Annotated in this window: 55 protein-coding genes (1 of these 55 running past the window's edge); 32 read left to right on the forward strand and 23 right to left on the reverse strand. The window is 67.5% G+C overall.

The genetic code is table 11. The features are described from left to right. From ACWPN7_RS04895 to parE, 3 genes are all read right to left on the reverse strand, one after another. On the reverse strand, positions 1–443 hold the 5' portion of the coding sequence (locus ACWPN7_RS04895) for a hypothetical protein (RefSeq protein WP_040134130.1). 115 nt of this gene lie to the left of the window's left edge; only the first 443 of its 558 coding nucleotides appear in the window; it begins with the start codon at positions 441–443; its stop codon lies beyond the left edge, outside the window. A 92-nt stretch (positions 444–535) separates the two neighbouring features. Continuing rightward, the gene (locus ACWPN7_RS04900) at positions 536–1,300 is read right to left on the reverse strand and encodes a hypothetical protein (protein WP_459196766.1); all 765 of its coding nucleotides are present in this window, start codon (positions 1,298–1,300) and stop codon (positions 536–538) included. A 56-nt stretch (positions 1,301–1,356) separates the two neighbouring features. Further along, positions 1,357–3,345, reverse strand: coding sequence for a DNA topoisomerase IV subunit B (gene parE, locus ACWPN7_RS04905; protein ID WP_349620282.1), 1,989 nt, complete (start codon positions 3,343–3,345; stop codon positions 1,357–1,359). 122 nt (positions 3,346–3,467) lie between these two features. Between parE and ACWPN7_RS04910 the strand changes: the two genes are divergently transcribed. The 8 genes from ACWPN7_RS04910 to ACWPN7_RS04945 all read left to right on the forward strand — a co-directional run bounded on the left by ACWPN7_RS04910 (position 3,468) and on the right by ACWPN7_RS04945 (position 11,647). Then, complete coding sequence (locus ACWPN7_RS04910; RefSeq protein WP_372712361.1) at positions 3,468–3,899, forward strand: acyl-CoA thioesterase; 432 nt, start codon at positions 3,468–3,470, stop codon at positions 3,897–3,899. Between the two features lie 164 nt (positions 3,900–4,063). Then, a complete protein-coding gene (locus ACWPN7_RS04915; RefSeq protein WP_200474674.1) occupies positions 4,064–4,435 on the forward strand; it encodes an FtsB family cell division protein in 372 nt (123 codons plus the stop codon). A 212-nt stretch (positions 4,436–4,647) separates the two neighbouring features. Next, entirely contained in the window at positions 4,648–5,664 is a 1,017-nt protein-coding gene (gene pdhA, locus ACWPN7_RS04920) for a pyruvate dehydrogenase (acetyl-transferring) E1 component subunit alpha (RefSeq protein ID WP_014198781.1), read from the forward strand. Positions 5,665–5,741: 77 nt separating this feature from the next. Further along, the gene (locus ACWPN7_RS04925; RefSeq protein WP_014198782.1) at positions 5,742–7,139 is read left to right on the forward strand and encodes a pyruvate dehydrogenase complex E1 component subunit beta; all 1,398 of its coding nucleotides are present in this window, start codon (positions 5,742–5,744) and stop codon (positions 7,137–7,139) included. Positions 7,140–7,152: 13 nt separating this feature from the next. Further along, complete coding sequence (locus ACWPN7_RS04930) at positions 7,153–8,487, forward strand: pyruvate dehydrogenase complex dihydrolipoamide acetyltransferase (RefSeq protein ID WP_459196784.1); 1,335 nt, start codon at positions 7,153–7,155, stop codon at positions 8,485–8,487. 13 nt (positions 8,488–8,500) lie between these two features. Then, positions 8,501–9,898 carry a dihydrolipoyl dehydrogenase gene (gene lpdA / locus ACWPN7_RS04935; protein WP_103039125.1) on the forward strand — a complete coding sequence of 466 codons (1,398 nt, stop codon included), beginning with the start codon at positions 8,501–8,503 and terminating at the stop codon, positions 9,896–9,898. Positions 9,899–10,178: 280 nt separating this feature from the next. Further along, positions 10,179–11,135: a lipoyl synthase gene (gene lipA, locus ACWPN7_RS04940; RefSeq protein ID WP_040134125.1), complete on the forward strand. Its 957-nt coding sequence runs from the start codon at positions 10,179–10,181 to the stop codon at positions 11,133–11,135. A gap of 44 nt (positions 11,136–11,179) precedes the next feature. After that, positions 11,180–11,647: a type II toxin-antitoxin system RatA family toxin gene (locus tag ACWPN7_RS04945; RefSeq protein WP_040134124.1), complete on the forward strand. Its 468-nt coding sequence runs from the start codon at positions 11,180–11,182 to the stop codon at positions 11,645–11,647. Positions 11,648–11,660: 13 nt separating this feature from the next. Here ACWPN7_RS04945 and ACWPN7_RS04950 read toward each other — a convergent pair whose 3' ends face one another. After that, positions 11,661–12,164 (reverse strand): CinA family protein, encoded by a 504-nt coding sequence (locus ACWPN7_RS04950; RefSeq protein WP_451993832.1) that lies wholly within the window; start codon positions 12,162–12,164, stop codon positions 11,661–11,663. Positions 12,165–12,236: 72 nt separating this feature from the next. Continuing rightward, positions 12,237–13,391 (reverse strand): bifunctional 2-C-methyl-D-erythritol 4-phosphate cytidylyltransferase/2-C-methyl-D-erythritol 2,4-cyclodiphosphate synthase, encoded by a 1,155-nt coding sequence (locus ACWPN7_RS04955; RefSeq protein WP_492273147.1) that lies wholly within the window; start codon positions 13,389–13,391, stop codon positions 12,237–12,239. Positions 13,392–13,592: 201 nt separating this feature from the next. On the opposite strand from ACWPN7_RS04955, the gene ACWPN7_RS04960 reads away from it, so the two are divergent. The 18 genes from ACWPN7_RS04960 (at position 13,593) to mazG (ending at position 31,352) form a co-directional block, all read left to right on the forward strand. Continuing rightward, complete coding sequence (locus tag ACWPN7_RS04960) at positions 13,593–14,408, forward strand: cytochrome C assembly family protein (RefSeq protein WP_040134121.1); 816 nt, start codon at positions 13,593–13,595, stop codon at positions 14,406–14,408. A gap of 124 nt (positions 14,409–14,532) precedes the next feature. Beyond that, positions 14,533–15,519 carry a tRNA dihydrouridine synthase DusB gene (gene dusB, locus ACWPN7_RS04965; RefSeq protein ID WP_103039121.1) on the forward strand — a complete coding sequence of 329 codons (987 nt, stop codon included), beginning with the start codon at positions 14,533–14,535 and terminating at the stop codon, positions 15,517–15,519. Further along, complete coding sequence (locus ACWPN7_RS04970; protein ID WP_451993829.1) at positions 15,519–16,721, forward strand: two-component system sensor histidine kinase NtrB; 1,203 nt, start codon at positions 15,519–15,521, stop codon at positions 16,719–16,721. Before dusB ends, ACWPN7_RS04970 begins: the two co-directional genes overlap by 1 nt. After that, a complete protein-coding gene (gene ntrC, locus ACWPN7_RS04975) occupies positions 16,718–18,163 on the forward strand; it encodes a nitrogen regulation protein NR(I) (RefSeq protein WP_014197046.1) in 1,446 nt (481 codons plus the stop codon). Before ACWPN7_RS04970 ends, ntrC begins: the two co-directional genes overlap by 4 nt. A gap of 186 nt (positions 18,164–18,349) precedes the next feature. Continuing rightward, positions 18,350–20,671: a sensor histidine kinase NtrY-like gene (locus ACWPN7_RS04980; protein WP_492273148.1), complete on the forward strand. Its 2,322-nt coding sequence runs from the start codon at positions 18,350–18,352 to the stop codon at positions 20,669–20,671. After that, on the forward strand, positions 20,661–22,061 hold the full coding sequence (ntrX, locus tag ACWPN7_RS04985; protein ID WP_014197047.1) for a nitrogen assimilation response regulator NtrX: 1,401 nt from the start codon (positions 20,661–20,663) through the stop codon (positions 22,059–22,061). The genes ACWPN7_RS04980 and ntrX overlap by 11 nt, the downstream gene beginning before the upstream one ends. 365 nt (positions 22,062–22,426) lie before the next feature. Next, positions 22,427–22,735 (forward strand): hypothetical protein, encoded by a 309-nt coding sequence (locus ACWPN7_RS04990; protein ID WP_145672014.1) that lies wholly within the window; start codon positions 22,427–22,429, stop codon positions 22,733–22,735. Positions 22,736–22,944: 209 nt separating this feature from the next. Next, the gene (gene trkA, locus ACWPN7_RS04995; RefSeq protein ID WP_014197050.1) at positions 22,945–24,321 is read left to right on the forward strand and encodes a Trk system potassium transporter TrkA; all 1,377 of its coding nucleotides are present in this window, start codon (positions 22,945–22,947) and stop codon (positions 24,319–24,321) included. Between the two features lie 42 nt (positions 24,322–24,363). After that, positions 24,364–25,227, forward strand: coding sequence for a D-amino-acid transaminase (locus tag ACWPN7_RS05000; RefSeq protein WP_459196785.1), 864 nt, complete (start codon positions 24,364–24,366; stop codon positions 25,225–25,227). Continuing rightward, on the forward strand, positions 25,224–25,922 hold the full coding sequence (locus tag ACWPN7_RS05005) for an HAD family hydrolase (protein WP_040134114.1): 699 nt from the start codon (positions 25,224–25,226) through the stop codon (positions 25,920–25,922). The genes ACWPN7_RS05000 and ACWPN7_RS05005 overlap by 4 nt, the downstream gene beginning before the upstream one ends. A 95-nt stretch (positions 25,923–26,017) precedes the next feature. After that, entirely contained in the window at positions 26,018–26,266 is a 249-nt protein-coding gene (hfq, locus tag ACWPN7_RS05010; protein WP_035675971.1) for an RNA chaperone Hfq, read from the forward strand. Between the two features lie 52 nt (positions 26,267–26,318). After that, positions 26,319–27,578 carry a GTPase HflX gene (hflX, locus tag ACWPN7_RS05015; protein WP_081863117.1) on the forward strand — a complete coding sequence of 420 codons (1,260 nt, stop codon included), beginning with the start codon at positions 26,319–26,321 and terminating at the stop codon, positions 27,576–27,578. Positions 27,579–27,750: 172 nt separating this feature from the next. Beyond that, positions 27,751–28,035, forward strand: coding sequence for a hypothetical protein (locus tag ACWPN7_RS05020; RefSeq protein ID WP_014197056.1), 285 nt, complete (start codon positions 27,751–27,753; stop codon positions 28,033–28,035). 97 nt (positions 28,036–28,132) lie between these two features. Beyond that, positions 28,133–28,663, forward strand: coding sequence for a hypothetical protein (locus ACWPN7_RS05025; protein WP_247874641.1), 531 nt, complete (start codon positions 28,133–28,135; stop codon positions 28,661–28,663). Further along, entirely contained in the window at positions 28,660–29,472 is an 813-nt protein-coding gene (locus tag ACWPN7_RS05030) for an inositol monophosphatase family protein (RefSeq protein WP_200474665.1), read from the forward strand. Before ACWPN7_RS05025 ends, ACWPN7_RS05030 begins: the two co-directional genes overlap by 4 nt. Before the next feature lie 133 nt (positions 29,473–29,605). Then, positions 29,606–29,875, forward strand: coding sequence for a hypothetical protein (locus tag ACWPN7_RS05035; protein WP_247874642.1), 270 nt, complete (start codon positions 29,606–29,608; stop codon positions 29,873–29,875). 72 nt (positions 29,876–29,947) lie between these two features. Continuing rightward, on the forward strand, positions 29,948–30,367 hold the full coding sequence (locus tag ACWPN7_RS05040; protein ID WP_040134109.1) for a hypothetical protein: 420 nt from the start codon (positions 29,948–29,950) through the stop codon (positions 30,365–30,367). 175 nt (positions 30,368–30,542) lie between these two features. Next, complete coding sequence (mazG, locus tag ACWPN7_RS05045; protein ID WP_459196786.1) at positions 30,543–31,352, forward strand: nucleoside triphosphate pyrophosphohydrolase; 810 nt, start codon at positions 30,543–30,545, stop codon at positions 31,350–31,352. Between the two features lie 7 nt (positions 31,353–31,359). On the opposite strand, the gene ACWPN7_RS05050 is transcribed toward mazG, so the two are convergent. From ACWPN7_RS05050 to hyfB, 6 genes are read right to left on the reverse strand one after another with little or no spacing between them, the layout of a single operon-like run. Then, entirely contained in the window at positions 31,360–31,881 is a 522-nt protein-coding gene (locus ACWPN7_RS05050) for an NADH-quinone oxidoreductase subunit B family protein (RefSeq protein ID WP_149650328.1), read from the reverse strand. 11 nt (positions 31,882–31,892) lie between these two features. Next, positions 31,893–33,434 carry a hydrogenase large subunit gene (locus ACWPN7_RS05055; RefSeq protein ID WP_459196787.1) on the reverse strand — a complete coding sequence of 514 codons (1,542 nt, stop codon included), beginning with the start codon at positions 33,432–33,434 and terminating at the stop codon, positions 31,893–31,895. A gap of 10 nt (positions 33,435–33,444) precedes the next feature. After that, positions 33,445–34,902, reverse strand: coding sequence for a hydrogenase 4 subunit F (locus ACWPN7_RS05060; protein WP_459196788.1), 1,458 nt, complete (start codon positions 34,900–34,902; stop codon positions 33,445–33,447). Next, positions 34,899–35,561, reverse strand: a complete 663-nt coding sequence (locus tag ACWPN7_RS05065) for a hydrogenase-4 component E (protein WP_459196789.1) — start codon at positions 35,559–35,561, stop codon at positions 34,899–34,901. The genes ACWPN7_RS05060 and ACWPN7_RS05065 overlap by 4 nt, the downstream gene beginning before the upstream one ends. Position 35,562: 1 nt before the next feature. Beyond that, a complete protein-coding gene (locus tag ACWPN7_RS05070; protein ID WP_459196790.1) occupies positions 35,563–36,519 on the reverse strand; it encodes a respiratory chain complex I subunit 1 family protein in 957 nt (318 codons plus the stop codon). After that, the gene (gene hyfB, locus ACWPN7_RS05075; protein WP_459196791.1) at positions 36,516–38,561 is read right to left on the reverse strand and encodes a hydrogenase 4 subunit B; all 2,046 of its coding nucleotides are present in this window, start codon (positions 38,559–38,561) and stop codon (positions 36,516–36,518) included. The genes ACWPN7_RS05070 and hyfB overlap by 4 nt, the downstream gene beginning before the upstream one ends. 396 nt (positions 38,562–38,957) lie before the next feature. On the opposite strand from hyfB, the gene ACWPN7_RS05080 reads away from it, so the two are divergent. From ACWPN7_RS05080 to ACWPN7_RS05090, 3 genes are all read left to right on the forward strand, one after another. After that, the gene (locus ACWPN7_RS05080) at positions 38,958–41,327 is read left to right on the forward strand and encodes a Tex family protein (protein ID WP_459196792.1); all 2,370 of its coding nucleotides are present in this window, start codon (positions 38,958–38,960) and stop codon (positions 41,325–41,327) included. Positions 41,328–41,433: 106 nt separating this feature from the next. Continuing rightward, positions 41,434–41,805 (forward strand): hypothetical protein, encoded by a 372-nt coding sequence (locus tag ACWPN7_RS05085; protein ID WP_492273149.1) that lies wholly within the window; start codon positions 41,434–41,436, stop codon positions 41,803–41,805. Continuing rightward, positions 41,802–42,542, forward strand: a complete 741-nt coding sequence (locus tag ACWPN7_RS05090; RefSeq protein WP_492273150.1) for a diguanylate cyclase domain-containing protein — start codon at positions 41,802–41,804, stop codon at positions 42,540–42,542. Before ACWPN7_RS05085 ends, ACWPN7_RS05090 begins: the two co-directional genes overlap by 4 nt. Positions 42,543–42,555: 13 nt before the next feature. On the opposite strand, the gene ACWPN7_RS05095 is transcribed toward ACWPN7_RS05090, so the two are convergent. From ACWPN7_RS05095 to ACWPN7_RS05120, 6 genes are all read right to left on the reverse strand, one after another. Continuing rightward, positions 42,556–43,191: a LysE family translocator gene (locus ACWPN7_RS05095; RefSeq protein ID WP_407823865.1), complete on the reverse strand. Its 636-nt coding sequence runs from the start codon at positions 43,189–43,191 to the stop codon at positions 42,556–42,558. Positions 43,192–43,281: 90 nt separating this feature from the next. Next, positions 43,282–43,602, reverse strand: coding sequence for a hypothetical protein (locus ACWPN7_RS05100; protein WP_145700189.1), 321 nt, complete (start codon positions 43,600–43,602; stop codon positions 43,282–43,284). Between the two features lie 39 nt (positions 43,603–43,641). Further along, positions 43,642–43,953, reverse strand: coding sequence for a hypothetical protein (locus ACWPN7_RS05105; RefSeq protein WP_035676060.1), 312 nt, complete (start codon positions 43,951–43,953; stop codon positions 43,642–43,644). 38 nt (positions 43,954–43,991) lie between these two features. Continuing rightward, complete coding sequence (locus tag ACWPN7_RS05110) at positions 43,992–44,786, reverse strand: hypothetical protein (protein WP_247887762.1); 795 nt, start codon at positions 44,784–44,786, stop codon at positions 43,992–43,994. Between the two features lie 31 nt (positions 44,787–44,817). After that, on the reverse strand, positions 44,818–45,759 hold the full coding sequence (locus ACWPN7_RS05115) for a YqaJ viral recombinase family protein (protein ID WP_459196793.1): 942 nt from the start codon (positions 45,757–45,759) through the stop codon (positions 44,818–44,820). A 339-nt stretch (positions 45,760–46,098) separates the two neighbouring features. Beyond that, positions 46,099–46,734 (reverse strand): hypothetical protein, encoded by a 636-nt coding sequence (locus ACWPN7_RS05120; protein ID WP_040134100.1) that lies wholly within the window; start codon positions 46,732–46,734, stop codon positions 46,099–46,101. 219 nt (positions 46,735–46,953) lie between these two features. Here ACWPN7_RS05120 and ACWPN7_RS05125 point away from each other — a divergent pair, with 219 nt between their 5' ends. Then, positions 46,954–47,274: a heavy metal-binding domain-containing protein gene (locus tag ACWPN7_RS05125; protein WP_040134099.1), complete on the forward strand. Its 321-nt coding sequence runs from the start codon at positions 46,954–46,956 to the stop codon at positions 47,272–47,274. Between the two features lie 103 nt (positions 47,275–47,377). Further along, positions 47,378–48,574: an E22 family MetX-like putative esterase gene (locus ACWPN7_RS05130; RefSeq protein WP_200474652.1), complete on the forward strand. Its 1,197-nt coding sequence runs from the start codon at positions 47,378–47,380 to the stop codon at positions 48,572–48,574. A 73-nt stretch (positions 48,575–48,647) separates the two neighbouring features. Here the strand turns inward: ACWPN7_RS05130 and ACWPN7_RS05135 are convergent, their stop codons facing one another. The 3 genes from ACWPN7_RS05135 to ACWPN7_RS05145 form a co-directional block, all read right to left on the reverse strand. Further along, a complete protein-coding gene (locus tag ACWPN7_RS05135) occupies positions 48,648–49,100 on the reverse strand; it encodes a hypothetical protein (RefSeq protein WP_040134097.1) in 453 nt (150 codons plus the stop codon). Positions 49,101–49,317: 217 nt separating this feature from the next. After that, positions 49,318–49,722, reverse strand: coding sequence for a response regulator (locus ACWPN7_RS05140; RefSeq protein ID WP_149650318.1), 405 nt, complete (start codon positions 49,720–49,722; stop codon positions 49,318–49,320). Positions 49,723–49,740: 18 nt separating this feature from the next. Further along, a complete protein-coding gene (locus tag ACWPN7_RS05145) occupies positions 49,741–51,564 on the reverse strand; it encodes an extracellular solute-binding protein (protein WP_459196794.1) in 1,824 nt (607 codons plus the stop codon). A 206-nt stretch (positions 51,565–51,770) separates the two neighbouring features. Between ACWPN7_RS05145 and ACWPN7_RS05150 the strand changes: the two genes are divergently transcribed. Continuing rightward, positions 51,771–52,391 carry a glutathione S-transferase family protein gene (locus ACWPN7_RS05150; protein ID WP_456522413.1) on the forward strand — a complete coding sequence of 207 codons (621 nt, stop codon included), beginning with the start codon at positions 51,771–51,773 and terminating at the stop codon, positions 52,389–52,391. 60 nt (positions 52,392–52,451) lie between these two features. Here ACWPN7_RS05150 and ACWPN7_RS05155 read toward each other — a convergent pair whose 3' ends face one another. The 3 genes from ACWPN7_RS05155 to ACWPN7_RS05165 form a co-directional block, all read right to left on the reverse strand. Continuing rightward, a complete protein-coding gene (locus tag ACWPN7_RS05155; RefSeq protein WP_492273151.1) occupies positions 52,452–53,558 on the reverse strand; it encodes a TRAP transporter substrate-binding protein in 1,107 nt (368 codons plus the stop codon). Between the two features lie 147 nt (positions 53,559–53,705). Continuing rightward, entirely contained in the window at positions 53,706–55,352 is a 1,647-nt protein-coding gene (locus ACWPN7_RS05160; RefSeq protein WP_459196795.1) for an alpha-glucosidase family protein, read from the reverse strand. A gap of 74 nt (positions 55,353–55,426) precedes the next feature. Further along, a complete protein-coding gene (locus ACWPN7_RS05165) occupies positions 55,427–55,738 on the reverse strand; it encodes a hypothetical protein (RefSeq protein WP_040134091.1) in 312 nt (103 codons plus the stop codon). Positions 55,739–55,831 lie beyond the last annotated feature (93 nt).

A 55,831-nucleotide genomic window follows, 5' to 3' on the forward strand; every position in this document is an offset into this window, starting at 1 on the left:
CGGTCGAGCCAGCCGGTGGCCGAGGACAGCGTTCCGCCGCCCCGGCAGAAGGCCCCCTGGACCACGATGGGACCGCCGGGCGGGCTGGTGCGCAGGGGCTGGCCGCTGCACAGGTACGAGTTCAGGGTGGTCTCGGCGGGGTTGAAGGCCAGGACGACACGGTAATCGGGCCGCGCCGTCTGGTTGGGCGTGGTGGTGAAGTTGGTGCGCACGCCGGAGATGCGGTTCTGCATGTTGGCGGTCACCAGCGGCCCGAAGGTCTGCGGGTCCATGCCGAAGGGATTGCCGTGGATCACCACGCGCAGATCGCGGTTGGAGGCGGCGTAGGACACCTCGCTCAGCGTGTAGGCGGGGACGGGCAGGTCGGCCACCACGCGTTCGTTGGTGCAGGCCGCCGCCATCGCGCAGAGGGCGAGAACACCGGCACGGGACAGGAAGGTCATGGCTCGCCTGGGCTGCTGGGTGGACATGGGGTAAACAATCATGGGATGCCGCTGGGGTGGCTGCAAGCCCGCGCCCCCGGAAGAGCCGCGGCTCAGCCGACCGCGTAACCTGGCGGCGTCCAATCCGGACGCAGCCAGTTCCGGGCAGCGCGCTCGATCAGATTCGGATAGTTGGCGACCTCCGCGGGGCCGATCAGCGGCAGCCCCATGTCCGCCATGATTCTGGCGACCGAGGCAGCGTCCAGAGGCAGACTCAGATGGCGAGCGCGCTGGGCGATGTCCATCTCCTGGCCCCAATAGTAGACTCGGGTGGCGCCGGTGTTGTCCCGCATGCGGCGGACCTGCTCCAGACGGTCGTCACCGTAGAGCGGCTGCCAAATGTCGGCCATCAGAGTGTCCGCCGGCTCGTCGGGCCTGTGGGCGAGGGCGTTGCCCTGGATCACCGTCACCTTGGCGGCGGCCTCGGGCGGAAGCTGGCCGAACACGTCCATTATGGCGTTCACCGCGATCACCTCGGGGTCGAGTTCGACGACCGTGACGCGTGTGACCTCGGGCCGTAGGGCGGCGTTGGCGGCGGCCCAGCCCATGCCAAGCCCCATGACCACCGTGTGCCCCGCCGCGAAGCGGCAACCGATCTCCTGGCTTTCGATCTCCATGGGGGTCATCGACATCCAGGTGCGCGACGTCGGCCCGTCATGACGGATCAGCCCCGCCATGTCGGTGACCAGCATCGCCTCGCTCCAGTAGCCCTTGCAGATCAGCATCGGGGCGAGCAGAAGCTCCCAGCGCTCGCCTTTCCACGGACGGTAGGTCGGGCGGAACAGGTCCGTCTGGTACAGGGCGAGCGTCGCAGTCATGCGGCCGGAGTCTCACAGCGTTGTTTTGTACGCAAACGAGCGTACAGCGCCGCGGGTTACACGTCGATGTCGTCGACCCGGACGAACTTCGCGTTCTCCTGGATGAATTGGAAGCGCAGCTCCGGACGGCGGCCCATCAGCTCCTCGACGCGGGTCTTGGTGGCCTTCACGTCCTCCGCCTGCTCGGGGTCGGCGCTGTTCGGCACGACGACGCGCAGCAGCGTCCGCTTGGCCGGGTCCATGGTCGTCTCGCGGAGCTGGGCCGGCATCATCTCGCCCAAGCCCTTGAACCGGCTGATCTCCACCTTCTTGCCCTTGAAGGTCTTGTTCATGAGCTGGTCCTTGTGGGCGTCGTCGCGGGCGTAGACCGACTTGGCGCCGTGGCTGATGCGGTAGAGCGGCGGCAGGGCCAGATACAGGTGCCCGTTCTGGATCAGCCCGCCCATCTCCCGGTAGAAGAAGGTCATCAGCAGCGAGGCGATGTGCGCGCCGTCCACGTCGGCGTCGGTCATGATGATGACCCGCTCGTAACGCAGCTTGTCGCTGGAGAAGTCCTTTCCAACCCCGCAGCCGAGCGCCTGGGTGAGGTCGTTCAGCTCCTGGTTCGCCTTCATTTTGTCGGAGGAGGCCGAGGCAACGTTCAGGATCTTGCCGCGCAGCGGCAGGATGGCCTGGGTCTCGCGGTTGCGCGCCTGCTTGGCGGAGCCGCCCGCCGAATCGCCCTCGACCAGGAAGATCTCGGTGCCTTCCGGCGAGTTGCGCGAACAGTCGGCCAGCTTGCCGGGCAGGCGCAGGCGGCGGGTTGCGGACTTTCGTCCCAACTCCTTGGACTGCTTGCGCTTGGCGCGCTCCTCCGCCTTTTCGATCAGCCGTTCCAGAAGGGCCTTGGACGAGGAGGGGTCGCCCGACAGCCAGTGGTCGAAATGATCCTTGATTGCCGCCTCGACCAGCCGGTGGGCTTCCGCCGTCACCAGCTTCTCCTTGGTCTGGCCCTGGAAATGCGGCTCGCGGATGAAGACCGACAGCAGGATGCAGGCGTCGCCCATCACGTCGTCCGCGGTGACCTGGGTGGCGCGCTTGTTGTTGGTCAGCTCGCCGTAACCCTTCAGGCCGCGGGTCAGCGCGGCGCGCAGGCCGGCCTCGTGCGTGCCGCCCTGCGGGGTGGGCACCGTGTTGCAGTAGGTGTGCGAGAAGCCCTCGTCATCCTCCGGCCACGCGATGGCCCATTCCACGCGGCCCTGCTGGTTCGGGAAGTCCAGCGCGCCGGAGAAGGGCAGGCGGGTCAGCGTCCGGCGCTCCTTCAGGGCGGCGTTCAGGTAGTCGAGCAGGCCGCCGGGGAAGTGCAGCGTCTCCTGGGGCGGGGTCGTGCTGTCCGGCGACAGCAACGCCGGGTCGCAGCTCCAGCGGATCTCGACGCCCCGGTACAGGTAGGCCTTGGAGCGCGCCAGCCGGTACAGCCGGTGCGGCTCGAAATGCGCGGCCTCGCCGAAGATTTCGGGGTCGGCGTGGAAGCGGATGGTCGTGCCGCGGCGATTGGCCGCGCCCTGGCGGGTCAGCGGTCCCTGGGGCAGGCCGCGGCTGTAGTGCTGCACGTAGAGCTGGCGGTCGCGCGCCACCTCGACGATCAGCCGGTCCGACAGGGCGTTCACCACCGACAGTCCGACGCCGTGCAGGCCGCCGGAGGTCTGGTAGACCTTGTTGGAGAATTTGCCGCCCGAATGCAGGGTGGTGAGGATGACCTCCAGCGCCGATTTGCCCGGGTACTTGGGGTGATCGTCGATCGGGATGCCGCGCCCGTTGTCGCGCACCACCACCGTGCCGTCGACGGTCAGCTCCAAGTCGATGCGGCTGGCGTGGCCGGCCACCGCCTCGTCCATGGCGTTGTCCAGAACCTCGGCCACCAGATGGTGCAACGCCCGGTCGTCGGTGCCGCCGATGTACATGCCGGGGCGCCGGCGGACGGGCTCAAGCCCTTCCAGAACCTCGATATCCTGGGCGGAATAGGTCTCGGCCTTGCGCGCCGTGTTCTCGAAAAGATCGCTCATGGCCCCAGTTATAGGAATTTCGTCAGGGCTGCGCAAGCGCATGCGGTGGCTCCTATATACTCCCCGCACCATATTTTGTGATGCGCTTTTTCGACCCCAGAATGAACGAGGGCGGAGGCACGATGAGCGACGGCACTCCCACCGATCAGAACCAAGCTCAACCGGACATGGCCCATCCCGATATGGAAGGCGGTCCGGCGTTGCGCACCATCGCCATGCCGGCGGACACCAACCCCAACGGCGACATCTTCGGCGGCTGGCTGCTGTCCCAGATGGATCTGGCCGGCGGCGTCGCCGCCCTGCGCCGGGCGGGCGGGCGCGTGGCGACGGTGGGGATCGAGGCGATGACCTTCCATAAGCCGGTCTATGTCGGCGACGAGGTGAGCTGCTTCGCCCATGTCACCAAGGTGGGCCGAACCTCCATCCGCGTCCGGGTCGAGACCTGGGTGCGCCGCCAGCGCAGCGCGGGGGAGGCGATCAAGGTGACGGAGGGCGTCTTCACCTACGTCGCCATCGGCGAGGACCGCCGCCCGCGCGAGGTCCCGCCGGAGTGAAGCGCCACCCGCCTTCTTTCGAAGGTTGCGCACTGTGTCCCTCTCCTTTGGGGGTGTAAGCCGCCTATTACTCAGCGGCGCAAAGAGCATGGCGCGGTGAATTCTTTCGGATTGCTTCTTTTCCGTTTGACCGAAGGAATCGCGTATGATTCCATCATACCGCCATGACCATGCTCCAGAACCTCACAGACTCGCTGAAACGCGCCGCGAAAAGCGCCCTTCGCCAGGCCATCGGGCCGGCCATCGGCTCCTGCGTCGTCGCCTACTTCGTCTATTACGCCGTCCAGGGGGACCGCGGGCTGCTCGCCATGAACCACCTGAAGGCGGAGATCGCCACGGCGGAATCCGTTCTGGATCAGGTGAAGGCCGAGCGCGAGCGAATGGACCGCCGCGCGCAACTGATGCGCAGCGACCACCTGGACCGCGACATGCTGGACGAGCGTGCGCGCACGATGTTGAACCTTTCAGGCCCCCGCGACGTCATAATCGCACTCCCTCCGGCACAGCTCGAAGGTGATGCTAGCGCTGAGAAGTAGGTCATATCAGTGAATTAACCGAAAGCCGGTTAACGCCGAATTTCGCGTTTAAAAACAGATATTTGCGTCTCGTGCGCTTGTCGTGTACTGTGCGCCCCGCATCCGCTTCCGGTGCGAGGGGGATGCACCCTCATAAGTGGGATGTACCCTCGCAACGTGCTGCAGCCCTGGCTGTTCGCTTGCCGTCGCTGCATAAACCCTGGGGAGGAAACATGGCCGCGTCACGACGCCGTCCGAAGGCGCAGACTGACTCCGCTTCGAAGCAGGCCGCTTCGACCGAGGATCTGATCAAGTACTATCGCGAGATGCTTCTGATCCGCCGCTTCGAGGAGAAGGCGGGCCAGCTCTACGGCATGGGCCTCATCGGCGGTTTCTGCCACCTCTACATCGGCCAGGAAGCCGTTGTGGTCGGCATCCAGGCCGCGCTGAAGGACAACGACGACGTCATCACCAGCTACCGTGACCATGGCCACATGCTGGCCTGCGGCATGGACCCCAAGGGCGTGATGGCCGAGCTGACCGGCCGCCGTGGAGGCTACTCCAAGGGCAAGGGCGGTTCGATGCACATGTTCAGCCGCGAGAAGAACTTCTACGGCGGCCACGGCATCGTCGGCGCGCAGGTTCCGCTGGGCACCGGTCTCGCCTTCTCGCACAAGTACAACAAGGATGACGGCCTGTCCGCGGTCTATTGCGGCGACGGCGCCATCAACCAGGGTCAGGTTTACGAGAGCTTCAACATGGCGGCTCTGTGGAAGCTGCCGGTGCTCTACGTGATCGAGAACAACAAGTACGCCATGGGCACCTCGCAGGAGCGCGCCTCGGCGGGCGAACTGCACCAGCGCGGCGCGGCCTACGGCATTCCCGGCCATCAGGTCAACGGCATGGACGTCCTCGAGGTCCGCGAGGCCGCCGACAAGTGGGTGGAATACATCCGCGCCGGCAACGGCCCGGTCATCCTCGAGATGAAGACCTACCGCTACCGCGGCCACTCGATGTCCGACCCGGCCAAGTACCGGACCAAGGAGGAGGTCGAGAAGATGCGGAGCGAGTCCGATCCGATCGACAACCTGAAGCGCGTCCTGCTGGAAGGCGCTTACGTGACCGAGGACCAGCTCAAAGAGATCGACCGCGAGGTCAAGGCCGTGGTGACCGAGGCTGCCGAATTCGCGCAGCAGAGCCCCGAGCCCGATCCGGCGGAGCTGTGGACGGACGTCCTGGTCGAAGCCTGACGACAACGATAAGAGGAGCGGCGCCGAGGGCCGGAGGCTATGCCTCCCGGCGAACCCGCGCCGCCGGAGGTTGAGGAATGCCGATCGAAGTGCTGATGCCGGCGCTGTCGCCCACCATGACCGAGGGCAAGCTGGCGAAGTGGGTCAAAAAGGAAGGTGACGAGGTCAAGTCCGGCGACGTGCTCGCCGAGATCGAGACCGACAAGGCGACCATGGAGGTCGAGGCGGTCGATGAAGGCCGCATCGGCAAGATCCTGGTCGCCGAGGGCACCGAGAACGTCGCCGTGAACACCCCCATCGCCGTGATCCTCGGCGAGGGCGAGAGCGTCACCGACGCCGTGTCCGGCTCCCCGACGCCGGCCCCGAAGGTCGCCGCCGAGCCGGTGGTGAAGGACACGGGCGCACACGCCCCGGCCACCCTGCCAGTCGGTCCGGCCAGCGGCCCGGCCGCCGCGCCGCCGGCCTCGGACGAGGACAAGTTCTTCGACAAGACGGTGAAGAAGACCGTCCGCGAAGCGCTGCGCGACGCCATGGCCGAAGAGATGCGCCGCGACCCGACCGTCTTCCTGATGGGCGAGGAAGTCGCGCAGTACCAGGGCGCCTATAAGGTGTCGCAGGGCCTGCTCCAGGAGTTCGGCGCCGACCGCGTCATCGACACGCCGATCACCGAGATCGGCTTCGCCGGCCTGGGCGTCGGCGCGGCCTTCCGCGGCCTGCGCCCGATCGTCGAGTTCATGACCTTCAACTTCGCGTTGCAGGCGATCGACCATATCGTGAACTCGGCCGCCAAGACGCTGTACATGTCCGGCGGCCAGATGGGTTGTCCGATCGTGTTCCGCGGCCCGAACGGCGCCGCCGCCCGCGTCGCCGCGCAGCACAGCCAGGACTTCACCCCCTGGTACGCCAGCATTCCGGGTCTGAAGGTCGTCGCCCCCTACAGCGCGTCGGACTTCAAGGGCCTGATGAAGTCGGCGATCCGCGATCCGAACCCGGTCATCTTCCTCGAGAACGAGATCCTCTACGGCCAGTCCTTCGAGGTGCCGGAGAGCGAGGACTTCATCGTTCCGATTGGCCGCGCCAAGATCCGCCGCGCCGGCACGGACGTGACGATCACCGCCCACTCGCTGATGGTCAGCTACGCGCTCGCCGCCGCCGATCTGCTGGAGAAGGACGGGATCAGCGCCGAGGTCATCGACCTGCGCACGATCCGTCCGCTCGACACCGAGACGATCGTCAACTCCGTCAAGAAGACCAACCGCCTCGTCACCGTCGAGGAGGCCTGGCCGACCTGCGGCATCGGTGCCGAGCTGTCGGCCCTGATGATGGAGCAGGCCTTCGACTATCTGGACGCCCCGGTGATCCGCGTGACCGGCCTCGACGTGCCAATGCCCTACGCGGCGAACCTGGAAAAGCTCGTCCTTCCTTCGCCCGACCGCATCGCGGAAGCGGCGAAGAAGGCCTGCTACCGCAAGTAAGGAGGGCGAGCGAATGACCATCCAGATTCTCATGCCCGCCCTCTCTCCCACGATGACCGAGGGCAACCTCGCCAAGTGGCTGAAGAAGGAAGGCGACGCGGTGAAGTCCGGCGACGTGATCGCCGAGATCGAAACCGACAAGGCCACCATGGAAGTGGAGGCGGCCGACGAAGGCCGTCTCGGCAAGATCCTCGTGCAGGCCGGCACGCAGGGCGTCGCGGTGAACACCCCGATCGCCGTGCTGCTGGAAGAGGGCGAGGACGACAGCGCGCTCGCCAAGGCCGCCGCTCCCGCTCCGGCTGCTGCGCCTGCCGCTGCTCCGGCCCCGGCGGCTTCCGCTCCGGCGGCGGCTCCGGCTCCGCAGGCCGCGGCCGCTCCGGCTCCCGCCGCCCAGGGCGGTGGCCGCGTGTTCGCCAGCCCGCTGGCCCGCCGTCTGGCCGAACAGGCCGGTCTCGACCTGAAGGCCGTCAAGGGCTCCGGCCCGAACGGCCGCATCGTCAAGGCTGACGTCGAGGCCGCCAAGGCCGGGGGCACCGCCAAGGCCGCGGCTCCGCAGGCCGCCGCTCCGGCTCCCGCCGCGGCCCCGGCGGCTGCTCCGGCCGCCGCCGCTCCGGCCCCGAAGGCCGCGGGCATCGACGCCAAGGACCTCTCGGACAAGCTGGGCATGCGCTACAAGGCGCAGCCGAACAGCTCCATGCGCAAGACGATCTCCCGTCGTCTGACCGAGGTGCAGCAGACGGTGCCGGATTACTTCCTGGCCATCGACTGCGAGTTGGATGCGCTGCTGAAGGTCCGCTCGGACCTGAACGCCCGCTCCAAGGACTACAAGCTGTCGGTCAACGACTTCATCATCCGCGCCGCCGCGCTGACGCTGAAGAAGTTCCCGAACATCAACGCCGCCTGGTCGGAGGAGGCCATCCTCCGTTATGACCACGTCGACATCTCGGTCGCCGTGGCCACCCCGACCGGCCTGATCACGCCCATCGTCAAGAAGGCGGAGACCAAGGGGCTGGCCGAGATCTCCAACGAGATGAAGGGTCTGGCGGAGCGCGCCCGCGACGGCAAGCTGAAGCCGGAGGAGTACCAGGGCGGCACCTTCTCGATCTCCAACCTCGGCATGTACGGCATCCGGGAGTTCGCGGCGATCATCAACCCGCCGCAGGCCTGCATCATGGCGGTTGGCGCCGGTGAGCAGCGTCCGGTCGTGAAGAACGGCGCGCTCGCCATCGCCACCGTGATGACCGTCTCGGTCACCGTGGACCACCGCGTCGCCGACGGCGCGCAGGGTGCGGAATTCCTCGCGGCTTTCAAGAAGCTGATCGAGGACCCGCTGAGCATGCTGCTGTAAGGGGGCGCGGACCATGGCTGACATGAACTACGATCTCATCGTCATCGGCGGCGGTCCGGGCGGCTATGTGGCGGCGATCCGCGCCGCCCAGCTCGGCCTCAGCACCGCGGTGGTGGAGCGAGAGAATCTCGGCGGCATCTGCCTCAACTGGGGCTGCATCCCGACCAAGGCGCTCCTGCGCTCCGCCGAGGTGCTGCGCAACGCCAAGCACGCCGCGGATTACGGGCTGGTCATCCAGAACCCGTCCTTCGACCTGGACAAGGTCGTTCAGCGGTCCCGCAAGGTGGCGGGGCAGCTCAACGGCGGCGTCAAGCACCTGCTGAAGAAGAACAAGGTCGCCGTCATCGAGGGCGAGGCCAAGCTGCTCGGCAAGGGGCAGGTGGCCGTGACCAAGGGCGGCGCGGCGGTCGGCACCTTCGGGGCGAAGAACATCATCATCGCCACGGGCGCCCGTGCCCGCACCCTGCCAGGTCTGGAGGACGACGGCAACCTCGTCTGGACCTACCGCAAGGCGATGACCCCGAACACGACGCCGAAGTCGCTGCTGGTCATCGGCTCCGGCGCCATCGGCATCGAGTTCGCCAGCTTCTACAACGAGCTGGGCGCCAAGGTGACGGTGGTCGAGGTGATGGACCGCATCCTGCCGGTCGAGGACGAGGAAATCTCGGCCTTCGCCCGCAAGCAGTTCGAAAAGCAGGGCATGCGCATCATCACCAACGGCAAGGCCGGCAACCTGCGCAAGGGTGCCGACAGCGTGACGGTGGCGGTGGAAGCCAACGGCAAGACCGAGGACATCACGGTCGACCGCGTGATCCTTGCCGTCGGCATCGCGCCGAACACGGAGAATCTGGGCCTGGAGAACACCAAGGTCCAGACCGACCGCGGCCACATCAAGACCAACGCCAACTGCCAGACCGACGAGCCGGGCGTCTACGCCATCGGCGACGTGACGGGGGCTCCCTGGCTCGCCCACAAGGCCAGCCACGAGGGCGTCATCGCCGTCGAGCACATCGCCGGCAAGCACCCGCACGCGCTGGATGTCCGCAACATCCCGGGCTGCACCTACTCGCACCCGCAGATCGCGTCGGTCGGTCTGACCGAGAAGAAGGCGAAGGAGGCGGGCTACGAGGTCCGCGTCGGCCGCTTCCCCTTCATCGGCAACGGCAAGGCCATTGCTCTGGGAGAGGCGGACGGCATGGTGAAGACCGTGTTCGACGCCAAGACCGGCGAACTGCTGGGGGCCCACATGGTCGGCGCCGAGGTGACGGAGCTGATCCAGGGCTACACGGTCGCCAAGACCATGGAGACCACCGAGCAGGAGCTGATGCAGACGGTGTTCCCGCATCCGACCCTGTCGGAAATGATGCACGAGTCGGTTCTTGATGCCTACGGTCGGGCCATCCACTTTTAAGTGGCCCTTCTGATCGACTGAGTGGGGTCTGATCGACGGTCGTTTCCTCCCTCGCCCTACGGGGCGGGGGAGCAACGATTGTGACTCCGTCATCCTTTTGGCGGTGTTGTGTCGTCGCGGCCGATAATCAGACTTGACCGGTCGGTCATTCCGGCCTATCCGGCGGGACTGTGTCCGCCGGCCTTGCGCCGTTCCCTGCGCCGCCCCTTGCGCGGTCGGTGGCGCGTTACCGTTCAGCATCGGCGCTGCCATCGGGCAGCCCGTGGGAGCACTTCAGACCATGACCGTGGCCGATCACCCCGAGAAGCTTCGCCATCCCGAAAAGGCCCACAAGCCCGACAACCCGATCCAGCGCAAACCGGGCTGGATTCGCGTCAAGGCGCCGACCAGCCAGGAATACAACGAGACGCGCAACCTGATGCGCGGACTCAAGCTCAACACCGTGTGCGAGGAGGCCGCCTGCCCGAACATCGGGGAGTGCTGGAAGCACAAGCACGCGACCTTCATGATCCTCGGGTCCGTCTGCACCCGCGGCTGCGCCTTCTGCAACGTCGGCACCGGCCGTCCCGACCAGCTCGACCCGCACGAGCCGGACAATGTGGGGGAGGCGGTGGCCCAGCTGAAGCTGAGCCACGTCGTCGTCACCTCGGTGGACCGCGACGACCTGGAGGACGGTGGGGCGGAGCATTTCGCCCGGACCATCCGCGCCATCCGCGCGGCGTCCCCCGACACCACCATCGAGATCCTGACCCCCGACTTCCAGAAGAAGAAGGGTGCCGTGGAGGTGGTGGTCGAGGCGAAGCCGGACGTCTTCAACCACAATCTGGAAACCGCGCCGCGGCTCTACCCGACGATCCGTCCGGGTGCGCGCTACTTCACCTCGCTGCAGTTGCTGGCGCGTGTGAAGGAGCTGGACCCGTCCATGTTCACCAAGTCCGGAATCATGGTGGGCCTGGGTGAGACGCGCGAGGAGGTGGGGCAGGTGATGGACGACCTGCGCGCCGCCGATGTTGACTTCATGACGATCGGCCAGTACCTCCAGCCGACGCCCAAGCACGCGGCGGTGGACCGGTTCGTGACTCCGGAAGAATTCCAGAGTTACGCAACACTTGGCCGCGGCAAGGGTTTCCTGATGGTGGCCTCGACGCCGCTGACCCGCTCCAGCTATCACGCGGGGGCGGACTTCGCGAAGCTGCGGGAGGCTCGCCTCCGCAAGCTCGCGGCAACGGCGGGCTGAAAGGCGGCGGGCTAAGAGGCGGCCGAAAGAGAAACGGAGCGGGTATGCCGACGCACGCGGAAAAGAAGGTTCTTCCCTACACGCCGGAGCAGATGTACCGGCTGGTCGCCGATGTGGAGAAGTACCCAGAATTCCTGCCCTGGTGCCTCGCCGCCCGCATCCGCCGCCGCGAAGGCGATGTGATGTTCGCGGACCTCGTCATCGGCTTCAAGATGGTCCGCGAACGCTTCACCTCGCGGGTGGAACTGGACGAGGCGAACCGCCGCATCAACGTCCAGTACACCGAGGGGCCGTTCCAGTACCTGAACAACCACTGGATCTTCACCCCGCACGAGGGCGGCGTCTGCGTGGATTTCTACGTGGACTTCGAGTTCCGTTCCAAGATGCTGCAGAAGATCATGGGGGTGCTGTTCAACGAGGCGGTGCGCCGGATGGTGCAAGCCTTCGAGACCCGCGCCAATCAGCTCTACGGCAACGGCGCCACCCGGCCCGCCGCGGCGCGGACCGCCTGAGGCCGGTGTTCCCTCAGCGAATCCCGGTTTCCGGCCGGGCCGTGCGCAGCCGCTCCAGCGCGGTCTGCACGGTCGCGAGGCGCACCGCCTCGCGGTCGCCGGGGAAGGTGTATTCCTTGTGCTTGGCGGCGCCGCGGCGGACCGCCGTGGCGATGTAGACGCGCCCCACCGGCTTTTCCGGCGTTCCCCCGCCGGGCCCGGCGACTCCGGTCACCGCCACCGTCACGTCGGCCTTCGACTTCGCCAGGGCACCCACCGCCATCGCCACAGCGACCTCCGGGCTGACCGCGCCGTGGGCGTGGATCAGGCTGGGCGGCACGCCGAGCATCTCCGACTTGGCGACGTTGGAGTAGGTGACGAAGCCCCGGTCAACCACCTTGGACGAACCCGCGATATCGGTCAGCGCCCCCGCGATCAGGCCGCCCGTGCAGGATTCGGCGGTCGCCAGGGTGTAGCCGGCCAATTCATATTCCGCGAGCAGCTTGGCGGCGAGTTCGCGGATGTGATCGGGAAACATGCGGGTCCCTTTCGTCGTCGTGCCAGAAACAGCCCCTTTCCCGTCGCGGGAGAGGGCTACGGAAAGCTCATGCTATCCCGGCAGACGGACCGTCGCCATCGCCTGCGCCGCGATGCCCTCGCCGCGCCCGGTGAAGCCCAGCCGCTCCGTCGTCGTCGCCTTCACGCTGACCCGGTCCACCGGCATGCCCAGAATTTCGGCAACACGCGCGGTCATCGCCTCGCGGTGCGGGCCGACCTTCGGGCGCTCGCAGATGATCGTCACGTCGACATGGGCGATCCGCCCACCGCGCGCCGTCACCAACTCCGCCGCGTGTTTCAGGAACAGCGCGCTGTCGGCGCCGCGCCATTGCGGGTCGCTGGGCGGGAAGTGGCTGCCGATGTCACCGGCACAGAGCGCGCCCAGGATGGCGTCGGTCAGCGCGTGCAGCCCGACGTCGGCGTCCGAATGGCCGTCCAGCCGGTGGGTGTGCGGCACCCGCACGCCGCAGAGCGTGACGTGATCGCCCTCGGCAAAGCGGTGCACGTCGAAGCCCGATCCGGTGCGAATATCAGACAGGGCGGAATCGAGCGCACGGGTGGCGCGGGTCAGGTCGTCGGGGGTCGTCACCTTGAAATTCTCCTCCCTGGCGGGCACCAGCGCGACCGGCAGCCCGGCGCGTTCGGCGACCGCCGCGTCGTCGGTCAGTTCCAGCCCGGCGGCGGCGCGATGCGCGGCCAGGATGTCGGGAAAGCGGAAGCCCTGCGGGGTCTGGGCGCGCCACAGGCCCACGCGGTCCACCGTGCCGGCCACCAGCCCATCCTTACCGCGCTTCAGCGTGTCGGCGACCGGAACGGCGGCCAGCGCCGCAGGGTGGGTGTCGAGCGCCGCGATCACCGCGTCGATGGTGCCGGCGTCGATCAGCGGGCGGGCCGCGTCGTGGATCAGCACGAGGCCCGGCGCCGAGTTGGTCAACGCCTCCAGCCCGTTGCGCACCGAATCCTGGCGGGACGCCCCGCCGGCTACCGGTTCGGGCAGGTCCAGCCCCACGACGGCCGCATCGTAGAGATCGCGAAAGGCGGGATTGATGACGACGCGCACCGCGCTCACCTTGGGGTGGCGCCGGAACGCCTCCACCGTATGGCGCAGTACGGGCTGTCCGGCCAGATCGAGATACTGCTTGGGCCGCTCACCGCCGAACCGCTGGCCGGTGCCGGCGGCGACGATCAGCGCGATGCAGGAAGACATGGGACGTATCCGTGCCGTTTGGGCTATGGTATCCGCGCTTGACGGGCCGTCCGCATGACGCTTACGTCATGGCGGCCGGACGCAGCGGAGCCTAGCCGCTCACCGGCGTTCCGCCAAGAGCTTCAGAGACTTGTCCAACAGCGACTTTGGGTCCAACAGCGACTTTGGGTTTCCGCAGAGGGAAGGGCACGGGTCCGCCGCATGTCGCAGAACATCGTCTACAGCCTGACCGCGCTGATGGCTCTGCTGCCGGCGTCCATCTACCCGTACCACCGGATCGCGGGGCAGGGGGCGGACGGGCGGTCCGCCTATTTCTGGGGCGCCCTGGCGCTTGGCTTCGCCGGGCCGGCGGCCTGGGCGCTGACCCAAGTGGCGGGACGCTGGCACACCGGCCTGTCCACCGCGCTGTGGATCACCATCGCCGCCTGCATGCTGCTGTTCATGGCGATGAGCGCGCTGACCCGGTCGGCATGGCGGCTGTCACCGCTGCTGCTGCCCTATCTGCTGACGGTCGGCGCCTTCGCGACGCTGGCCCAGCAGGCCCCGGCGCCCGTGTTGCGCGGCGGGGCGCCGGGAATCTGGATCGACCTGCACATCGCCGTGTCGGTCATCACCTATGCGCTGCTGACCATGGCCGCCGTGGCCTCGCTCGCCGCCTTTCTTCAGGAACGGGCGCTGAAGTCGAAACGCCCGACGCCGCTGACCCGCTTCCTGCCCCCGGTGACGGAGAGCGAGCGGATGCAGCTCCACCTTCTCGGCGCGTCGGAGGCGGTTCTGGGGGCCGGTCTCGCCACGGGAATGGCGGTGCTCTATTACGAAACCGGCGCGCTGCTGCGCGCCGACCACAAGACGCTTCTGTCCGTGGCCAGCTTCGTCGTCATCGGTGGGTTGCTGCTCGCCCACGCCCGCACCGGCGTGCGCGGGCGGATGGCCGCGCGTCTCGTGCTGATCGCCTATCTCCTGCTGACTCTCGCCTATCCGGGCGTCAAGTTCGTCACCGACGTCCTGCTCGGCTAACCCCCACGCATGACAGCCAGCGCGGCGTTCGCGGGATGTGCACTTGCAACATGCCGAAACGCTGTGCTACCGTGCACAAATTCTCATCATATCGCTAATGTGCCCATCATGTGGGCAGGTGAACATGGCCATTCAAATCGGCACCATCTCGCTTGAGGGTCCGGTGATCCTCGCCCCTATGTCCGGCGTTACCGACCTGCCGTTCCGGCGGCTGGTGAAGCAGTCGGGCTGCGGACTGGTCGTCTCCGAGATGGTCGCGAGCCAGGCGATGATCCGCGAGAACCGCCAGACGCTGCGCATGGTCGAGTGCGAGCCGGAGCAGTTCCCCATGGCCGTCCAGCTCGCCGGCTGCGAGCCGGACGTGATGGCCGAGGCGGCGAAGCTGAACGAGGACCGCGGGGCGGCCATCATCGATATCAACTTCGGCTGTCCGGTGAAGAAGGTGGTCAACGGCCATGCCGGCTCCTCCCTGATGCGCGACGAGGCGCTCGCCGCCCGCATCCTGAAGGCCACGGCAAAGGCCGTCTCGATCCCGGTGACGCTGAAAATGCGCAAGGGGTGGGACGACAACAGCCTGAACGCCCCCCGGCTGGCTCGCATCGCCGAAGAGTGCGGGATCAAGCTGGTCACCATCCACGGACGCACCCGCGAGCAGTTCTACAATGGCACCGCCGACTGGTCCTTCATCCGCTCCGTGAAGGAGGCGGTGTCGATCCCGGTGGTGGTCAACGGCGACATCACATCCTTCGACGCCGTGGACCGCGCGCTCGCCGAGTCCGGTGCCGACGGGGTGATGATCGGACGCGGCGCCTACGGGCGCCCCTGGTTCCCCGCCCAGGTGATGCATTACATCCGCACCGGCGAGCGGCTGCCCGACCCGCCGCTGCACGAGCAGCTCGACACGCTGCTGGAGCATTACGACGCCATGCTGACCCATTACGGCGTCGAAGGCGGGCTGCGCGTCGCCCGCAAGCACATCTCCTGGTACTCAACGGGCTTGCGCGACTCCGCCGAATTCCGCTCGGAGGTCAACCGCATGTCCGATCCCGAACGAGTCCGCGGCTTCATCCGCGACTTCTACGCCCCGGCGATCGAAAGGATGGCTGCCTGATGGCCCGTGCATCTGCCGCTGCTCCACTGCCCCGCCGCCCGGCGCGGCCCCGTGCGCCCTCCAACTCCTACCGCCCCGTCCGCCCCTGCATCGATCCGTCCGTCATGCTGAACGCGCTCCCCGACCCGGTCCTGGTCGTCGACGGCTCCGGCGACATCCGCTATGTGAATCTGGAGGCTCAGGAGTTCTTCGGCCTGTCCGCCGCCATGATGGAAGGCATGCCGCTGGCCGAACTTCTGCCGCCCAACAGCCCGGTCAGCCAGTTGATCGAGCAGGTCCAGCAGGGCCGCCACCGCGCCTCGCAGGAGGGCGTGGTCATCGACACGCCGCGCATCGGCCCGCACCACGTCACCGTGCGGGTCACCGCGCTGGGCGAGCCCACCGACCATGTGCTGCTGACGGTCAACGAGCGCACGCTGGCCCGCAAGATCGACAACTCCCTGACCCACCGCAACGCCGCCCGCTCGGTCACCGCCATGGCGTCGATGCTGGGGCATGAGGTGAAGAATCCGCTGTCGGGCATCCGCGGCGCGGCGCAGCTTCTGGAAGAGAACTGCAGCGAGTCCGACCGGGTGCTGACCCGGCTGATCTGCGACGAGGCCGACCGCATCGTCGCGCTGGTCAACCGGATGGAGGTCTTCTCCGATCAGCGTCCGCTGGAGCGCAGCGCGGTGAACATCCACACCGTTCTGGAGCATGTCCGCAAGGTGGCCCAGAGCGGCTTCGCGCGGAACATCCGCTTCATCGAGCGCTACGACCCGTCGTTGCCTCCGGTCTATGGCAACCGCGACCAGCTCATCCAGATTTTCCTCAACCTGATTAAAAATGCGGCAGAAGCTGCACCGGAATCGGGCGGCGAGATCATACTCAGCACATCTTATCAGCACGGCGTCCGCATGGCCCTGCCCGGCGGCGACACCCGCCTGCACCTGCCGTTGCTGGTGTCCGTTCAGGATAATGGGGACGGCATACCCGACGACCTGCGCTCCAACCTGTTCGATGCGTTCATTACGACCAAGGTCAATGGGACTGGCCTGGGGCTTGCATTGGTAGCCAAAATCGTCGGCGACCACGGCGGCGTCATCGAATTTGACAGCCAGCCGCGCCGCACCGTCTTCAAGGTCTCGCTACCCATGTTCGATGAAGCGCAGATGAGCGGCGATCCTGCACCGGCCAGAGGCATCCGAGGGGCCATCGGATGAGTGCAGCCACGATCCTGGTTGCGGACGACGACCGCGCCATCCGCACCGTTCTGACCCAGGCGCTCGCCCGTCTCGGCCATGAGGTGCGCACCACCGGCAACGCCTCCACGCTCTGGCGCTGGGTGGCGGACGGGCAGGGCGACCTCATCATCACCGACGTGGTGATGCCCGATGAGAACGGGCTGGACCTGATCCCGCGGATCAAGAAGATCCGGCCGGACCTGCGCATCATCGTGATGAGCGCGCAGAACACGCTGATCACCGCCGTGAAGGCGGCGGAGCGCGGCGCCTTCGAGTATCTGCCCAAGCCCTTCGACCTGAAGGAACTGGTTTCGGTCGTCGAGCGGGCGCTGAACTCCAACACGCCGCCGGCGGCGTTGCCCGCCGACGCCGGCGAGGCGGACGAGCAGCTTCCCCTGATCGGCCGCTCGCCGGCCATGCAGGAGATCTACCGCGTCCTTGCCCGTTTGATGGGCACCGACCTGACCGTGACCATCACCGGCGAGTCGGGCACCGGCAAGGAACTGGTGGCGCGCGCGCTGCACGACTACGGCAAGCGCCGCAATGGCCCCTTCGTCGCGATCAACATGGCGGCCATCCCGCGCGAACTGATCGAGTCCGAGCTGTTCGGCCATGAAAAGGGCGCCTTCACCGGAGCCACCAATCGGTCGACCGGCCGCTTCGAGCAGGCGCAGGGCGGCACCCTGTTCCTCGACGAGATCGGCGACATGCCGCTGGAGGCGCAGACCCGCCTGCTGCGCGTGCTGCAGGAGGGCGAGTACACCACCGTCGGCGGACGTACACCGATCAAGACGGACGTACGCATCGTCGCCGCGACCCACCGCGACCTGCGCACCTTGATCCGCCAGGGCCTGTTCCGCGAAGACCTGTTCTATCGCCTGTGCGTCGTCCCCATCCGCCTGCCGCCGCTGCGCGAGCGTACGGAGGACGTGCCGCTTCTGGTTCGCCACTTCCTGAACCAGTGCTCGGCGCAGGGACTGCCGGTGAAGAGCATCGACCAGCCCGCCATGGACCGGTTGAAGCGCTACCGCTGGCCGGGCAACGTGCGCGAGCTGGAAAACCTTGTCCGCCGCCTCGCCGCGCTCTATTCGCAGGAGGTCATCGGGCTCGACGTGGTAGAGGCGGAGCTTGCCGACACCACCCCCGCCGCCCAGCCGGTGGAGGAACCGCAGGGCGAGGGCCTGTCCGCCGCCGTGGAGCGCCACCTGAAGGATTATTTCGCCGCCCACAAGGATGGTATGCCGTCGAACGGCCTGTACGACCGGGTGCTGCGCGAGGTGGAACGGCCGCTGATCTCGCTCAGCCTCTCGGCGACGCGGGGAAACCAGATCAAGGCGGCGCAGCTCCTCGGCCTCAACCGCAACACGCTGCGCAAGAAGATCCGCGACCTCGACATCCAGGTGGTGCGCGGGCTGAAGTGATCCGGCGCCGGGCGGTTCGGCCCGGCGTCGCTTCCAACCCACAGCGTGCTGTTTTTGCGACAGGCGTTTGGCGCCTCTGCCGTTCGCAATGCTCCTTAGGGACTGTGCGAAAGGCAGAGGGGTTGCCGCTTGGCAGGACGGCAACAGCTCGTGTATCATTCTGGCAACAGACTGGTTGCCGGATTGATGTCGCCCACACCCCCTGAACCCGTCACGCCGCTTTGGCAGCAGTTCCTTCGTTGGGCAGCCCGTGTCGGGCTGGCGAAGCGGCTTGCCTTCGCGCTGTCGCTGGCGGCCTTGGTGGCGGGCTTCGCGACCTACACGGCGCTGACGGAGAGCGCGCCCTTCGGGGAAACCAACCCGCGCACCGTCACGTGGCTGCTGACCCTCGATCTGGCACTGTTGCTCCTGCTCGGCGTGCTGATCGCGCGGCGGATCGTCTATCTGTGGATCGGGCGGCGGCGCGGCCTCGCCGGGTCGCAGATGCATGTGCGGCTGGTCGCGGTGTTCAGCCTGCTCGCCGTCGCGCCGGCCATCATCATGGCCATCTTCTCCACCGTCTTCTTTTATGTCGGCGTGCAGTCCTGGTTCAGCGACCGGGTGCGCACGGCGGTGAACGAATCGCTGGCAGTCGCCAGCGCCTATCTTCACGAGCACCAGCAGAACATCCGCGCCGATGCGCTCGCCATGGCGAACGATTTGAATCAAGAGGCGGCGCGCCTCGCCAGCGACCCGGAGCGGTTCGAGCAGGTGGTCGCCACCCAAGCGATGCTGCGCGCCCTGTCGGAGGCCATCGTCTTCAACGGAACGACCGGCGCCATCGTCGCGCGCTCCGGCTACACCTTCGCGCTGGAGTTCGATCCGATCCCCGACGACAAGCTCGCCACCGCCCGCCGCGGCGAGGTGGCGATGATCGTCAGCGAGAACGACGACCGCGTCCGCGCGCTGGTCCGGCTCGACCGCTTCGCCGACACCTATCTCTATGTCGGCCGCATGGTCGAGCCGCGCGTGCTCTCGCACATGGCCTCGGCGGAAGGGGCGGTGCGGGAGTTCGGGGCGCTGGAAAGCCAGCGCGGCAGCCTGCAGATCACCTTCACCTTGATCTTCCTGGTCGTGGCCATGCTGCTTCTGCTGGCGGCGGTGTGGGCGGGGTTGATCTTCGCGACGCGGCTGGCGCGGCCGATCAGCGCCCTGATCGGCGCGGCGGAGCGGGTGCGCGCCGGCGACCTGACCGTCCGGGTGACCGAACCGCCCGGCGAGGACGAGCTTGGCCTGCTGTCGCGCGCCTTCAACCGCATGACGACCGAGATCGAAAGCCAGCGGCACGAGCTTCTCTCGGCCAACCGCCTGATCGACGAGCGCCGCCGCTTCACCGAGACCGTGCTGGGCGGCGTGTCGGCGGGCGTGATCGGGTTGAACGCCGAAGGGCGCATCACTCTTCCCAACTTCTCGGCCGCGCGCCTTCTCGGCGTTGAGGACGCGGAAAGCCTGATCGGGATGAAGCTGGCCGACCTGTCGCCGGAGATGGGGGAGCTTCTGGACCATGCGCCGGGCCGACCCGGCCGGGTGGTGCAGGACCAGATCCAGATCCGCCGTCCCGGCACGACGCCGCTGACCTTGCTCGTCCGCATCTCCACCGAAGGGCGGGGCAGCGGGGAGATCCGCGGCTATGTCGTCACCTTCGACGACATCACCGAACTTGTCTCCGCCCAGCGCAAGGCGGCCTGGGCCGACGTCGCCCGTCGCATCGCCCACGAGATCAAGAATCCGCTGACGCCGATCCAGCTCTCTGCCGAGCGGCTGCGCCGCAAGTACCTGAAGGAGATCACCAGCGACACTGAGGTCTTCACCATGTGCACGGACACCATCGTCCGTCAGGTGGACGACATCCGGCGCATGGTGGACGAGTTCTCGGCCTTCGCGCGCATGCCGCAGCCGGTGATGAAGCCCTGCAACCTCAACGACCTCGTCCGGCAGGCGGTGTTCCTGCAGTCCAGCGCGCACGCCGGCAAGATCAAGTTCGATATGACGCTTCCCCAGGGGCCGCTGACCGTGCCGTGCGACAGCCGCCAGATCAGCCAGGCGTTGACCAACCTGCTGCAGAACGCCGCGGACGCCATCGAAGGGCGCCTGCCACCCGCTGAGAGTGAGGAGTTGTCGCCGGGCCATGTCGCCATCCGGGTCGAGGCCGATGCCGAGCGCATCGCCATGATCATCGAGGACAACGGCAAGGGCCTGCCGACCGAGGAACGCGACCGGCTGACCGAACCCTACGTGACGACGCGCGCGAAAGGCACGGGACTGGGGCTGGCAATCGTCAAGAAGATCATGGAGGACCACGGCGGCGTGCTGACCCTGGAGGACCGCGAAGGCGGCGGGGCGCGCGTCGGGCTGGTCATCCCCAACACGTCCACCAGCTCCGGCACGGCCGCGGGCGACGCCCTCGGCGGCGTTGGCACGCCGGCGGAGACCGGTGAAGAGAAGAGGCACGCAGCCCATGGCGCATGACATTCTGATCGTCGACGACGAAGCGGACATCCGGATGCTGATCGCCGGCATCCTGAACGACGAAGGCATGAAGACGCGCGAGGCCGCCGACGCCGATCAGGCGTTCGCCCAGGTCTCCGCGCGCCGGCCGAGCCTCGTGGTGTTGGACATCTGGCTCCAGGGCAGCCGGCTGGACGGGCTTCAGATCCTCGAACAGCTGATGCGCGACCACCGGAACCTGCCGGTCATCATGATTTCCGGCCACGGCAACATCGAGACCGCCGTCTCGGCGATCAAGATCGGCGCCTACGACTTCATCGAGAAGCCCTTCAAGGCCGACCGGCTGCTGCTGATGGTGGACCGCGCCATCGAGGCGGCCCGGCTGAAGCGCGAGAACGAGGAACTGAAGCTGCGCGCCGGCGGCGAGGTGGAGCTGATCGGCCGGTCCACCGCCGTCAACCACGTCCGCCAAAGCATCGAGAAGGTGTCGCCCACCGGCAGCCGCGTCCTCATCACCGGCCCCGCCGGCTCCGGCAAGGAGGTGGTGGCCCGCTTGATCCACGCGCGGTCGCGCCGGGCCGGTGGCCCCTTCGTCGGGCTGAACTGCGCCACCATGCGCCCCGACCGGCTGGAGATGGAGCTGTTCGGCACGGAAGCCGGGGTGGATGGTGGCGGGCGCAAGATCGGCACCTTCGAGCAGGCGCACGGCGGCACGCTGCTGCTCGACGAGGTGGCCGACATGCCGCTGGAAACCCAGGGCAAGATCGTCCGCGCCCTGCAGGAGCAGGTGTTCGAGCGGGTCGGCGGCGGCCAGCGGGTCGAGGTGGACGTGCGCGTTGTCGCCACCTCCAACCGCGACCTCCAGGCCGAGATCGACCAGGGCCGCTTCCGCCAGGACCTGTTCTATCGCCTTGCCGTCGTGCCGATCCGCGTGCCCTCGCTGGCCGAGCGGCGCGAGGACATCCCGCTGCTGGCCCGCCACTTCATGCAGCGCTCGGCCGAGGCCGCCGGCCTGCCGGCACGCGACTTCGGCGAGGACGCCATGGCCGCGCTCCAGGCCTACGACTGGCCGGGCAACGTGCGCCAGCTGCGCAACGTGGTGGATTGGCTGCTCATCATGGCGCAGGGCGATCCCAAGGAACCGATCCGCGCCGACCAGCTGCCGCCGGAAATCGGCGCCATCACCCCCACGGTCCTGAAATGGGACAAGGGTGGCGAGATCATGGGCCTGCCGCTCCGCGAGGCGCGTGAGGTGTTCGAGCGCGAGTATCTGCTGGCCCAGGTGACGCGCTTCGGCGGCAACATCTCCCGCACCGCCTCCTTCGTGGGGATGGAACGCTCCGCCTTGCACCGGAAGCTGAAATCGCTCGGCGTGCACGGCAGCGAGAAGGGCAAGCTGTTCGTCGAGTAGTCTTGCCTCAGCATCGTCAAGCACAAGGTGTCGTCTTTTCTCCTGAAGCAGGTTTCCCGAGCATGTCCAAAACGTGGGCGACTTGGGAGCCTGCTTTTATTTTTTCTGAAAGCGGTGCCTGCTACCTTGTATCATGGGTGCGTGTCTTCTGAAATTCCGTTGTGGTAACTTTATTATTATTTCTATCTCTTGATAATCCTCCATATTCTCCTCAAATCATCATTAAATACAATCGTATTTATATAATTTGCGAAATCGCGAGTAACGCTTTTAGCATTGGTCGAAGATCATTGCCTGAATATTCATTATCTTGTGAACGCGATTAGCAAAAACAGAATTTTCTTTTTATGGTGAGGAGTCAAGATATGGCGACCACTGCTGTCCTTACGGTCAATTATACCGATAACCAGCTTGTTGCTTATTTGAATGGCGCTCAAGTTTACAACCGCATTGGCGGTGGCGAATCGATCAATGAACAGGTCGTGCTGACCGGCAACCTGCAGGCCGGCGTGAATCAGCTTCTGCTGATCGGTGTGAATTTCAACGGGCCGGCCCATTTCCAGGGATCGGTCAACATCGACGGCCGGTCGCAGGACTTCAACTTCGATACCCGCAAGGACGGTGCTCCGGAAGGCGTCGTCACGCAGTTCTATTACACGATCGACAACAGCTGACGCCGAGGCCGGCAAACGGGTCTCCGCCTTGCGGTGACCGACGGGGGAGGGGGAGGGGGCGGGGCGCATCCATCACTCCTCTTCCGGTCCGCGCCGGCAGGTCGGCCCGTATTTCCCTTCGCGAACATAGAGTTGGTGCGTCCTGCCGCAAAATGATAAGGTCCTTGTCCTAAGTGCCTGGATAATGGGCGGGGAAGGGTGCAAAGGCCGTGAAGGTCATCGTTTGCGGAGCCGGCCAAGTCGGCTCGAACATCGCGCGTTATCTGGCGTCCGAGGGCAACAACGTCACGGTGATCGACCATTCGCCGGAACTCATCCAGCGGATCAGCGACACGCTCGACGTGCAGGCCATGGTCGGCCACGCGTCGCACCCCGACGTGCTGGAGGCGGCGGGGGCGGGCGAGACCGACATGATCATCGCGGTCACCCAGATCGACGAGATCAACATGGTGGCCTGCGAGGTCGCGCACGCGCTGTTCAAGGTGCCGACCAAGATCGCCCGTGTGCGCAACCAGAGCTACCTGAAACCGATCTGGGCGGACCTGTTCAGCCGCGACCACATGCCGATCGACGTCATCATCTCGCCGGAGATCGCGGTGGCGCGGGCCATCGCCCGCCGGCTCCAGGTGCCGGGCGCCTTCGACATGATCCCTCTGGCGGACGGGAAGGTCCGCGTCGTCGGCGTGCTCTGTACCGAAACCTGCCCGGTGCTGCACACGCCGCTGCGCCAGTTAACCGGCCTGTTCCCCGACCTCGGCTTGGAGGTGGTGGCGATCATCCGCAACGACCGTTCCTTCATACCCGGCGGCGACGACCAGATGCTGCCCGGCGACGAGGTCTATTTCGCCTGCGACAACCGCCACCTGAACCGCGCCATGGCCGCCTTCGGCCACGAGGAGGTGGAGGCCCGCCGCATCATCATCCTGGGCGGCGGCAACATCGGGCTGTGCCTGGCGGAGGAGTTGGAGGCGAAGTACCCTCACGTCACCGCACGCATCATCGAGATGAACCGCAGCCGCGCCCAGTTCGTGGCGCAGCGCCTGTCGCGCACCATGGTGCTGCACGGCGACGGGTTGGATCCGGAAATCCTGGAGGAGGCCAACGTCCGCGCCACCGAGACGGTGGTCGCCGTGACCAACGACGACGAGGGCAACATCCTCTCCTCGCTGCTCGCCAAGCGGCACGGGGCGAAGCGCGCCATCACGCTGATCAACAAGGCGTCCTACACCTCTCTGGTGTCGCCGCTGGGGATCGACGCGGTGGTCAGCCCGCGCGCCATCACCGTGTCGAACATCCTTCAGCATGTCCGGCGCGGCCGCATCCGCGCGGTGCACAGCCTGCGCGACGGCTTCGCCGAGGTCATCGAGGCGGAGGCGCTGGAAACCTCCGCGGTGGTGAACACGCCGCTGCGCGAGGTGAAGCTGCCCTCCGGAGTCATCGTCGGCGCCATCGTGCGCGGCGACGAGGTCATCATCCCGCGCCCGGCCACGGTGATCCGTCCGAAGGACCGTGTCATCATCCTGGCCACCGCCGGTCAGGTGAAAAAGGTGGAGAAGATGTTCGCCGTCCGGCTTGAATTCTTCTGATCGCCTCTCGTATCGTTTTTGGCACCAACAAAAAGAACCTCCATGGCTCGATGGGCATACGTCAACGGCCGTTACCTGCCGCACCGGCAGGCGGCGGTTCATGTGGAAGACCGCGGCTTCCAGTTCGCCGACGGCGTCTATGAGGTGGTGACCCTCCTCGACGGACGCTTCGCGGATCTGGACGGCCATATGGAGCGCCTGGGCCGCAGCCTGTCGGAGTTGCGCATGGACTGGCCGGCGGTGCCGCGCGTCGTGACGATGATCGCCCGCGAGCTGGTGCGGCGGAACGGCGTCCGCAATGGTTCGCTCTACCTCCAGGTCACCCGCGGCGTCGCCCCGCGTGACTTCAAGTTCCCGGCGAACGTCCCCTCGACCCTGGTGATGACCGTCAAGCGGGTTAGCGCCTTTGCCAAGCCGGAGCAGCTGGAAAAGGGCGTGGCCGTGGTCACGGTGCCCGACATCCGCTGGGGTCGGTGCGACATCAAGACGGTCGGTCTCCTCGCCCCGGTGCTGGCCAAGCAGCAGGCCGCCGAATCGGGCGCCTACGAGGCGTGGCTCATCGATCCGGACGGCAGGGTGACGGAGGGGTCCTCCTCCAACGCCTGGATCGTCACGCAGGACGGCGTGCTGGTGACCCGCGCCCCGTCGCAGAAGATCCTCAACGGCATCACCCGCCAATCGCTTCTGCGGCTGGCCGGCGAGCGCGGCATCCCGGTGGAGGAGCGCAGCTTCACGGTGGAGGAGGCGCTCGCCGGCCGCGAGGCCTTCGTGTCCTCCGCCGGCACCTTCGCGCTGCCGGTGACCCGCATCGACGGCAAGCCGGTGGGCGAGGGCAGGCCGGGGCCGGTCACGCGGACGCTGCGTCAGGCCTATCTCGATTACGTGGCCGCCGGGGTGCCGTCATGAGCGACGCCGCCGCCGTCATCGACCGCCTGCCCGTGCTGCCGCGCGCCGTCCTCTACGACTGGGACAACACGCTGGTCGACAATTGGGGCACGGTGCGCGCCGCGCTGAACCACGCGCTGGTCACCTTCGGCCATCCGGCCTGGAGCGAGGATGAGGCGCGGGAGCGCATCAAGCAGTCGCTGCGCGACAGCTTCCCCCGCATCTTCGGGGAGCGCTGGACCGACGCGCGCGACCTTTTCTACGCCTATTTCGAGGCGCATCACCTGGAGCATCTCCGGCCCCTGCCGGGTGCGGAATCCCTGCTGCGCGGCTTCGCCGAGCGCGGGATATATCAGGCGGTGGTGTCGAACAAGACCGGCCGCTTCCTGCGGGCGGAAGCCGACGCGCTGGGCTGGACCGGCTATTTCGGCCGTCTGGTCGGCGCCCATGACGCCGAATTCGACAAGCCGCACGGCGCGCCGGTGCTGATGGCGCTGGAACCGGCGAACATTCCACCCGGTCCGGACGTCTGGTTCGTGGGGGATGCCGACATCGACATGGAATGTGCCCATGGCGCGGGAATGGTCCCGGTGCTAATAGGGGCGGGCGAGGGCAGCGGCTTCACCCGCTTCCCTCCGGCCCATCGGTACGATACGTGCCATGCATTGTGCGGGTTGGTGGGCAGCGGTGGTGACACCATATCGGATGACCAGTAGTCGAGACGGTTGCGACCAACCATGACCTTATCGCTGCAGGGGGCGGGCTTCTAACAAGGGGCCCCAAAAAACACTGAAGAAGGGGGCGACATAAAATGTCTGAAAAAAGCCAAAATGTGCAGGACGTGTTCCTCAACCACGTCCGCAAGAACAAGACTCCCGTAACCGTTTTCCTCGTGAACGGTGTTAAACTTCAGGGAATCATTACCTGGTTCGACAACTTCTCGGTACTGCTGCGGCGCGATGCGCATTCGCAGCTCGTCTACAAGCACGCCATCTCCACCGTGATGCCCGCGCATCCGATCCAACTTTTCGAGCCGCCCAAGGAAGGTGAAAACGTCTGATCTTCCGACCAATGGCAACGGCCGGACGCCTGATGCCTCCGGCCGCGCCATCGTGGTCCACCCCGTCCTCCGCAGTGAGGCGGACGGGGTCCTGCGCCATCCCGAATCCTGCCTGGACGAGGCGGTGGGCCTTGCCCGCGCCATCGATCTGGAGGTCGTGCATGCCGAATGCGCGCGGGTGAACCGCCCGCAGCCTTCGATCCTTCTCGGGTCGGGGACGGTGGAGCATTTTGCCCAGATCGTGGAGGAGACGGAGGCATCCCTTGTCATCCTCGACCACGCGCTGTCGCCGGTGCAGCAGCGCAATCTGGAAAAGGCCCTCAAGGTCAAGGTCATCGACCGCACCGGTCTGATCCTGGAGATCTTCGGCGCCCGCGCCCGCACGCGCGAAGGCATGCTCCAGGTCGAACTGGCCGCCCTGACCTACCAGAAATCGCGCCTCGTCCGCTCCTGGACCCACCTGGAACGCCAGCGCGGCGGCTTCGGCTTCCTCGGCGGCCCCGGTGAATCCCAGCTTGAGATGGACCGTCGTCTGATCGGCGACCGCATCGTCAAGATCAAGAAGGAGCTGGAGGAGGTCCGCCGCACCCGCGGTCTGCACCGCAAGGCCCGCGCCAAGGTGCCGTACCCGGTGGTGGCGCTGGTCGGCTACACCAACGCCGGCAAGTCGACGCTGTTCAATCGGCTGGCCAACGCCGACGTCTTCGCCAAGGACCTGCTGTTCGCCACGCTGGACCCGACGATGCGTCAGGTGACCCTGCCGTCCGGGCGCAAGGTGATCCTGTCGGACACGGTGGGCTTCATCTCCGACCTGCCGCACGGCCTCGTTGCCGCCTTCCGTGCCACGCTGGAGGAGGTCGACGCCGCCGACATCATCCTGCATGTCCGCGACGTCTCCCACCAGGACAGCGAGGCCCAGAAGGCCGACGTGCACGAGGTCATGAGCGACATGGGCATCGACCCGGACGCCGATGACCGCGTGATCGAGGTTCTGAACAAGATCGACGCGCTGGACAAGGAGTCCCGCGAGGCGGTCCTGGCCCAGACGGCCCGCAACCCGCGCGCCGTCGCGGTGTCCGCCCTGTCGGGAGCGGGGATCGCCGATCTCGACCGGTTGCTCGACCAGCGGATGAACGCCCACCGCCATGTGGTGGACCTGTCCGTGGAGTTGGGGGACGGGGCGGCGCTCGCGTGGCTCTATGCAAAAGGTGAGGTGCTGGAACGGCGGGACGACGAGGTCCAGGCCCACATCCAGGTGGCCATCGACCCGGCGGATCTGGCCCGTTTCGAGAAGCGGTTCGTCCAAGGCTGATCTTTCGCCATAAAGGAGTCGGGCGCGTCATAATTCGTTCGTGCACGTGCGACGACATGACGCGCCCGATTTCGGCCCCGTCCTACGACGTCCGAGGTGTAGCCTTTTCCCAACGCGCCCCCGATATTTGAGCCGGGGAGCCGATGGGTTATCCCCGGGAGGAGGCCCGCCTATGCGTTTGCAGACCGATCCAACACACTTTTCGATCACCGCCTTCCTGGCCGATCAGGTGACCCTGGTCGCCCGGCAGGAGCAGTTGTCGCCCGGTGCCGCGGTGCTGCGCATCCAGGAACTGTCGCGCGACAACGCCGGCCGCGCCCGTCTTCTGGAAATCATCAGTGACGCCTGGCGCAAGGAAACCAACCCGACGGAAAGCAGCAAGATTGCCGCCCTGCGGTCCGAACTGGCCGCCTGGGCGCTGCACGCCACCCCGAGCGAAAGCCTGCCGCGCTCCTGACGGAGGCGGGTGTGCCGGGACAAGGATTTGTCCGTGGCTATGCAGCGGGCAGGGCGCCATAATGGACGCTCGGCCCGCCTTCTTTTTCCGGATTCCCTTGCGCGTCCCGATCGCTCTCCTGTCCCTGGCGTTTCTGGCCTTCGCGGGCACCGCCGCCGCCGTCGAGCGCGTGTTGCCGCCGGGATTCGTGGAAGAGCCGCCGGTCGCGCCGGAAGATCCCCTGCCGCCGGAGCCCGCGGAGTTTCCTCCCGCCCCGTTCAGCCCGCTGGTCGTGGCACCGGACCCGAAGGAATTGCTGAAGGCCTGCAAGGAAGCCACCTTCACCGACTGTTTCCGTCTGTGGCGTCCGCCCCCGCCGCCGCCCAAGGAGGAGACGCGGGAAGCGCGCGACACGCCGCAGCCCCCGCCCGATCCGAACGCGCCGCGCAAGCCGCCGGAACCCGGCCCGCTGACCGGGACGCCGCCCGCTCCGAACCCCGCAGCCGATCAGGCCACCTATGACGCGCTGGTCAAAGCGTTGAAAGACAGTGGTCTGGACGGCAAAGTCATGCTGCCGGAACCGCCGAAGGATGGCGGAACGGTTCTGAGACTCGACCCCCGATCCAACAAAGCGGCACCGAAACCGTGACGAATTTTCCGATTCCTGACGTCGACCGCGTCTCCGCGATCATCCGCGAGGTCGCGGAGAGCGAGATTCTTCCCTATTTCCGCGATCTGGCGAACGCCGGCATTCGCGAGAAGACCGGGCCGGCCGATCTTGTGACCCTGGCCGACGAAGCGGGCGAACGCGCCCTGACGCCGCGCCTGCTGGACCTGCTTCCCGGCAGCACGGTGGTGGGGGAGGAGGCCGTCTCCGAGGACAAGTCCCTGCTCGACCGAATCCACGGCGACGCGCCGGTCTGGATCATCGACCCGATCGACGGCACGCTGAACTTCGCGAGCGGGCGCCCGCTCTTCGCCGTGATCATCGCCCTGGCCTGCCGCGGCGAGACGCTGGCCGGCTGGATCTACGATCCCTGCGACGGGCGCATCGCCACGGCGGTGAAAGGGCAGGGCGCCTATTTGAATGGCAAGCGCGTCACGGTCGCCCCGGCGGTCCCCCTGACCGAGATGACCGGAGCCCTGTCGACGCGATTCTGCGCCGAGGATCTTGGGCGCCAACTGGACGAACGGGGCCGCTCCCTCGGCCCCCGCGTCTGCCTGTCCAGCGCCGCGCAGGAGTATCTGCGCCTGCTCGATGGCCGGGCGCATTTCTCGATGTACCATCGCTTGATGCCGTGGGATCACGCGGCGGGCGTCCTGCTCCACGCGGAGGCCGGCGGCTACAGCGCGCTGTTCGACGGCTCGCCCTATCGTCCGACCGTCCTCAACGGTGGGGTGATGCTGACCCCCGACCGCGCGAGTTGGGAGGCGATGCACCGGCATCTGTTCGGCTAAGGCGGGGGCGCACCGGACTACCGCACACGTCCTGCGGCGGGGACCGGATTCGGCGGGAACTCCACGGGCACGGCGGCCTTATAGTGCCAGGATGCCGGAAACGGCCGCCGTGAGCCTTGCGGAGCGCCCGACCATGAAGGCCATTGCCCTGAAGCGCGTGCTGTTGGTGGCGGCGTCACTGCTGGCGCCCACGGCCTGCGCGGAGCGGATCGCCGAATGTCAGCCTTCGGGCGGGGCGGCCTCGGCCGCCGGCGCGGCGCAATGTTCCACCGACTCCGAAACCGCGGACGTCGCCTTGGATCATGAGGTGGTTCGCGCGATCGACGCCGAGCCGGTGCTCAGCGTGGCACCGCCGCAGCGCCGGAAGGCGCGGCCCGCCACGCAGGCGCATTCCATGGAGTGAAAAGGCCCGCGGTCCCTCGGAACCCGCCATCGCCACCCTGTGTTGGACCAACGCAACAACGGCGGGTGATCCATGCAAACGGCCAACATCCACGATCCCTTGAGCATCGAGAGCGTCTATCCACGAAGCGCCTTCGACTCCGATGCGCGGCAGAACGCACGGGACAAGGAGACGGTGGAGCATGGGGTGATGATCCTGTCCATGCCGGACGCCGATGGGAATTTCTCGCTGAAGCCCTCCCAGCGTCACGTCGGCGAGCCGGAGGCGACGACCCATTCGATTTTCCTGTCGCCGAGGCTGGAAAGCTCGGAATATGGAGCGCTTACTCCGAGCGACACCGGCTATGACGCGCCGATCGAACCGGCGGAGACCCCCGAGACCTCCGGCGATCCTTACCGGTCCTTCGTGGAATCGCTGATCGAGGCCGCCCGTGGCGCAGATTTCCCACCGCCGCCGCCCGCCGAAAGCCTGAAGGGGTTTCGCGGCGGCTGAGGCACCGAAGAACGGAGGGTGGCCGGAAGCCCCCTCCTCACTTCCTTGGGCTTATTTTCCATAATCTCACTTATATGATTTTGGTGCTCCGGCGGGGCGTGTTCCCTTTTCTCAGTGCCATGGGTCGGCTAAGGTCGCTGTCCCGTCCCATCCCGCTGCCGAAGAAGACCTTTCCATGGCCCGCAACATCGACCGCCTGATCGACGTCATGGCCCGCCTGCGCGACCCCAACGGCGGATGTCCGTGGGATCTGGAGCAGACCTACGCCACCATCGCGCCGCACACGATCGAGGAAGCCTACGAGGTGGCCGACGCCATCGAGAAAGGCGACATGCCGGCGCTGCGCGAGGAGTTGGGCGACCTGCTTTTCCAGGTGGTCTATTACAGCCAGATGGCCCACGAGGAAAATCTGTTCGACTTCGACGAGGTCGCCGGCGTCATCACCGACAAGATGATCCGCCGCCACCCGCACGTTTTCGGCGCCGAGGAGGTCAAGGGCGCCGACATGCAGACCTCGCGCTGGGAGGACCACAAGGCCGTGGAGCGCGCCGCGAAGGCGGCCGAGGAAGGCCGCGCCCCGTCCGCCCTGGAAGGCGTGATCGCCGGTCTTCCTGCCCTCACCCGCGCCCTCAAGCTGCAGAACCGCGCCGCCCGCGTCGGCTTCGATTGGACCGACGCGCGGGATATCCTCGACAAGATCGAGGAGGAGGTTCGCGAACTGCGGCATGAGATGGACAGCGGCTCCGCCCCGGACCGGGTGGCCGACGAACTGGGTGATCTCCTCTTCGCACTGGTCAACCTCGCCCGTCGCCTGAAGGTTGAGCCGGAATCGGCGCTGCGCGGCACCAACGCCAAGTTTGAACGCCGCTTCCACCGCATCGAGGCCCTGCTGTCCGAACAAGGCCGCACGCCCAAGGAGGCCACGCTGGACGAGATGGAGGCCTTCTGGCAGCAGGCCAAGCGCGAGGAACGCGGCGAGTCCTGAACCGCTGTCACTTCGCGGCGCTGGTCTCCAGCAGGGCCAGCAGGCCGGCCAGCAGATCGGTCGGCCGCGGCGGACAGCCGGGGACGCGCAGGTCCACCGGCAGCACCTCCTCCACCGGACCGACGCAGGCGTAGCCACCGGCGAACAGGCCGCCGCTGACGGCGCAGTCGCCGCAGGCCACCAGCCATTTCGGGCCGGGCGTGGCGTCCCAGGTGCGGATCAGCGCCTCGCGCATGTTGCGGGCGACCGGGCCGGTGACCAGCAGGACATCGGCGTGCCGGGGCGAGGCGACGAAGCGGATGCCGAAGCGCTCCAGATCGTAGATCGGGTTGTTCAGCGCGTGGATTTCCAGCTCGCAGCCGTTGCAGGACCCCGCATCGACCTCGCGGATCGACAGGCTGCGGCCCAGCCGCGCCTTGGCGGCCTTGTCCAGCTTTCCGGCCAGTTCCGCCAGAGCCGGATCGGCGGGGGCCGGGGCGGCTTCGGTGACCGGGCCGCCGGTCAGGGAGGTCAGGATGTGCTTCAGCATCGGCGGCCTCCTTACAGGTCGTGTCCCGCGTAGGAACAGTTGAACGACTTGTTGCACAGCGGGAAGTCGGCAACGATGTTGCCGCCGATGGCCGCCTCCAGCAACGGCCATTGGAACCAAGAGGGATCGCGCGGATGGCAGCGGATGACGACGCCCTCCTCGTCCAGCCGAACCCAGGTCAGAATCTCGCCGCGGAAGGATTCGACCAGGGCCATGCCCTCCCCGCCCCGGCCGGCCTCCAGCGGGACCGACGGGTGGTCGAGGCCGCGCGAGATCGCCGGCAGGCGGGCGACGATCTGCTCGATCAGCGACAAAGACTGCTCCACCTCGCGGATGCGGACCCAGACGCGGGCGTTCACGTCGCCCTCGGTCAGCACCGGCACCTCGAAACTCAGCTCATCGTAGGGTGCGTAGCCGGGGCTGCGGCGGGCGTCCTGGTCACGGCCGGAGGCCCGCCCGACATGGCCGCCGGCGCCAAAGCGGGTGACCAGCTCCGCGGACACGAACCCGGTGGCGACCGTGCGGTCCTGCAGGGACGCCTTGCCGTCATAGATGGCGACCAGCGGCGGGAAGCGCTTGCGCAGTTCGGCGACAAGCTCCAGCAGCAGGCCGGCGCCGCGTTCCGGCAGGTCGGTGGCAACGCCGCCGGGGATCACCCGGTCCATCATCAGACGGTGCCCGAAGCAGGCGTCCGCCGTGCGCAGCACGCGCTCCCGCAACTGGCTGGTCTGGGCCAGCATGAAGGCGAAGGCGGCGTCGTTGCAGATCGCCCCAATGTCGCCGAGATGGTTGGCGATCCGCTCTAGCTCGGCCATCAGGGCGCGCAGCCACACCGCCCGCGCCGGCACATCGACGCCGAGCGCCGCCTCCACCGCGCGGGCGAAGGCGAGGCTGTGCGCCACCGTCGCGTCGCCGGAGATGCGGGCGGCCAGCCTTGCCGCCTGCGCCACCGGTTTGCCCTGCATCAGCCCCTCCACGCCGCGGTGGACGTAGCCGAGCCGCTCCTCCAGCCGGACGACGGTTTCGCCGTTGGCGGTGAAGCGGAAGTGGCCGGGCTCGATGATGCCGGCGTGGACGGGGCCGACCGGAATCTGGTGCAGCCCGTCACCCTCCACCGGCAGGAAGGTGTACGGACCCGGATTGGGCACCGGGGCCGCCGGCTGTTCGGACAGGGGCCGTCGCACGCCCCAGGCGTCGTGGTCCAGCCAGGGGCGCGGGTCGGTCGTGCGCTCCGCCACCAGGCCGTAGAGGTCGTGGGCGGCGCGCTCCAGCCGGTTGGCGGCGGGCCGCACGGCGCTCAGGCTCGGGAAACGGCCTTGCGGGCAGTCGAGGCTGACCACCGCGACGTCGCCGGAGAAATCCTCGCGGAAGGCGGTGTGGACCGCCTTGGGCTCTCCCCACAGGCCGAGCAGGCTCCAGCCGTTGCCGGCCAGCCCCTCGATCAGGCGCAGCCAGCCGTCGCGGCCCAGCCGATAGCGCGGCCAGGGCCGGTGCCCCTCCACCGGCGTGCCGATGCGGTTCAACAGGCCGAACAGCGGTTCTTCCCCGTACATGCCTCCTCCCCTACCCCAGCAGCGCCGCGACGGTCTGGAACCACGCGACCAGCGGTCCCGGCAGCCAGACCCCCGCCACCAGAATCAGTGCCAGATGCGCGTAGAGCGGAACCAGCGTTCCCTCCAGCGGCACCGTTGCCACCGGGACGCCGCTGCCCTCCACCGTGCCGGGCGCGCCAAAGCAGAGTTGCTGGACCCGCAGCACCAGCGCCCCGAAGGCGACCAGGATGCCAACGACCAGCGGCAGGGCCAGCAGCGGTTCCCGCGCAAAGGTGCTGGTGACCAGCAGGAATTCGCTCATGAACACGCCAAAGGGCGGCAGGCCGGCGATGGCCACGACCCCGGCCAGCAGGCCCCAGCCGAGCGCCGGATGGCTGACTGTCAGGCCGGAAATCCGCTCGATCCGCTGCGTGCCCGTCACCTGCACGGCGTGGCCGACCGCGTAGAAGATGGCCGACTTGGTCAGGCTGTGCATCGCCATGTGCAGCAGCCCGGCGAAGTTGGCGAGCGGCCCGCCCATGCCGAAGGCGAAGGTGATGATGCCCATATGCTCGATGGAGCTGTAGGCGAAGAAGCGCTTCACGTCGCGCCGCCGGTAGAGCATCAGCCCGGCCAGCAGCAGCGAGGCCAGCCCCATGGCGATCATCAGCGGCCCCGGCGCAATGGCCTGCCCGTTCGCCGCCAGCAACATCTTGAAGCGCAGCACGGCGTAAAGCGCCACGTTCAGCAGCAGGCCCGACAGCACCGCGGAGATCGGCGTCGGCCCTTCCGCGTGGGCGTCCGGCAGCCAAGCGTGCAGCGGCGCCAGCCCGACCTTGGTGCCGTAGCCGATCAGAAGGAAGACGAAGGCGAGGTTGAGGATCGCCGGGCTGATCTTGGCGACGTGATCCATCAGCTCCGTCCAGGTCATCGCCGCCATACCCGGACCCATCACCGGCTGGGCGGCCATGTACATCAGGATGGTGCCGAACAGGGCGAGCGCGATGCCAACGCCGCACAGGATGAAGTATTTCCACGCCGCCTCGATGCTGGCGGCGGTGCGGTAGAGGCTGACCATCAGGACGGTGGTCAGGGTCGCCCCCTCCACCGCCACCCACATGACGCCCAGGTTGTTGGCCGACAGGGCCAGCAGCATGGTGAACATGAAGGCTTGGTACATGGCGTGGTAGAAGCGCAGCTTGCGCTCGTCCAGCTTCCCCACCGCGATCTCGTGGGCGATGTAGCCGGCGGAAAAGACGCTGGTGGTCAGGCCGACGAAGGCGGTGAGCGCGATCAGGTAGATGTTGAAGGCGTCCACCACGAACAGCGCGCCGCTCGACGGCTCCAGCCCGAACAGGACCAGCGACGCCAGCAGCGTGACGGCGGAGAAGCCGATGTTCAGCCGCGCCCCCAGCCGGTGGCCGGGAACCAGGGCGAGGACGGCGGCGCCGATCAGCGGGGTGGCGACGATGACGGCGACGGCGCTCAATCGCTCTCCCCCCGGAAGCTCTCGATCTTCTGCATGTCGAGCGTGTCGAACCGCTCGCGGATGTGGAACAGGAAGATGCCGAAGATGATGAAGGCGACCATGACGGAGAAGGCCACCGACATCTCGACCACCAGCGGCATGCCGGCCGCCCCGACCGCCGCCAGGATCAGCCCGTTCTCGATGGACATGAAGCCGACCACCTGGCTGACCGCGTTGCGCCGGGAGATCATCATCAGCAGGCCGAGCAGGACGACCGACAGCGACAGCGCCAGATTCTCGCGGGTCAGGGCGGTGGCGTCGGCGGTCACCGGCAGCACCAGCAGGATCGACAGGGTGACCAGCGACACCCCCGCCACCATGGTCAGCCCGATGCCCAGCGCCGGCTCGATGCTGCGGTGGATCTTCATCTTCACGACGATGCGGTGCAGCGCCACCGGGATCAGGATGGCCTTGAGGACCAGGGTCAGCAGCGCGGTGATGTAGAGGTGCGGCTCCCCGTGGGAATAGGCCTGCCACGCCGCCGTCGCGGTCAGGGCGAGCGCCTGCATCGTGAAGACGTTGAGCAGGGAGAACAGCCGACGCTGGTAGAGCAGAGCGAAGCTCATCAGCAGGACGACGGCCCCCAGCATGTGCGCGACGTCATAACCCAGGTCGCTCACCTCACACCCCCCGCGACACGTAGAGGAAGATCGCGCCGAGCAGACTCAGCAGCAGGGCGCCGCCCAGGAACTCGCCGACCCGGAAGACGCGCATCTTGGCGATGGAGATCTCGAACAGCGCCAGCAGGGTCCCGCCGACGGCCAGCTTCGCCACGAAGACGACCATGCCGCCCAGCGCCGCCGCCACGCCGGACCCGGCGGTCGCCATGCCCCAGGGCGCGAAGACGCAGGCGATCAGCGCCATGTAGAGCAGCATCTTGAGCATGCTCGCCGCCTCGACCAGGGCGAGGTGACGGCCCGAATATTCCAGCACCATGGCCTCGTGCACCATGGTCAGTTCCAGGTGCGTGGCCGGGTTGTCGATGGGGATGCGCGCGTTCTCGGCGATCGCCACCATGACCAGCGCGATCAGCGCCAGGGCCAGGGAGATGCGCAGCCCGACCGCGCCGGACAACATGAAATCGGCGATCTCGGCGAGCGAGGTGCTGCGGACCAGGATCGCCACCGAGAAGACGATCATCAGCATCGCCGGCTCGGCGAGCGCCGCGATCATCATCTCGCGCGACGAGCCGATGCCACCGAAGCTCGTCCCCGTGTCCATCCCGGCGAGCGCCAGGAAGAAGCGTGCCGAGCCCAGAAGCGCGATCAGCGCGATCAGGTCCGCGGTCGGGGCGAGCGCCAACTGCGTGGTGAAGACCGGAACCAGCCCCGCCGCCAGCCAGATCGCCGTGAACATCATGTAGGGCACGGAGCGGAACAGCCAGGACGCGTTGCGCGCCAGCACCACCTCCTTGCGCAGCAGCCGCAGCAGGTCGCGGTAGGGCTGGAGCATGGACGGCCCCCGCCGTCCGACCAGCCGCGCCTTGACCAGCCGCACCCAGCCGGTCAGCAGCGGCGCCAGGGCCAGCACCAGCAGCATCTGCAGGATCTGATAGAGGGTGGCGAGCAGCAGCGTCATCGTTGCGTCACCGCCACCATCACCAGCAGCACGACCAGCGCCAGGAACATCAGGGTCAGGTAGCGGCGGATGGTCAGGAACTGCAACCGGTTGGCCTTCTCGGCCAGCCAGCCCACCGCGCGGGACAGCGGCTCCACCACCACGACCCAGGCCGGGTCGGTCCAGGTCACCGACAGGCGGGCGGGGCGCGTGTCGCCCGGCGCCGGCATGTCCACATGGTCGCGGGCGCGGAACACCGTGCTGCCGAAGGCGCGGCGGATCGGCTGTCCGAAGCTGGAGGCCGTGTACTGGGTGACCGCCGCCGGGTCGGGCCCGTCGAAGCCGCAGCCCCAGGGGATCGACCAGCGCACCCGGTCGCTCGCCTTGCGGTGGATGCCCAGCACCAGCACGACCGACAGCAGCGCGATCACCACCAGCATGATCAGGCCGTTGTAGGAGTTGCCGATGGCCGAGGTCGGGGCCAGCCAGAACCACGGCTGGTAGGCGCGCCCGTCGAACGGCCCGGCCTCGACCAGCAGGCGCAGCGCCGGCTCGAACAGGCGGATCAGCGGGGTCGGCAGGACGCCGAGAACGACGCAGAGCACCGCCGGGACCGCCATGCCCAGCCGCATCGCCCGCCCGACCTCCACCGCCTCGCCCGCGGCGCGCGACCGCGGGCGGCCCAGGAAGGCAATGCCGTAGAGCCGCACGAAGCAGGCGCCGGCAAGCGCGGTGGCGAGCGCCAGGGCGGCGCCGACCACGGCGATCTCGATCTTCAGCGACCATTCCGACAGGGCCGGGGCGTTCAGGATGGCCTGGAACAGCAGCCACTCCCCGACGAAGCCGTTCAGCGGCGGCAGGGCCGAGATCGCCGCGGCGCCGATCAGGGCGAGGACGGCGGTGGTCGGCATCCGGTGGATCAGCCCGCCCAGCCGGTTCAGATCGCGCGATCCGGTGGCGGTCAGCATGGCGCCCGCCGCGTAGAACAGCAGGCTCTTGAACAGCGAATGGTTGACCACATGCAGCAGCGCCGCCGCCAGGGCGAGCGCGGCGATCACCGGCGTGTGGGCGGCCTTGAAGACCAGCGCGAGCCCCAGCGCGATGACGATGGCCCCGATGTTCTCCACCGTCGAATAGGCGAGCAACCGCTTCACGTCGTCCTGCATCAGCGCGTAGAGCACGCCCATCACGGCGGTCAGCGCGCCGAAGCCCATGGTCACGCCGCCCCACCACCACTCCGGCTCGCCCAGCAGGTCGAACAGCACGCGGATCATCGCGTAGACGGCGACCTTGGTCATGACGCCCGACATCAGGGCCGACACATGGCTGGGGGCGGCCGGATGGGCCAGCGGCAGCCAGACATGCAGCGGCACCAACCCGGCCTTCGACCCCGCCCCCAGCAGGATCAGCACCACGACCAGCGCCGCCGCCCCGGCCGCCGGCGCGTGGGCGCGGATGGCGGCGAAGCTGTAGTCGCCGTGCGCCGTCGCCAGCACCCCGAAGGCCAGCAGCAGGCAGGCCGTCCCGAAGCTCGCCATGATGATGTAGAGGCGCGCGGCCCTGGGCGTGTCCGGGTCCCGATGGGTGGACAGCACGAGCAGCCAGGAGGCCAGCGACATGAACTCCCAGGACAACAGGAAGGTGAAGGCGTCGGCGGCGATCAGCACCATGTTCATGCCCGCCAGGAACAGCGGGTAGAGCGGCAGGACCGGGCCATCCTGGGAGCCGCCCTGGGAAGCGCCGTGGGCATCGTGGTGCGCCCGCTCGTACCCCCAGCCGAACAGGCTGGCGGTGATGCCGCCCAGATTGACGACGATCAGGAAGACGGCGGACAGCGCGTCGGCGCGCAGATGGGCTTGGATCCAGGGCAGCCCGACCGGCAGGACCAGCGTCGCGTCCGGCTCGCCCCCGGCCAGCTGGAGCGCCGCCCACAGCGCGATCAGCGCGCAGGCCGCCGCCGTTCCGCCATAGACCACCGTGGACGCCTGCGGCAGCCGCTTCGCCGCGGCGCCGAGGACGGCCACTGCGAACAGGAAGGCGATTGCCGAAACGACCAGTCCCAAGGCAGCGAATCCGTTTGGATTAGACCCACAATCAGTAAGGATGTTTCTCCCAATGAACGCAAGGGGAAAAACTCTGTCGCGTTCATCTTGCGAATGCGCGTGCTTTGGGCGACACGCGCACAGAAAAAAGGCGGCTCCCCAATTCGGGAGCCGCCGGAGTCTGTTCGGGAGGAAACGCAACCAAGTTGCAGGGGAAGATATACGGCCGTTAAGGTTAACGACGCGTGAATCGTGCGAGGTTTTTCTTTAACTATACTTTTTCGCAAGAATCGGGCTCCGGATTCGCGCGTCCACTCCGGACCGGTCTCCCCGGCCTCTCCCAGATCGGCACTGGCCGGGAAGGCCCGCTTCGCGCTATAGGAGGCACCCTTCCCTTTCACCAGTCACCGGTCCTCCATGCCGTCCACGTCCATCAGCCAACGCATCGCCGACGAGCTTTCGGTCCGTGAATCCCAGGTCGCCTCGGCCGTCAAGCTGCTCGACGAAGGATCGACCGTCCCCTTCATCGCCCGTTACCGCAAGGAGGCCACGGGCGGGCTCGACGACACGCAGTTGCGCACGCTGGAGGAACGGCTGTCCTACCTGCGCGAGCTTGAGGACCGGCGCGCGGCGATCCTGTCCTCCGTCCGCGAGCAGGACAAGCTGACGCCGGAGTTGGAGCTGCAGATCCGTCAGGCCGACACCAAGACGCGCCTGGAAGACCTCTACCTGCCCTACAAGCCGAAGCGCCGCACCAAGGCGCAGATCGCCCGCGAGGCGGGGCTGGAGCCGCTGGCCGACCGGCTTCTCGCCGATCCCTCGCTCCAGCCGGACGCCGAGGCCGCCGGCTTCGTCAGCGCCGACAAGGGTGTGGCCGACGTCAAGGCGGCGCTCGACGGCGCCCGCCACATCCTGGTGGAGCGCTTCGGCGAGGACGCCGAGCTGGTCGGCCGGCTGCGCGCCACCATGGCCGACAAGGGCGTGGTGACCTCCAAGGTGATCGAGGAGAAGCGGGCCGAAGGCGCCAAGTTCTCCGATTACTTCGAGTTCGACGAACCCTGGGCGAAGGTGCCCTCGCACCGCGCGCTGGCGCTGTTCCGCGGCCGGACCCAGGGCGTGCTGGACATCCGCCTGGACCTGCCGGTCGAGGAGGGACAGCCCCACCCGGCGGAGCGCACCATCGCCGCCCACACCGGCATCCGCAACCAGGGCCGCCCGGCCGACAAGTGGCTGTCCGACGTGGTGCGCTGGACCTGGAAGCTGAAGATCGGCCCGCATGTCGAGACCGACTTGATGGGCGACCTGCGGGAACGCGCCGAGGACGAGGCCATCCGCGTCTTCGCCCGCAACCTGCATGACCTGCTGCTGGCCGCCCCGGCCGGCCCGCGCACGACCATCGGCCTCGACCCCGGCATCCGCACCGGCGTGAAGGTCGCCGTGGTCGACGCCACGGGCAAGCTGGTCGACACCGCCACCGTCTACCCGCACCAGCCGAGGAACGACTGGGACGGCTCCATCGCCGCCATCGCCGCCCTGGCGGTGCGCCACAAGGCGGAGCTGATCTCCATCGGTAACGGCACAGCGAGCCGCGAGACGGACAAGCTGGTCGCCGACCTGTTCAAGCGCCACCCCGAGCTGAAGCTCACCAAACTGGTGGTCAGCGAGGCCGGCGCGTCGGTCTATTCGGCCTCCGAGACCGCGGCGGCGGAGTTCCCGAAGCTGGACGTCAGCCTGCGCGGCGCCGTCTCGATCGCCCGCCGCCTTCAGGACCCGTTGGCCGAACTGGTGAAGATCGAGCCGAAGTCCATCGGCGTCGGCCAATACCAGCACGACGTGTCGGGCGGCAAGCTCGCCCGCTCGCTGGACGCGGTGGTGGAGGATTGCGTGAACGCGGTCGGCGTGGACCTGAACACGGCGTCCGTTCCGCTGCTGACCCGAGTGTCCGGCCTGAACGAGACGATCGCCCGCAACATCGTGGAGCACCGCGACCGCAACGGCGCCTTCCGCTCACGCAAGCAGCTGCTGGACGTGGCGCGCCTCGGCCCGAAGACCTTCGAGCAGGCCGCCGGCTTCCTGCGCATCCGCGAGGGCGACAACCCGCTGGACACCTCCGCTGTCCACCCCGAAGCCTACCCGCTGGTCGAGCGCATCCTGAAGAAGACCGGCAAGGACCTCGGCAGCGTCATCGGCGACGCCCGCTTCCTGCGCGGGCTGAACGCCGAGGACTTCACCGACGAGCGGTTCGGCGTGCCGACCATCGAGGACATCCTGAAGGAGCTTGAGAAGCCGGGCCGCGACCCGCGTCCGGAATTCAAGACCGCCACCTTCCAGGAGGGCGTCGAGGAGCTGAAGGACCTCCAGACCGGCATGGTTCTGGAAGGGGTGGTGACCAACGTCACCGCCTTTGGCGCCTTCGTGGACATCGGCGTGCACCAGGATGGGCTGGTCCACATCTCGCAGCTGTCCACCAGCTTCGTGAAGGACCCGCACACCGTCGTGAAGGCCGGCGACATCGTGAAGGTCAAGGTGATGGAGGTCGATATCCCGCGCAAGCGCATCGGCCTGACCATGCGCCTGACCGACGCCGCCCCGCGCCCCGAGCGTGGCCAAGGCCGTGCGGAAGGCCCGCGTGGCGACGATAAGCGCCGGGACGACCGCCGCGGTCCGCCGCCCGGCAAGGGCGGCTCCGCTCCGAAGCCGGCTCCCAAACCGGCAAAGGCGCCGGAGCCCGTCAACAACGCCTTCGCCGAAGCTTTCGCGCGGGCGCAGGCCGGCAAGAAGCGGTAAGGCTCAGCAAGCGTGGGGCGGGTGCCGGACACACTCCGGTACTCTCCCCATGGACGGTTCGTGCGCCAAAGGCTAGTGTGCACCGACGCCAACCGCATAGGCGCCCATGTTCTCTTCGGCAACCCGAATCGTCGGACTGTACGCGGTCCTCGCCACCGCGTGGGTGGTGGGGTCCGACCGCCTTTTGGACGCTGCCGGTCTGGGCGAGGTGGTGCTGATCCAGAACGTCAAGGGCACCGCCTTCGTTCTGTTCACCGCCCTGGTCCTATGGGGTTTCATGCGCCAGGAGTTCCAGCGCCGCACCCGGTCGGAGGACGCCTTGCGCTCCACGCTGGAGCGGCTGGCCCAGTCGGAGGCCGATCTCCGCTCGGTCATCGAAAAGCTGCCGGACGCCTTTTTCCGCACGGATCTCGACGGTCGGGTCAGCATGGCCTCCCCCAGTTCGCGCGGGAGTTCGGTCTTACTCCGGAGACGGTGATCGGCACCCGCATCGCCGATCATTACGTGGAGGAGGATGGGCGCGCCAAATTCCTCGCGGCGCTGGAGGAAGCGGGCGGCGAGGTCCGCGATCACCGCATGCCGATGCGGCGGCAGGACGGCACCACTTTCTGGATTTCCGCCAACGCCTACATCCGCCGCGATCCCGCCGGACGGCCTATCGGAGTGGAGGGGATTGCCCGCAACACCACCGCCCAGCACCATCTGGAGGAGCGGCTGCGCTATCTGGCCGGGCACGACGCGCTGACGGGCCTGTGCAACCGCATCCGCTTCGAGGACCGGCTGGAGCACGCCATTGCCCGCGCCAAGCGCGAGGACAAGAGCTTCGCCCTGCTCTTCCTCGACCTCGACGGGTTCAAGGAGGTCAACGACACCCACGGTCACCAGAAGGGCGACGAGGTGCTGGTGACCACAGCGCAGCGCCTGTCCGGCGCGCTGCGCAACAGCGACACCACCGCCCGCATCGGCGGCGACGAGTTCGCCGTCCTGCTGGAGGGGGACATCTCCGTCGAGAACGCCCGGGCCGTGGCGGAAAAGGTCATCGACTCCATCGACCGGCCCCTGCCCGGCCTTGACCTGTCGGTGTCGGCCAGCGTGGGCATGGCCTTCTACCCGTCGGACGGCGCCGACGCCGGTGTTCTGCTGCGCTGTGCAGATCAGGCCATGTACCGCGCCAAGCGCCTGGGCAAGAACCGGCTGGAACTGGGCACGGCCTGAGCGACGGCGAGGGTCAGGACGGCTTCGCCGCGTCCATCACCAACCGAATGCCCAGCGCGCCGATAACCGAGGCCGCCAGCCGGTCGATCCATGCCTTGGACCGCAGATAGGCGGCGCGGGGGCGGCCGGCGGAGAAAGCCACGGCGACGATGGTATACCAACCCGTCTCGACCAGGAACACGGCGGGCGGCAGGGCCAGCAGAACCCAGGCCGGCGGCGAGGCCGGCAGAAGGGCCGCGAAGATGCTGGCGTAGACGATGGCGGTCTTCGGGTTGCTGATCTGCGTCGCCAGCCCGATCCCGAAGGAGCGCAAGATGCCGTGGGACTTGGCGGCGCCATCCGGAACGCGGACAGGCTCCGCCGCTCCCCGCCAGATCCGCACCGCCAGATGGACGAGGTAAAGGCCGCCTGCGACTTTCAGGATCAGATAGAGCCACCCGACCTGGATCAGCAGGGCGTGCAGACCGAGGAGGGCCAAGGTGGCGAAGACCACGCCGCCGGTCCCCATGCCGACGGCGGCGGCAACACCGGCGCCACGCGACACGGCGATGGAGGTGCGTGCCACCAGGACGAAGCTGGGGCCGGGGCTGATGGCGCCGATGGCCAAGGCGCCGAGAACGCTCAAAAGGGCAAGAACGGACCCATCCATGGCTGCGGCTCCGCTGTTCGGGAAAGCCGCAGTTTATGGATGACGAACGGGATCGTCAGCCGACAAAATGATCGCAGGCGCCCTGCCCGCTCACTCCGCGGCCATCAGAAAGCTCGTGCCGTGATGGGCGCGCGGGGGCATGTCGGGGAGGCCGATCGTCCGTCCGACCTCCTCGGTCGTCGGCTTGCGCCGGTAGGTCTCCACATAGCGGTCGAGCGCGGCGAGGCACTCGGCGATCGAACCGGAACCGACCGCCCGGCAGTCCTCGAAGGCATGCGGGTCGGGGCGGAACCAGTGGGTGATGTAGCCGTCCTCGGTCCCGTTCAGGGTGAGGGTCAGGGCGAAGCGTCCCTCATGCCCGATGCGGGCGTGGGCCGCGCGCAGCCGGGACTGGACCTCTTCGATGGTCATGGCGCGTGCATCCTTCTTAAACATCAGGCGGCCTTTCGATCACGCGGCGTTGCGGAGCAGCCGGTCTTCCAGGCTGCGCGCCCATTCGGCGTCGCGGGCCAGCGATTCGACCAGCAGGCGGGCCGGGCCGGCGGAGTCCGCCGGGGTGTCGGGGCGGAGCAGCCCGGCCAGCCGCAGGGCCAGCGATTCCGCCTCAGCCTCGACCCAGCGGGCATACTGTTTCCGGCGTTCCGCCTCGTTCCAGTACCAGCGCGGAAGCTGGGGGTAGCTGCGCTCCATCTCGCCTTCCCAGGCGCTCATGCGGAACAGGCCGCTTGGGGAACGTTCAGTGGTGGTGCTTGCGGGTGTCATTCAGGGCTTCTCCCTCCACGCCGCGGGAATGGCGTGGCTCAGGCGGCCTCCAGATCGCCGCCCTCTTCGTCTTGCTTCAGAATCTCCGCCTTCTTCTGGGCGAACAGGCTGGTGATGCGGTGCTGGGCCGTGCGGTCCACCGTGCCGATCTCGCGCAGGCGGGTGCCGGCCCCGGTGCGCCACAGCTCCTCCAGGTCGTCCAGGTCCAGACAGGCGCCGAGCCGCTTGCGGATCTCCTCCTCGAAGGCGGCGATGGCGGCCGGCTGCAGGTCCGGGTTGGACTTGGCGGCGTAGAAGGCCTCGGCCTCCTCCCGGTACTTGCTATCGTCGAACTGGCCCATATGGACGTCCGCGGCGAGTCCGAGCTGGACGAGGCATTTGCCCACCGCGTCGGTCATCGACATCTTGAAGCACTCGTCGTCGGGCGCCTCGATGCCGTTGCGGCGGCGGACCATCTCCGTGCCGCCCCACTGCGGGCCGGTCCAGCACTTCTCGCCCGTCTCCGGGTCGAGGTACCAGACGCGGGCGCAGATGAAGATCATGCGCTCGGCGATGGTCCAATCCATCTGCTCATAGCCCCAGCCCTTGCCGACCGGACCGAACACCTCGGTCATCATCATCAGGCGCCAGGTCGGGTCGATCTGCGTGCCGCGGAAGCCGCCGGAGCGGGTGAAGGGCTTGGTCGCCTTCGGGTCGGTCCGCTTCAGCCGGTTCCACAAATGCATGGGGTCCGGGGTGGCGGGCTCTACGGTGGCGGTCTGGGAACCCGCGACCTTCGGAGCGGCCGTGCTGACGGTCTTCTCGGTTTCGGCAACGGTGTCGGTCTTGCTCATGCGTCCCATGGTCGTCGGGTTCCCCTTTTGATCAGTAGCGTTCGTCTCTCCCCTCACCCCAGCCGCCGCTGAGCACAGCGTCCAGGCTCGGGTCAGGGGACGGATCGGCCGTGGCGGGCCGCCACGGTTCGGCGGTGTCGAGCGCCCGCCGCGGCGGCGCGCCGTAGCGCAACGACAGGCGTCCCTCGCGGTCACGGGCGAGGTAAAGGCCACGGCCCGGCTCTTCCCCGGCCACAAAGGCGATGCGCGCATCGGCGGGCATCAGCGCCTTCAGGGCGGCCTCCGCCTCGCGTACGGCAAGCGCGGCGGCGCGGCGGTCCACCAGCTCCGCGGCCAGGGCGACGAAGCGGTTGTGCCGGGCCATGTCGACCACCCGGCGGGTCTCGTAGGCCGGTGCGTCGGCGGGCAGCGGGTCGCCGGGTTCCACGTCGTTGGCGACATGCCACCAGAAAGCGTCCAGCGTCTCCATCAGCCGCCCGCAATCCGCCTCCCGCTGCGGCACGCGGACGAGCGCGTGGCCGGTGGGGCGCAGGATGGACAGCATCGCCCGGTCCAGCCCGGTGACCACCAGCTGGTGCTGGACCTGCCAGTGGTAGCGCTGGGCCAACTCCGCGTCCGTCTGGAAGCCGCCGGTGAATTTCGCTTCCACCAGCGTGTCCGGCTCGCCGGTGTCCGTGTCACCCTCCCAGGTCAGGAAATCCGGGTGGGCAACCATCCAATCGTGCTCCGGATGGACCCAGGTCCGTTCCGCCGGTACGCAGGGAAGGCCGGTGGCCTTCTCCACGAAGCGGGGGTGCAGATGTTCGGTCGCGATGCCGATCTGCACCGCGGCGACGAGGTCCAGGTCGGCCGGCGCCGACCGCCCCGTCTTCTCGCGCCACAGGTTCAGCCAGTCGCCCGCCATGATGCGGGTGGCGTCGGAAGACCCGATACGCCCTGCCCGCGCGGCGCGCTGCGCGTCCGTAATCGCCATTCCCCTGCCGGCCCCCAGCCGTTTCGGTGCGTCTCTGGCTTCGCGTCGATGCGTCTTCGCAGCGCCATCGCCGTTAACCATAAACCGTATCGTGAATATGGGCTGCGAACATGCAGGATTCAAGAACAAAAAGAGAACCTGCGGCTTGGCCGTAGGATCGAATCTTCGAACCTTTTCAAAAAACTAAGTAGAATGCAGCGCAGCCGCGGTCCCGCTGTGACCGAGTTGGCAACTCGGCACAGATGGGTATGGATTCGTGGTCTCAAAGGGGTTTGTGGAAAAGAATTTCACCGCCGGAATCGGCGGCTTTTCTTCCAGATTCCCGCCAAATACGCGCGATCAGGCGCGCAGGCAGCGCGTGATGTGAACCGCGACCCCCGCGACGTTGGCGCGCTCAATGGGCGTCGGGCGGCAGCCGGGGTCGGTGCTGACCGGCAGCAGATGGGGTGGGAAGAAGCGGTATCCGCACACCGTTCCGTCGCCCACCGTCACCACGACGTCACCGGCCTGCGGGGCCAGCACGTCCAACGGTTCCAGCACCACGCAGTCGTCCGGCAGAACGCCGGCGGCGTTCAGGCTTGAGGAGGCGATGGTCAGCGCAAAGGCACGGCGCGAGGCCGGACGGTCCACGGCGATGCCCCGCGCTCCGCCCGTCAAGGCCGCGGCAATGAAGGCTTCCCCGGCCCTCCGCCCCAACTCCAGAAAGTCCCGTACCTGCTCGACCGACAGCAGCGGCACCCGTGCCACGGCCGGATAGGCGGTTTCGTCGAGGAAGCGCGGCTCGGACCCGGCGACGCGGGCCAAGCGGCCCAGGGTTTCCGCGCTGGGAACGCTGCCCCGCGCCGGATCGCGCAGGAAACGGGTGATGTTGGTCGGCGTGACCTCGGCCAGCCGCGCCCAGGCCCCGGCGCTCCAGCCTTGGGCTTCCATCACGCCGGTCATCCAGCGCAGGATCGCCCGCCGCGTGTCGTCCATACCGCCGTCCTCCCAGCCGAAAGAGCGCCTTATAAGAGAGAACGTTGAAGGAACGCGCAAGGTTTCTTCGCTTATGTCGCAATTTCGCCGAGGATGCGCTGCGATTTCGCAGTATCGCGTTGGACTCCCCTCCCCTCCGGCTGCGCCCTTTCCCCACCCATTGCGCCGTGCCGCGCGCGCCGCCATCTGGAGGGCGCGAAACCACATCCGGAGGAAGCGATGATCGTCACCAGCACCGACACCGTCGAAGGCCGTCCCGTCACCCAATATCTCGGCATGGTCGCGGGCGAGGCGATCCTGGGCGTGAACATGTTCCGCGACCTGTTCTCCGGCATCCGCGACATCGTCGGCGGTCGGGCCGGCGGCTACCAGAACGCGCTGCGCGATGCCCGCGAGGCCGCTTTCGCCGATTTGCAGGACGCCGCGCGGGCGCTGGGCGCCGACGCCGTCGTCGGCGTGGACATCGATTACGAGGTGCTGGGCAAGGAGAACGGCATGCTGATGGTCTCCATCAACGGAACCGCCGTCCGGCTGGGCTGAACTCTCCCAATCGTCTAGGCCGATTGCCCGCCTGGACGGGCGGTCGCACCCCCTTACACTCCCTCCCCGCATCGATAGGGACCTGAGAAACGGGAGGGACGACATGCGTTCTCTGGCGAAACGGCTCGGCGGCCTGGCCCTGGCCGCCGGGCTCCTCTGCGCGGCGCCAGCCCTGGCCTTCGAGGGCCTCGTGGAGAAGAAGGTGTTCGAGATGCCGTCCTACACAACGGTGGGCGGCGGCACGATCAAGAACGTCCGGATCGGCTGGGAAAGCTACGGCAAGCTGAACGACGCCAGGGACAACGTCATCCTCGTCACCCATTTCTTCAGCGGCAACAGCCACGCCGCCGGCAAGTACAAGATGGAGGACCCGGCCCCCGGCTATTGGGACTCCATCATCGGACCGGGCAAGCCGCTGGACACCGACAAATACTTCATCGTCAGCTCCGACACGCTGGTGAACCTGTCGCCGAAGGACCCGACCGTCACCACCACCGGCCCGGCCAGCGTCAACCCGGACACCGGCAAACCCTACGGCATGAGCTTTCCGGTCGTCACCATCCGCGATTTCGTCAATGTTCAGAAGGCGCTGCTGGACAGTCTTAATGTAAAGTCTCTGCATGCGGTGATGGGCGGGTCCATGGGATCGCTCCAGGCGCTGGAATGGGGCGCCGCCCACCCGGAGATGGTCAAGCGTGTGGTCGCGGTCATCGGCGGGGCCGAGGCCGATCCCTTTCTGATCGGCTGGCTGAATCTGTGGGCAGCCCCGATCCGCGTCGATCCCAACTGGCAGGGTGGCGATTACTACGGCAAGGCGGAGCCCAAGGCCGGGCTGACCGAGGCGTTGAAGCTGGTGACCCTGCACGCCCGCCACTGGAAATGGGCCGACGCCACCTTCGGCCGCGGTTGGGCGGAGGACGGCAAGGACCCCGCCGCCAGCATGAACAACCAGTACGCCATCGAAGCGTGGCTGGACAAGGCCGCCGCCGCCCGCGCCGCGGTCAGCGACGCCAACCACTTCCTGTATCTGATTAAGGCCAACCAGACCTTCCTGGTGGGCGGCGGCGGATCGCTGGACGAAGGGCTGGCGAAGATCAAAGCGCCGGTCCTGCTGATCCCTTCCGCCGACGATCTCGTCTTCCCGCCGGAACGCGCCATGCGCCCTCTGAAGGAGCGGCTCGAAAAGCAGGGCGTCGCGGTCACCTACACCGACGCGATCACCACCAGCCTCGGCCATCTCGACGGCATTGCCAACATTGCCAAGGCGGGGGATGCGATATCGGCCTTCATGGCGAAGTGACAAACGCAACCGCCCCGCCCGGACACGACCGCCCGGCGGGGCGTTTTCCGTCTGCTCTCGGGGACCAGCGTTCTCAGGGGCCAACGTAATGCGGCATCAGCTTGGCCTGTTCGCCGACATAGACCTTGCAGCGGCTGTCCTGGCCGTCGAAGAAATACACCTCCCCGGCCTTCCGCTTGTTCTGCGGGTCCGACAGGTTCGCCCCACCGGAGAAGGCCACGCCGTAACGCTTGTCCGGCGTCCGCGCCCAGTAGAAGCCGTCCGTCTCCTGCCCGAAGGCACCGCGCTGGCACAGACGCGACAAGGCGGCGTCGTGGCGGGTGAACCCGTCGAGCCCTTTTGGCAGGCTATAGACCGCTTGGCTGCGCACGTAGCGGGTGCGGGGTGGGATGACTTCCGGGGGAAGCGATGAGCGATTCAAGGCGCGCAAATGGCCGGGATCGGTCCGCTCGACCCGCATCGGGTCCGCCGCCGCGGGCACGGCCAGCAGCGCAAGCAACAGCGGAACGACGGCGATGACCTTCATGGGCTGATGGCGGAACGGGCAAGGAGGACCGGACTTTAGCACGGACTGCCCGCCACTGAGGAGCGGGCACCGGACGATGCCCCAACGAGAGCTGAGAAAATCGTTTCTTTTCAGATAATTGAGACCATTTCCTCACCTAATGATTAAAAAATTGGTCATTCTTATTCTTAAAGTGATACCTGGCAAAATTGCCTTAAGATACTGTTCTGAAAGGGATTCATATCCGTTCCCCCTTGCCGTCCAGATAGCGGGTGATCGTCGCCAGGAAGTCCTTCGGCTGGATCGGCTTGGGCACGTGCCCGTCGAACCCGGCACTGGAAAAGCGCAGCATGTCCGTAGGGGTGGACAGATTGGTGACCGCAACCACCAGCGTGCGCGCCAAAGCGCGGTCGGTGCGAATCAGCCGAACCAGTTCGACACCGGACAGGCCGGGCATCACCACATCCATGATCACAAGATCGGGTTTCAACGCGCGCATCAGGTCGAGCACGCCCCGCGGATCGTCGGTCTCCACAACGCGGTGGCCACCCTCTTCCAGACATCGGACCAGCAGTTTGCGCATCAGGGCGTTGTCATCGACGACGAGGATGGTCCGCGTCGCGGTCAGCGATTGAACACTCATGGCAGCCGTCCCGCTTCGTCACGGCGCTTTGCCAGGGCCGGCGGACGAGGCGTCCGACAGCCACCAAGCGTCGAAGGAGATCGAATAGGGCGGCACGGTGTCGGGGCGCTTCAAGCGGCTCCAATAGGCCACGCGGTAGACGCCGGAGTACCAGTGGGGCACCACGTAATGGTTCCACAGCAGAACCCGGTCCAGGGCCGACACCGCGGCCTTCAGATCCTCCTGGCTGTTGGCGCGGACGATTTCGCCGATCAGATGATCGACCGCCTCGCTGCGCACACCGGCCATGTTCTGGCTTCCCGGACGGTCGGCGAAGGCCGATCCCCAATAGCCGGTCTGCTCGTTCCCCGGCGACAGGGACTGCGGCCAGACATGGACCACCATGTCGAAATCAAAGTCGCGCGTGCGGTTCTCGTACTGGGTGGTGTCCACCGTGCGGATGCTGGCGCGGATGCCGAGCCGCTTCAAATTCTCGATGAAGGGCAGCGTTACCCGCTCGAAGGTCGGACTGTCCAGAAGGATTTCGAAGTCCAGCGGCTTGCCGGTCGCGACGTCGACCCGCACCCCGTTGCGAACGTCGGTCCCCGCCTCGTCGAGCAGCCGCTTGGCCTCCAAGAGGTTGCGGCGCAGCCCGTTCTGGCCCTCCGTGCTGGGCGGGTGGTAGGTCTTCTCGAACACCTCGGCGGGGATTTTCCCGCGCAGCGGCTCCAGGATCGCCAGTTCGCGGCCCTGCGGCAGGTCCCTGGACTGGAGCGGCGAGTTCTCGAAATAGCTCTCCGTCCGCTTGTAGGCGCCGTAGAACAGGGTCTGGTTCGTCCACTCGAAGTCGAAGGCATAGGCGATGGCTTGGCGCACCTTGGGATTCGCGAAGACCGGGCGGCGCGTGTTGAAGACGAAGCCCTGCATGCCCGCCGGCACCTCGTTGGCGATTTCCTCCTTCACCACCTTGCCGTCGCGCACCGCGTCGAAGTCGTAGCCGGTGGCCCAGGTCTTGGCGACGTTCTCCTGGCGGAAGTCGTACAGCCCGCCACGGAAGGCCTGCAGGGCGACGCTGGCGTCCCGGTAATACTCGTAGGCCATGCTGCCGAAATTGTTCCGCCCGACATTCACCGGCAGGTCCCGGCCCCAGTAGTCGGCGACCCGCTCGTAGGTGATGCCGCGTCCCGGATCGAAGGACGCGATGCGGTAGGGACCGCTGCCCAGCGGTGGCTCCAGCGTGGTCGACTGGAAGTCCTTGCCCTCCCAATAATGCCTCGGCAGCACCGGCAACTGCCCGACGATCATCGGAAGCTCGCGGTTGTCGCCCGGCTTGAAGGTGAAGCGGACGCGTCGCTCCCCCTCCGCCTCGACCTTGTCCACAGCGCCGTAATAGCTGCGGTAGAAGGGATGGCTCTCCGTCAGGATGGTGAAGGAGAACACCACGTCCTCCGCGGTGACCGGCTTGCCGTCGTGCCATCGCGCGCCGGAGCGCAGGTTGAAGGTGATGGAGGAGCGGTCCTCCGGCATCTCCACGCTTTCGGCGAGCAGGCCGTATTCGGTGAAGGGTTCGTCCGCCGAGCCGGTCATCAGCGTGTCGTAGATCAGCGCCGCCCCCGCCGCGGGCACGCCGCGCAGCGTGAAGGGGTTCAGCGTGTCGAAGGAGCCGATGGCCTGAAGGGTCACCTTGCCGCCCTTCGGGGCGTCCGGGTTGACGTAATCGAAATGCCGGAAGTCCGGCCCGTATTTCGGCTCGCCGTACAGCGCCATGCCGTGCCGCGCCATGCCCTGCTGTGTCTGCGCGCCCGCCGGTCCGGCCACGGCGGCGATCAGCCCGATCAACAGTCCAGCGGCAACACGGCGCATGCCCCATCCTCCCATCGTTCGCTCCGGGGCGCTCGGCCCCGGTTCCGCTCTGATAACATGTGGGAGGGAGGAGGCGGTGCAAAACCCCCTTCCCCACCCCGCGGCATCGCGCCCCGTGATTTGCTCTGGTGTCCCGGCGGGCTTGCGGTCATGGTTTTCGGCAATCCGCGCGGCCAAGCGCGATCAGCATGGAGGGTTCTTCGACCGTGTCCGCCGAATTCACCGTCTACGGCAATTTCAACTCGCAGCCCGCCACCCGCGTCGTCCTGTTCCTGTCGATGGCCGGCGTGCCCTACGCCTACCGTCATGTCGACCTGCGCGGCGGCCAGCAGAAGTCCGCGGACTATCTCGCCATCAACCGCTTCGGCCGGGTGCCGACCCTGGTCCATGGCGACCTCAGCATTTCCGAATCGGGCGTCATCCTGACCTATCTGGCGGAGAAGACCGGCCGCTTCGGCGGGCGGGACGAGGCGGAGCGGATCCGGCTGGCGGAGTGGCTGTCCTGGCTGGCCGACGTGTTGCTGCCGGTCCAGCGCGCCCGCGCGGTGCGCAAGTTCAATGGCGATGCCAACGCCCTGCCCTGGATCGACGCGGCGGCGGCCGGCGGGCTCGCCCAGTTCGACCGCCATCTGGCGGGGCGGACCTTCATCGAGGGCGAGCGGCTCAGCATCGCCGACATTTTCGCCTTCCCATGGATCGACCTCGTGGAGGAGTCGAACATCGACATCGCCACCTACCCGAACGTCCAGGCATGGCACGCCCGCATGCTGGCCCAGCCCGGCGCCAAGCGCCAGATGGCCCTGATGCCGCAGACGGACGTAGGCTGATCCCAAAAGAAAAGACCCCCACCCGCGATGCGGATGGGGGTCTTTTTTAAGCGGAGGCTTTTACTTCTTGGTGCCGGCCGTCGCCGCGAAGCTGTCGTAGGGCAGCTCGGCGACGCGGAACCACAGCTGGGTCTCGTCCAGGAACGGCTTCCAGCTCTCGTAGATCGTCTTGAAGTTCGGGTTGGTGCTCGCCAGCTCGTCGTAATACTCGAAGGCGATCTTGTGCGCCTGCTCCATCAGGTCGCGCGGGTAGGCGCGCAGGATGGTGCCCTTGGCGACCAGACGCTTCAGAGCCTTGGCGTTCTCCGAATCGTAGCGGGCGATCATGTAGGTGTTCGCCTCGGCGCAGGCGGCCGTCAGGATCGACTGGTAGGCCTTGGGGAGCTTCTCCCACTCCTGCAGGTTGACGTAGAGCGAAACGTTCGGCCCGCCTTCCCACCAACCCGGGTAGTAGTAGTACTTGGCGACCTGATGGAAGCCCAGACGCTCGTCGTCGTAGGGGCCGACGAACTCGGTCGCGTCGATGGTGCCCTTCTCCAGCGCCGGATAGACGTCCGCGCCGGCGATCTGGGTCGGGGTGGCGCCCATCTTCGACATGATCTGGCCGGTGATGCCGGCGATGCGGATCTTCAGGCCCTGGAAGTCCGCAGCGGTCTTGATTTCCTTGCGGTACCAGCCGCCCATCTGGGCGCCGGTGTTGCCCGCCGGGAACTGGATGACGTTGTGGTTCTTCATGAAGGCGCGCATCAGGTCGAGACCGCCGGCCTGGAACCAAGCGGTGGTCTGACGCGCGTTCGGGCCGAACGGAATGGCCGTGTCGAAGGCGAAGGTCGGGTCCTTGCCGACATAGTAGTAGCCGCAGGTGTGGCCGCACTGGACCGAACCGTTCTGCACGGCGTCTAGCACCTGGAGGCCGGGCACCAGTTCACCACCCGGGAAGGCGCGGATCTGGAACTTGCCGTCCGTGCTCTCGGCGACGCGGCGGGCGATCAGCTCCGACGCGCCGAACAGGATGTCGGTGCTCTTCGGGAAGCTCGACGCCAGGCGCCACTGGATTTCCGGCTGCGACTGCGCAATGGCCGGCGCGGCCACGCCGGCCACCGCCAGCCCCGCACCCGCGGCCGCAACGCCCGCACCCGCCGACTTCAGAAACGCACGTCTTTTCACGATTCTTCTCCCGTGGACTCCGCCTTCCCTTTTCGTTTCAAGCAGCCCATCGGACCACTTGTTGCGAGGGAATTTTCACAACTGCAACAAAGCAGCGTTTTCGTTCCGATTCATCGCACAAATGCGCATGACAGGTCTACCCTGGCCCTACGGATTATGCACACGCTTCAACAGCGCCGCCCCAAGGAAGGCGGAGAGCGGCGGCAGGACCAGCGTCCGTCCGTCGGCGGTGACCTCGGGAACCGGCGCGCCCGGCGGTCGCGGCAGGTCGAGCGCCGCCATCGGCGGCTTACGCTTCAGCGCGTATTCCGCCGGCTGGTCGGACAGGTTGAAGACGGCCAGCAACTCCTCGCCCTCCGCTGCCCGTTCGAAGGCCAGGACGCTGCCGGCCTCCTCCACCGCCGTCACGTCGCCTTGGCGCAGCGCCGGATGACGGCGGCGCAGGCGCAGGGCGTTCCGCCAGACGTCCAGCGGGCTTCCGGTGCGCCGCTCCTGCGCGTCCACCGCCAGGGCATGATGGGGTTCCGCCACCGGCAACCACGTCTCGACCGCGCTGGAAAAACCGGCGTTGGCGGCGCCGGACCGCCAGGGCATCGGCGTGCGGCTGCCGTCGCGCCCCTGAAAGTCGGGCCAATAGGCGATGCCGAAGGGGTCGCGCAGATCCTCCGGCGCCAGCAGCGCGTTGGGCAGTGCCAGCTCCTCCCCCTGATAGAGGCAGACGGTGCCGGGCAGCACAGCGAACAGGGTGGCGAGCAGGGCGTTGAAGCGCTCCGGATCGGCGCCGGGCGGCAGCCAACGGCTGGCGGCGCGCTCGACGTCGTGGTTGGAGAAGCTCCAGCAGATCGCCTCCGGCTGCGGCGTGCCGGTCAGCGCCCCGGCGAAGTTCTGTGCGGTGAAGGGCTGCTTGGCCAGCGACAGGGTGTAGGCGGCGTGCAGTCCCTGCGGCCCGCAATAAGCGGCGATGCGCCGTGCCGCGCCCGGCTGGCTCGACAGCTCGCCCAGCAGCACCCGGTCGGGATAGCGGTCCACGACGGCGCGCAGGCGGGCCAGCACGGTGTGAATGGCCGGGTGCATCATGTCGTAGAGATGCTGTTGCAGGGAGAACAGCTTGGCCGGCGGCTCCGCCCCGTTCCAGGCCGCCGCGGGGTTCGAGCGGAGTTGCGGGTCGTGGGCGAAGAAGTCCACCGCGTCGATGCGGAAGCCGTCCACCCCGCGCTCCAGCCAGAAGGCCGCGGTGTCACCGAGCGCTTGGAGCACCGCCTCGTCGTGCAGGTTCAGGGCGGGCTGGCTGGACAGGAAATGGTGCAGGTAATACTGGCGCCGCCGCGGTTCCCACGTCCAAGCGGGTCCGCCGAACACCGACAGCCAGTTGTTGGGCGGCGTGCCATCGGGGCGCGGGTCGGCCCAGACATACCAGTCCGCGAACGCACCACCGCGCGACCGGCGGCTGTTGCTGAACCACGGGTGCGCGTCCGAGGTGTGACCGCAGACCAGATCCAGAATCACCTTCAGCCCGTAGCCGTGCGCCGCCTCGATGATGCGGTCCACCGTCTCCAGCCGGCCCATGCGCGGGTCGACCGCCCGGTGGTCGGTGATGTCGTAGCCGAAGTCCTTCTGCGGCGACGGGTAGAAGGGGCTGATCCACACCCCCTGCACGCCGAGCGACGCCACATGGCCGAGGCCGTCCAGCACGCCGTCCAGATCGCCCCAGCCGTCGCCGTTCCGGTCGAGGAAGCTGAGGGGATAGATCTGGTACAGCGCGGCACCGCGCAGCCACGAAGACGCCTGGGACATAAGGACCCTCCACAAGAAACTCGTGGAAAGGGTCCCCCCATAGCCCTAACGATCGGTTACCGAGCCGGTTTTGGTCACGGCTTCCGAGCGTCCGGCGATGGCGTCAGGCGCAGCCAGGGCGCCCAGGCCTGCCGCACGGCGTCGCTCCACATCCGCATCGGCGCCGTCCACAGGGCCAGCATCGGGTTGGCGTTGGCGAGGGCCGGGTTGAGCAGCGGGTTGGCCGAGGCCAGCAGCGCCGGCCCCATCATCCCGCGCAGCGCGTCGAAGGAGGGCGTGGCGGTGATCTGAATGGCGATCGTCTCGGCCCCGCGCTCCGGGTCGTCCCGGTGCAGGATCTGGATGTCCAGGTTCGGCAGGGCGGCGGTCAGCTTGGTCTCTTCCATCGTCCTCTTCCCTTCGGTGCCGGCGGGCCTCTTGGCCGGGGCCATGGTCGCCGAACGGCGCGCGCGCCGCAACCATGCAACCAAAACGCGGCG

The organism is Azospirillum sp. UENF 312511 (assembly GCF_058780635.1).

What these genes read in the sequence shown, in the direction of transcription:
- ACWPN7_RS04900 (WP_459196766.1), bottom strand. Translation starts at nt 1,300, where the DNA reads ATGACTGCGACGCTCGCCCTGTACCAGACGGACCTGTTCCGCCCGACC.
- parE (WP_349620282.1), bottom strand. Translation starts at nt 3,345, where the DNA reads ATGAGCGATCTTTTCGAGAACACGGCGCGCAAGGCCGAGACCTATTCC.
- ACWPN7_RS04910 (WP_372712361.1), top strand. Translation starts at nt 3,468, where the DNA reads ATGAGCGACGGCACTCCCACCGATCAGAACCAAGCTCAACCGGACATG.
- ACWPN7_RS04915 (WP_200474674.1), top strand. Translation starts at nt 4,064, where the DNA reads ATGACCATGCTCCAGAACCTCACAGACTCGCTGAAACGCGCCGCGAAA.
- pdhA (WP_014198781.1), top strand. Translation starts at nt 4,648, where the DNA reads ATGGCCGCGTCACGACGCCGTCCGAAGGCGCAGACTGACTCCGCTTCG.
- ACWPN7_RS04925 (WP_014198782.1), top strand. Translation starts at nt 5,742, where the DNA reads ATGCCGATCGAAGTGCTGATGCCGGCGCTGTCGCCCACCATGACCGAG.
- ACWPN7_RS04930 (WP_459196784.1), top strand. Translation starts at nt 7,153, where the DNA reads ATGACCATCCAGATTCTCATGCCCGCCCTCTCTCCCACGATGACCGAG.
- lpdA (WP_103039125.1), top strand. Translation starts at nt 8,501, where the DNA reads ATGGCTGACATGAACTACGATCTCATCGTCATCGGCGGCGGTCCGGGC.
- lipA (WP_040134125.1), top strand. Translation starts at nt 10,179, where the DNA reads ATGACCGTGGCCGATCACCCCGAGAAGCTTCGCCATCCCGAAAAGGCC.
- ACWPN7_RS04945 (WP_040134124.1), top strand. Translation starts at nt 11,180, where the DNA reads ATGCCGACGCACGCGGAAAAGAAGGTTCTTCCCTACACGCCGGAGCAG.
- ACWPN7_RS04950 (WP_451993832.1), bottom strand. Translation starts at nt 12,164, where the DNA reads ATGTTTCCCGATCACATCCGCGAACTCGCCGCCAAGCTGCTCGCGGAA.
- ACWPN7_RS04955 (WP_492273147.1), bottom strand. Translation starts at nt 13,391, where the DNA reads ATGTCTTCCTGCATCGCGCTGATCGTCGCCGCCGGCACCGGCCAGCGG.
- ACWPN7_RS04960 (WP_040134121.1), top strand. Translation starts at nt 13,593, where the DNA reads ATGTCGCAGAACATCGTCTACAGCCTGACCGCGCTGATGGCTCTGCTG.
- dusB (WP_103039121.1), top strand. Translation starts at nt 14,533, where the DNA reads ATGGCCATTCAAATCGGCACCATCTCGCTTGAGGGTCCGGTGATCCTC.
- ACWPN7_RS04970 (WP_451993829.1), top strand. Translation starts at nt 15,519, where the DNA reads ATGGCCCGTGCATCTGCCGCTGCTCCACTGCCCCGCCGCCCGGCGCGG.
- ntrC (WP_014197046.1), top strand. Translation starts at nt 16,718, where the DNA reads ATGAGTGCAGCCACGATCCTGGTTGCGGACGACGACCGCGCCATCCGC.
- ACWPN7_RS04980 (WP_492273148.1), top strand. Translation starts at nt 18,350, where the DNA reads ATGTCGCCCACACCCCCTGAACCCGTCACGCCGCTTTGGCAGCAGTTC.
- ntrX (WP_014197047.1), top strand. Translation starts at nt 20,661, where the DNA reads ATGGCGCATGACATTCTGATCGTCGACGACGAAGCGGACATCCGGATG.
- ACWPN7_RS04990 (WP_145672014.1), top strand. Translation starts at nt 22,427, where the DNA reads ATGGCGACCACTGCTGTCCTTACGGTCAATTATACCGATAACCAGCTT.
- ACWPN7_RS05000 (WP_459196785.1), top strand. Translation starts at nt 24,364, where the DNA reads ATGGCTCGATGGGCATACGTCAACGGCCGTTACCTGCCGCACCGGCAG.
- ACWPN7_RS05005 (WP_040134114.1), top strand. Translation starts at nt 25,224, where the DNA reads ATGAGCGACGCCGCCGCCGTCATCGACCGCCTGCCCGTGCTGCCGCGC.
- hfq (WP_035675971.1), top strand. Translation starts at nt 26,018, where the DNA reads ATGTCTGAAAAAAGCCAAAATGTGCAGGACGTGTTCCTCAACCACGTC.
- ACWPN7_RS05020 (WP_014197056.1), top strand. Translation starts at nt 27,751, where the DNA reads ATGCGTTTGCAGACCGATCCAACACACTTTTCGATCACCGCCTTCCTG.
- ACWPN7_RS05035 (WP_247874642.1), top strand. Translation starts at nt 29,606, where the DNA reads ATGAAGGCCATTGCCCTGAAGCGCGTGCTGTTGGTGGCGGCGTCACTG.
- ACWPN7_RS05040 (WP_040134109.1), top strand. Translation starts at nt 29,948, where the DNA reads ATGCAAACGGCCAACATCCACGATCCCTTGAGCATCGAGAGCGTCTAT.
- mazG (WP_459196786.1), top strand. Translation starts at nt 30,543, where the DNA reads ATGGCCCGCAACATCGACCGCCTGATCGACGTCATGGCCCGCCTGCGC.
- ACWPN7_RS05050 (WP_149650328.1), bottom strand. Translation starts at nt 31,881, where the DNA reads ATGCTGAAGCACATCCTGACCTCCCTGACCGGCGGCCCGGTCACCGAA.
- ACWPN7_RS05055 (WP_459196787.1), bottom strand. Translation starts at nt 33,434, where the DNA reads ATGTACGGGGAAGAACCGCTGTTCGGCCTGTTGAACCGCATCGGCACG.
- ACWPN7_RS05070 (WP_459196790.1), bottom strand. Translation starts at nt 36,519, where the DNA reads ATGACGCTGCTGCTCGCCACCCTCTATCAGATCCTGCAGATGCTGCTG.
- ACWPN7_RS05080 (WP_459196792.1), top strand. Translation starts at nt 38,958, where the DNA reads ATGCCGTCCACGTCCATCAGCCAACGCATCGCCGACGAGCTTTCGGTC.
- ACWPN7_RS05085 (WP_492273149.1), top strand. Translation starts at nt 41,434, where the DNA reads ATGTTCTCTTCGGCAACCCGAATCGTCGGACTGTACGCGGTCCTCGCC.
- ACWPN7_RS05095 (WP_407823865.1), bottom strand. Translation starts at nt 43,191, where the DNA reads ATGGATGGGTCCGTTCTTGCCCTTTTGAGCGTTCTCGGCGCCTTGGCC.
- ACWPN7_RS05100 (WP_145700189.1), bottom strand. Translation starts at nt 43,602, where the DNA reads ATGACCATCGAAGAGGTCCAGTCCCGGCTGCGCGCGGCCCACGCCCGC.
- ACWPN7_RS05105 (WP_035676060.1), bottom strand. Translation starts at nt 43,953, where the DNA reads ATGACACCCGCAAGCACCACCACTGAACGTTCCCCAAGCGGCCTGTTC.
- ACWPN7_RS05110 (WP_247887762.1), bottom strand. Translation starts at nt 44,786, where the DNA reads ATGAGCAAGACCGACACCGTTGCCGAAACCGAGAAGACCGTCAGCACG.
- ACWPN7_RS05115 (WP_459196793.1), bottom strand. Translation starts at nt 45,759, where the DNA reads ATGGCGATTACGGACGCGCAGCGCGCCGCGCGGGCAGGGCGTATCGGG.
- ACWPN7_RS05120 (WP_040134100.1), bottom strand. Translation starts at nt 46,734, where the DNA reads ATGGACGACACGCGGCGGGCGATCCTGCGCTGGATGACCGGCGTGATG.
- ACWPN7_RS05125 (WP_040134099.1), top strand. Translation starts at nt 46,954, where the DNA reads ATGATCGTCACCAGCACCGACACCGTCGAAGGCCGTCCCGTCACCCAA.
- ACWPN7_RS05130 (WP_200474652.1), top strand. Translation starts at nt 47,378, where the DNA reads ATGCGTTCTCTGGCGAAACGGCTCGGCGGCCTGGCCCTGGCCGCCGGG.
- ACWPN7_RS05135 (WP_040134097.1), bottom strand. Translation starts at nt 49,100, where the DNA reads ATGAAGGTCATCGCCGTCGTTCCGCTGTTGCTTGCGCTGCTGGCCGTG.
- ACWPN7_RS05140 (WP_149650318.1), bottom strand. Translation starts at nt 49,722, where the DNA reads ATGAGTGTTCAATCGCTGACCGCGACGCGGACCATCCTCGTCGTCGAT.
- ACWPN7_RS05145 (WP_459196794.1), bottom strand. Translation starts at nt 51,564, where the DNA reads ATGCGCCGTGTTGCCGCTGGACTGTTGATCGGGCTGATCGCCGCCGTG.
- ACWPN7_RS05160 (WP_459196795.1), bottom strand. Translation starts at nt 55,352, where the DNA reads ATGTCCCAGGCGTCTTCGTGGCTGCGCGGTGCCGCGCTGTACCAGATC.
- ACWPN7_RS05165 (WP_040134091.1), bottom strand. Translation starts at nt 55,738, where the DNA reads ATGGAAGAGACCAAGCTGACCGCCGCCCTGCCGAACCTGGACATCCAG.